The organism is Streptomyces sp. NPDC059696 (assembly GCF_042733745.1).
GTDB lineage: Bacteria > Actinomycetota > Actinomycetes > Streptomycetales > Streptomycetaceae > Streptomyces.
The window spans coordinates 1-53,594 of record NZ_JBHWFG010000045.1; the positions used below are offsets into that span (position 1 = coordinate 1).

Consider the following 53,594-nt stretch of genomic DNA (forward strand, 5'->3'; position numbering starts at 1 on the left):
CTCGACAGCTCCACTCCACAACCGGAGGCCTTCGTCCTCTCACAGATTCAGACCGTGTCGTCGCACAAACTCGACCAACCTGGCTGGGCAGTACACCTAGGGCAGCAGCTTCTCGAGGGCGGCGGGTCCCTCCGCCGCCAGCTTGCGCTTGGCCCACTCCAGGTTGTGCGGGGTGAGGTCCTTGCCCGAGGCGAGGACGAGGTCCTCCGGCGACACGTCCGTGCCGGTGCGGGCGTGGAGCAGGTGGTCCGGGGTGGCGCGGTCCTCGGGCGGCCGGGACGCGGCGGGCTCTGACGTCGACATGTTCTCTGCTCCTAGGGTCCGGATCACTGGGGCGGCCCCGGTGCTGAAAAAAGGGTCCGCTATCACCATTCCCCTCGGGGGCGCGGCGTGCATCCGGAAGAGCGCGGCCCCGGCCCCGGCACCCCGTTCGGACGCCCATGGATGTCGCCCGGCCCTACTCCGGGTGACGGTGGAGTCACGTGTCCCTGCGACTGACAGGAGCTTTTCCCATGCGTACACGTGTGACTGCCGCGGCCGGTCTGGCCTGCGCCGCCCTGCTGGCCTTCTCCGGTACGGCGAGCGCGAACGACGGCCCCGTCGCCGTCGCCACCGACAGCCCCGGTTTCCTCTCCGGCAACGTCATCCAGATCCCGGTCGACATCAACGCCAACGTCTGCGGCAACTCGATCAACGTGATCGGGCTGCTGAACCCGGCGTTCGGCAACGTGTGCACGATCGAGGACTGACGTACCGGTCGTACGCTCCCGCCGGCGGCGGCTCGCGAACCTCGCGGGCCGCCGCCGGCCGCGTCATCAGGCCCCCTCGCGCGGCCGCGGCGCCAGCACCAGCATCGTGACGTCGTCCTGCACGTCCGGGCAGTGCCGGACCAGGTCGCTCCAGACCCGCTCGGCCAGCGCGACCGGATCCTCGGCGGCGAGACCCGGCAGCCGCTCCGCCAGGGGGTAGAAGATCCCGTGCGTGTCCCTCGCCTCGGTCACCCCGTCGGAGGCGAGGAAGAGCCGGTCACCGGCGCGCAGGGGCACCGAGACGACCCGGGGCGGGACCGCCTCGGCGAGCCCCAGACCTAGCGGCGTGCACGGCTCGACGTCCAGCTCGACGGCCCGGCCGTCCCGCAGCAGCAGTGGCCCGGCCTGCCCGCACGCCACGATCCGCACGACCCGGGCGTCGGCGGAGAAGTCGAGCAGCACCGCCGTCGCGAACAGCTCGGCGTGCGGGTCGCCCGCGGAGTCCACCGCCAGCCTCCGGTCCAGCCGGGCCGCCACCGCCTCCGGGTCCGGCTGGTCCAGCACCGCCTCCCGGAACGCCCCGAGCAGCGACGCGACCGTGGCCACGGCCGACAGCCCGTGCCCCTGCACGTCCCCCATGACCGCCCGCACGCCGTACGGGCCCGCCCGTACGTCGAAGAAGTCGCCGCCGACCAGCGTCCCGCGCTGCGCGGCCCGGTACAGCCCCGCGCACCGCACCGGCCCGACCCGGTCCGGCAGCGGCGGCACCACGGCCCGCTGCGCGACCTCCGCGACGGCCCGCTCGGTGACCAGCTGCGCGTCCCGCCGGGAGCGGACGTACGACAGCAGCACACTCAGCACCGAGACGAAGCACACCGTCAGCAGATCGGTACTGCCCGGATCGTCGAGGCCGAAGACGGGCACGCTCAGGACGACCACCACCAGCGCGCCGAGCACGGCCGTCACCACCGGGCCGTGCGCCAGCACGGCCAGCGGCGGGATGGCGCCCAGCAGGAAGCCGATGTCGAGCGGCTCCGGACTGATCAGCTCCGCCAGACAGACACCCGCCAGCAGCGCGGACGGCAACACCCGGGCCCAGACGGGCGGCGGCGCGCCACGCAGCCAGCCACGCCGCTCCGGGTCCCGGCGCTGCGGGTCCCGGCGCGCCGGCCGGACGTGCACACTGCTCACACCACCACGCTGCTACGGCCGTCCCGCCACCGCACCCGGGCCCGCACCGCCGCGCACGGCGAGGGTCCCGCCCCGGAGGGAGCGACAGGCGTCGCCCCACCGCCTCGCCGAGGGGGCCGCCGGCCCCGCGGAAACCGATGGACGGCCCGCCGGCCATCCCGTAGCGTGTGCCGCGCCACGCCCCGAACACCGGCAACAGGAGGGCAGAGCCGTGCAGTTCACACCGTTTTCGCGCTCCCTCTCCCTGCCCCGGGCGTGCCTCTGCTGACCTGCCGGGAGCGCTCCGAGCAGCTTGCGTCCCGGAGGACATCCCATGGCCGATGTGGTCATCCGCGCGCTCGACTCGAGCGACGCCGCTCTCTTCGACACCCTGCCCGACCCGCTGGGCGCCCGTGAGGGCCACCGGCTGACCCGGCACCGCCCCGACTGGAAGCGCGTGGCCCTGCGCGACGGCCGCGTCGTCGCCCGCGGCGCCTGGTGGGGCGGTCCCGACGACACCGAACCCGTCAACCTCAACTGGTTCGACGTGGCCGAAGGCGAGGAGGACGCGGGCGCCGCACTGCTGCGCTCCGCCCCCCGGCAGGTCGAACTGGAACTGAACCTGCCCGCCGTCTGGCGCGACGACCCCACCCTGCGGGCCGCCGCCGAGACCCGCACCAGCGCCGCCCGCAAGGCCGGCTACCGGCTCCTGACCGAACGCCTGCTGTACCGCTGGACCCCCGACCACGGCCTGCCCGAGCGGCCCGCGCGCCTGGAATTCTGTGCCGAACCCGACGACGCCGTGTTCTTCGACGCGCTGCGCCGCATCCACTCCGTCACCCTCGACGCACACGCCCTCGAGGCCATCGCGCGGGGCGGACCCGAGCGGGCGGCCCAGGAGGAACTGGACTTCTTCCACTGGTGCCCGTCACCGCGCGAGTGGTGGCAGGTCGCGCACACCCCGCAGGGCGATCTGGCCGGTATCCACATTCCGGCCCACAACCCCTCGGGCCCCTGCGTCGGCTTCATCGGCGTCGTCCCGGAACACCGCGGCCGCGGCTACGCCTTCGACCTCCTGGCCGAGTGCACCCACTTCCTCGTCGAGCAGGGCGCGCGGTTCGTCGCCGCCGCCACGGACCAGGGCAACACCCCCATGGCGGCGAACTTCGCCAAGGCCGGCTACCCGGTGGTGAAGGAGCGGCTCAACTTCGTCCCGGCCCCGTGACCGGGCCGCCCCCGTAGTCAGCGGTCCAGCAGCTCCTGGGCGGCGGCGAGGATCTCCGTCACCCTCAGGCCGAACGCCGCGTCGCAGGCGTGCGGGCGGCCCGTCCGGGCGGCGCCGAGCAGCGCGTCGGCGGCCCGCATCAGCGCGGGCACCGCTCCGTCGGAGCCGTCCGGCAGCGCGGCCACCCCCGCCTCCCCGCGCAGCTCCACGGCGGCACCGGCCGCGGCGGGCGGTGCCGTCAGGCTCAGGGTGAGGGTGCTCGACGCGCCGCCCGCGTGGTCGAGGACGACATGCGCCGTGTCCCCGGGCCCGTACGCCGCCGCCGTCACGTGCCGCACGTCGCCGAGGACCGGCAGCAGCACGGACAGGGCGTGCGGGCCCACGTCCCACAGGGCGCCCTTCTCGCGCCGCCACGGCGTCGCGAAGGGGCTCTCGCTGGTGAACACCGCCCCGAGCCACTCGGCCCGCGCCGTGAACCAGCCCGGCACCGAGGCCTGCTCGGCGATCCACGCCGCCGGTCCGGGCTGGAAGCGGGTCGTGAAGAACACGACCGAGGCGACACCGGACTCCTGGACCGCCTCGACCACGGCCCGGCCCTCCTCGACCGTCGGTGCGAGCGGCTTGTCGAGCAGCAGATGGCACCCGGCCCGCGCCGCCCGCGCGGCGAGTGCGGCCTGCACCTGCGGCGGCAGGGCCACGGCGACGGCGTCCACGTCCGCGAACAGCGCGTCGACGTCGTCGTAGGCGGGAACGCCGTACCGCTCGGCCACTTCCTTCGCCGCCTCGGGGCGCCGGCCCCACACACCGGCGAAGTCCAGGTCCCGGTGCCCGCTCAACGCGGGGGCGTGGGCCATCCGTGCCCAGGGTCCGGTACCGAGCAGTCCTATGCGCATGCCTGCCGCCTCTCCACGCTGCCGGGACGACGAGCGTGTCACACCGAAACGGCCGGCGGGCAGCAGGGGCGGGCAACAAGAAAGGCAAGGAGTCCTCTCCTCGCCTGTCTCAAGTTATAGCCCACGGGGGGCCTTGCGGCAAGGCCCCCCGTGTCCCGCAAAATGTCCGGCCTGAGCCCATGACCTGCGGAAACGGGAGCATGACGTGACCCCTGCGACCACGAGCGCGTTCGACCTTCCCGACCGCCTCGCGCACAAGGCCGACCCGGCGTCGATCGCCGCGGACGAACGGCACTTCGCCGCCGTCGCCGACTGCCTGGAGCAGTCGGTCGCCGACCTGTCCGACCGTCTGGAGGCCGAGCGCAGGGCCCCCGGCGGCAAGGGCAGGCAGGCCATGGACCGGGACGCCGAGATCCACCGGCTGACCGCACGCCTGCGCGCCCTGCGCCGTTTCGGTCTCGACCTGTGCCTCGGGCGCATGGTCGGTGCGGACGGTTCCGAGCCCGTGTACGTGGGACGGCTCGGTCTCACGGACAGCGAGGGCCGGAGGCTGCTGGTCGACTGGCGGTCCCCTGCCGCCGAGCCGTTCTTCGGCGCCACCCACGGCAATCCGATGGGCCTCACCAGCCGTCGCCGCTACCGCTGGACCGGTGGCAGGGTCGGCGACTACTGGGACGAGGTGTTCACCCCCGACGCGTTCGCCGGGCACGCCGCGCTCGACGACCAGTCGGCCTTCATCGCGAGCCTCGGCACCAACCGCTCGTCCCGTATGCGGGACGTGCTGGGCACCATCCAGGCCGACCAGGACGCCATCATCCGCGCCGGTTCCCGCGGCGCCCTGGTCGTCGACGGCGGCCCCGGCACCGGCAAGACCGTCGTCGCCCTGCACCGCTCCGCCTACCTGCTGTACTCCGACCCGCGCCTCGGGGAGCACCGCCGGGGCGGCGTACTGTTCGTCGGCCCGCACCGTCCCTACCTGTCCTACGTCTCGGACGTCCTGCCCGGCCTCGGCGAGGAGGGCGTGCAGACCTGCGTCCTGGCGGACCTCGTCGACGAGGGAGCCACCGCGGCGGCCGAGACCGATCCCGAGGTGGCCCGCCTCAAGTCGTCCGCGGACATGGTGCGGGCGATCGAGAAGGCCGTCCGCTTCTACGAGGAGCCGCCCACCGAGGCGATGACGGTCACGACCCACTGGTCCGACATCCGCCTCACCGCCCAGTACTGGGCCGCCGCCTTCGACGCGGTGGAACCCGGCACCCCGCACAACGAGGCACGCGACCAGATCCGGGAGGAACTGTTCACGATCCTCGTGGACAGGCACGAGGGCGACGCCCCCGAGGACCAGCTCCGCAAGGCCCTGTCCCGGGACCGGGAACTGCTCGGCGTCCTCCATCGCGCCTGGCCGCTGCTGGAGGCGGCCGACCTGGTCGGGGACCTCTGGTCCGTCCCCGCGTACCTGCGGATGTGCGCCCCCTGGCTGAGCCGCGACGAGGTGCGTGCTCTGCAGCGCGCGCAGCCGCACGCCTGGACCGTGCCGGACCTGCCCCTGCTGGACGCGGCCCGCGCGCGGCTCGGCGATCCCGAGGCCGCACGGCGCAGGCGTCGGCAGGAGGCCGCCGTCGCCGCCCAGCGCGAGGGCATGGCCGACGTCATCGACAACCTGCTGGAGGCGCACAGCCACGACGACGGCGAAGGCGTGCTGGTCATGCTGCACGGCCAGGACATGCGCAACTCCCTGATCGACGACAGCGCCCTGCCCACCGCCGACCCGGACCGTCTCGCCGGGCCGTTCGTGCACATCGTGGTGGACGAGGCGCAGGAACTGACCGACGCGGAATGGCAGATGCTGCTGCGGCGCTGTCCGTCCCGCAGCTTCACCATCGTCGGGGACCGCGCCCAGGCCCGGCACGGGTTCACGGAGTCGTGGCGGGAACGCCTGGAGCGGGTCGGCCTCGACCGGATCGAGCTGGCGTCCCTCGGCATCAACTACCGGACGCCCGCCGAGATCATGGCGGAGGCCGAGCCGGTCATCCGGGCCGTCCTGCCGGACGCCAACGTGCCGACGTCGATCCGCGGCAGCGGCGTCCCCGTCCGTCACGGGTCCGCCGCGGAACTGACGTCGGTCCTCGACGCGTGGCTGTCCGCGCACACCGACGGGATCGCCTGTGTGATCGGCGATCCCGCGGTCGGGCCGGACTCACCCCGCGTCCGGTCGCTGACCCCGGAACTGTCGAAGGGACTGGAGTTCGACCTGGTCGTGCTCGTCGACCCGGAGGACTTCGGCGACGGCGTCGAGGGCGCCGTCGACCACTACGTGGCGATGACCCGGGCGACGCGGGAGCTGGTGATCCTGACGAGCCCCTGATCCTGACGAGCTCCTGATCCGGCCGGAAGCGGGCGGCCTCGGCGGTCGCTCAGCTCTCCGTGCTGATGTTGACCATCCAGGGGACGCCGAAGCGGTCGGTGCACATGCCGAACACGTCGCCCCACATCTGCTTCTCCAGCGGCACCGACACCGAACCGCCCTCGGACAGCTTCTCCCAGTAGCCGCGCAGCTCGGCGTCGTCGTCGCCGCTCAGACTCACGGAGAAGGGGCTGCCCGGTGCGGACTCCATGCCGGGGGGATTGTCGGCGCCCATCAGGGTGAAGCCGCTGGGCGTCTCCAGCATGCCGTGCATGATCTTGTCGGCGTTGGGGGCGTCCGCCTGCCCGAAATCGCCGTAGCTGTTGAGGTCGAGGGTGCCGCCGAAGACCTGCTTGTAGAACTCCATCGCCTGCCGGGCGTCACCGTTGAAGGTGAGGTACGGGTTGAGGCGCGAGGCCATGAGAACCTCCCAGAAAGGGGTGAAAGGTCGTTTTCGCGCAGCGTAACGCCGGACACCGGCGACGTCGCGTCGAGCCCCGCCGCGCCCCGGGCGGGTGCCGAGCGGCACCGCTGCCGGTGCCGTGGCGAACTGCCGCATCGGCGTGACCACTTGACCGGACCGAGGGGCCGCGACACGACGGGGTGCGCGGCCTCATGTCTCGTCGGACGACCCGCTGTTCCAGTCGTACGGGCCGCCGCCCTGCCACTCGATCAGCTCGGTGTCGTCGACGGCCGTGTCGGTGGTGGGCAGGCCCTCGCGGTGCAGCAGGTCCAGCACGTCGAAGAGGCTGTAGGCGACGCCCATGCGCTCGCCGCGGATGGTCACCAGCCGTCCGCCGTCCGTCGCGGGCGGCTGTACGACCACAGGGGGTTGACCGTCCATAACCCCACCATGCCCCCCGAGCGGCCGGTTCGCAGCTCGGTGGGCCCAGAAGCGGTACGACACCGTGTCTCCGACCGCTTCCGGGACCGGCGGTCCGCCCGTGACAAGCCCGGTCCGGAAGCTGAGTTCTCATCAGCACTGCCTGATGGCGGCCGGGCCACCGCCCCGGGGCGACCGTGGCTCGGTGGGACAACGGGGCCCTGGAGAGCCCGGACGCGATTCAGCGGATCGAGTGCTGAATGCGTTCTCCTTCTTCTATTGGACCCCCTGCCGTACGGCGTCCAGGCTGGAGTGAACCATCGCACCTCCCACGGCCGCGGTGGCGATGTCCTGGTCGCCACCAGGGGCGGGCACCTGCGCCCCGGGGACGGCAGCTGGACGCTCGACGGCAGCCCCCGCCACCTCAGGGCGGCCTGCGAGGAGTCCCTGCGCCGGCTCGGCGTCGAGGCGATCGGCCTCTACCAGTTTCACCGCCCCGATCCCCGTGTCCCCTACGCCGAGTCGGTCAGAGCGATCCGGGACCTGCTGGACGAGGGCAAGATCCGCATGGCCGGAGTCTCCAACGCGAACCCCGAGCAGATCCGGCAGGCGCACGAGATCCTCGGCGGCCGTCTGGTGTCCGTGCAGAACCAGTTCTCCCCGGCCTTCCGCTCCAGCGAGCCGGAGCTGCGCCTGTGCGACGAACTCGGCATCGCGTTCCTGCCGTGGAGCCCCCTCGGCGGGATCGCCAAGGCCGGTGAACTCGGCTCGGGCCACGCCTCCTTCGCCCGCGTCGCCGAGGCCCGCGGAGTGAGCCCGCAGCGCGTGTGCCTGGCCTGGATGCTCGCCAAGTCCCCGGTGGTCGTCCCGATCCCCGGCGCGAGCCGGCCCGAGACCGTCCGCGACTCGCTCGCCGCCACCGGCCTCACTCTGAGCGCCGAGGAACTGGCGGAGCTCGACGCCGCCTGAGCGGACTGCGAGCCCACCGATGGCGGACGGGATCGTGGCGATGGGTGGCTCACCTGAGACCGGTCGCATCCGATCAGTTCTCGTCAAATCCGCCCCAGGTGAGAGAAACGTGTGAATGTTTCCGCGTGGTTCGGGCATACGCAGCGAAAACACAGAGAGGGGCGCTACGTGCTTGTACCGGACCGGAAGATCGTCAGGGAGTTGCTGACGCGGTACGCGTCGCTGAGGATCGCACAGTCGGAGAGGCACGTGCCGACGGCGGCACGCGAACTGGAGGACGTCAGTTACACGCTGTGCGTGATGATGGGGACGTCCGACATCAGTGACGCCATCGCCAAGGCGGATGTCCTGCTGCTCACGGAGGGGCGGACGGACGCGGCGGACGCGGACGGGGAGAACGGTCTGACGCTGGTCGGCTGAAGGCTTTTCGGCTGACGGTCGACGAAGGCCCGGATCGGACCGGGCAGCACGCCTCGGCGGCCCCTAGGAAGGGGCCGCCGAGGCGTTCGTCCGCCCGTGGAACGCCGCGCGGTACGCGTACGGCGTGGTGCCGGCCACCTTGCGGAACCGCTCCCGGAACGCGGTCGGGGAGCCGAACCCCGCCTGACGCGCGATCCGTTCGACGGAATGGTCGGAATTCTCCAGCAGGTACTGGGCGCGCCGCACCCGCGCCCGCAGCAGCCACTGCAGCGGAGTGGTGCCGGTCTGCTCACGGAAGCGGCGGCTGAAGGTCCGCTCGCTCATGCCCGCCCGCTCGGCCAGCGCACCCAGCGTCACCTCACGCGCGAGGTTGTCCTCGATCCACTCCAGGACCGGTTCCAGCACCGAACCCTGGGGCACGGGCGGATGCGGGTGCACGATGAACTGGGCCTGGCCGCCCTCGCGTTCCAGTGGCATGACCGACATCCGGGCGATGTTCGCCGCGACGGCCGATCCGAGGTCCCGCCTGATCATGTGCAGGCACAGATCCAGCGCCGCGGCCGCACCGGCCGACGTGAGGATCCGGCCGTTGTCCACGTACAGGACGTCCGGCTCCACCTCCACCCGCGGGAAGCGGCGGGCCAGTTCACCGGCGGCCACCCAGTGCGTGGTGGCGCGCAGCCCGTCCAGCAGCCCCGCCTCCGCCAGCACGAAGGCACCGACGCACACCGACGCGATCCGGGTACCCGCCTCGGCCGCCTCGCGCAGGGCCGCCAGCACACGGGCGGAGGGCGGCGCGGCATCGGGGGAGCAGCCGGGCACGATGATGGTGTCGGCCTCCGCCAGTGCCTCAAGACCCCGGTCGATCCGCAGGGTGAAGCCGCCGTCCGCGCGCACCTCGGGAGTCTCGGAGCACAACCGGACCCGGTAGGCGGGCCGCCCGTCCGGCAGGTGGGTCCAGGCGAACGTCTGCTGGGGCGCCGCCATGTCGAACGGCACCACATGATCGAGAACCAGGATCGCCACGGAGTGCATGACCGCCACCCTAGGCGTCTTCCCGCCGGGCCCGTGACGTGGGGCGGTGCCGGCCCCGGCGGTGCCACCCAGGTCGGACGAGGTGGCGAGAACCCGTTGGAAGCTGTCGTTTCCGCCCCTGTGCGCTCCTCCGGGAGCGTCCTAGCGTGGGCGCCGTCGACCGCGCATACGGAAAGAGCCCCGTGACCAAGATCCTGCTGTCCCTGCATGTCCTGGCCGCCATCGTCGCCGTCGGTCCCGTGACCGTCGCGGCCAGCATGTTCCCGCCCGCCGTACGCCGAACGGCCCCCACCGCGGGCGCCGGCACGGCCGCGCTCCTGCACCGCATCTGCCGCGTCTACGCCGGCGTCGGACTGGCCGTCCCCCTGCTGGGGTTCGCCACCGCGGCCGCGATGGGCGTCCTCGGCAGCGGATGGCTCGTCACCTCCATCGCCCTGACCGCCGCGGCCGCCGGCGTCCTGGCCGCGTTCGTCCTGCCCCGGCAGGAGGAGATCCTGGAGCAACTCAGGGGCGAGCAGGCGCCCGACCGTCGCGCCACCGTTCAACTCGCCATGTTCACCGGCGTCTTCAATCTGCTGTGGGCGACGGTCACCGTCCTCATGGTCGTCCGGCCCGGCTCCACGACGGGAGCGTGACACACCAGCCGTCCGCCTGTCACGGATGTCCGGTCTGCGTCAAGTCATCCCAAGGAATTCACACTCCGGGACACCGTGCCGCCTACACTCGCAGTCTCGCCCCCGCACGGGGCCGACGAGCAGAAAGGCGCGTTGACGGGTGTTCCAGGATTCCCCCATCTACGACCGACTCATCGCGGAGCGCGGTGACGTACCGGCCCAGGTGCGCCGCGAGGCCGAACGTGTGAGCAGGGAACTGGAGCTGGTCATGCGGCCCTCACAGTCCCTCGGCTACGACCGGCCGCACTCCCCGGGCGCCGGCTGGCAGCGCGCGGGCATGCTCCCGGGCCCGCGCCCGCAGTGAGCCGGGCCGGGGCCCGGGCTCGGCCCGCAGCGAACGGACCGCGAATTAGGGCTCGGCCCGCAGCGAACGGGCCGAGAATGCGGGCTCGGCCCGCAGTGAACCGGACCGAAATCCGGTCCGCTCCGCGGTGAACCAGACCACGGCGCGAAGCCGGACCACGGCGAGGAGCCGGACCACGGCGAGGAGCCGGCCCGGGCCACGCGGGCCCGGGTGCGTCAACGGGCTTTCAAGCGTGCGCCGTTGACGTGCGGCGGCTGGACCGGCACGGGCCGGGCCAGCCACTCGGCGATGGTGCGGGCGATCGGCTGACCCGTCTCCACCTCGACGAACCCGAACTGCCCGGACTGGTTGCACTCGAGGAACCACCACGTCCCGTCGGAGTCCTCCACGAAGTCGAAGGCCCCGTACGCCAGTCCGGCCTCGTGCAGATAGGCCAGGACGCCCGGCGCGATGCAGGACGGCACATCGACGGGCAGCCACGGCCCACCGGGCGCCGCGAACCGCACGTCGACGTCGTCCGGGTCCGCGTCCGCCGCGGTCGCCTTGCGGGCGGCCAGCATCCGCTCACCCACGACGGTGAGCCGGATGTCGGCCCGCTTGGTGATCCGCCGCTGCAGCAGCGTCGGTCCGAACGCCACGGCGGAGAAGTCCGTGTCCGGCGCGACCCGGCTGGTCGGCACGGCCCGCGGCGGGTCCTGCGGATGCGCGCCCGACACCGGTTTGACCACCAGCTCCGGATAGCGCTCGGCGAACTCGCGGGCCGCCCGCGGAAACGTCGTGATCAGCGTCGCGGGCACGGGCAGGCCGCATCTCTGGGCAAGGCGCAGCTGCCACGGCTTGTGGCGGGCCCGGCGCGCCGCGTCGGGGTGGTTCATCCAGCGCGCGTCCGAGCCCCGCAGCATGCCGTAGAGCGCCTGCGCGGCCTCCTCGGTCAGCCAGTCGGACGGCTGGGCCGCCCGTGCGGCCGGGACGCCGGGCCGGCGCACCCACACGGACCGGAGTCCCCCGATGCTCACCAGCCGCCCCCCGGCGGACAGATGGCCACGGAACCGGCCGTGCACGTATTCCCCCGACAACGCGACACCACCGGTGAGGTCCGCGGGATCGACCCGGACCACCGGTACGCCCGTTGCGTTCAGGTGCACGACCACCATGTCCGCGGTCACGTCCTCCTCGCAGGTGAGGATCAGTACGGTCATCGTCGGCGGCCCGCTGTCAGTCGTCGAAGTGCGTCTTGGAGCCGGCGGTGGACGTCGTGGTGCCGAACTCCCTCAGCAAGGCGAAGTCACAGGCAGCGACACGGCCGTCGCGGAGCACGTTCAACTGCAGTCCGGCGTCGTACGCGTACGGAATGGCAGCTTCCAACTCCACGGCTGGGCGCGCGTAGTTGAGCGCGAACGGTTGCATCGTCTCTCCCTCGTCGGTACTGCGCCGATCACGCGTCGGTCCAGGCGTCAATCCCCCGGTCCGCCGGACTGTTTCGGCTTCCAGAGACTTATACGAATCGAACGGGTGGTTGGTTTCCTTACTTTCCGTAGTCATCGGCCAGGTGCCGGTCCGGCCGGTGTGCCGTACTGCGCTCCCGTGCGCCGAGGGAGCCGCGGACGGTGCGCAGAGCGAGCAGCAGGACTCCGATGTCGTCCAGGTACACCGGGTCCGGCACCAGATCGGTGGGCAGCACCAGATAGAGCACCGCGCCCCAGAAGACCCAGCGCGGCCCCGTGGGCAGTCCCGCGCGCCGCAGATCGCGCCGGGTCCGGACCAGCCGTACGAGGACGGCCAGGGCGAAGACGAGGACGACGGCCGCGAGAACCGCGGCCAGGATGATCACCTTGGTGGTCGTATCCACGGGTTGCCCTCCTCCTGGCATGCCGCGACACGGGGTGTCCCTAGCTGGATTCCCTTTTCCGGCGGCTGTATTGCGGCCGGAGCCCGACATGTCGGCGAGTCGGCGCATTTCCCGTGCGCGCGGGTCATCCCGGTGGCTCACCCGAGTGGCACGGGGTGACGGGGGTGCCTAGTAATGGTCAGCGTAACGTCGCTCGTCACACGACGGGGGGCGCAGGAGCGGCCGCACTCTTCCCATGGAGGCGAGTATGACCACCTGCTCTTCATCACCCCGCTCGAACGAACCCGCCATACCCGACGAGCCGCACGGCTCCGCGCAGCCGTCCGCCGAGACGACCGCCGCCACCGGCACGCACCAGGTGGTGCAGACGAGCGCGCAGCCCGCCGGCCCGTACGACACGTATCCGGCGGGGCACTCCAGGACCGCCGCCGGTCCCCTCCGGGCCGACCGGGCGGCCGCCGAGCCCGTCACCCTCGGCTCCCACCCGGCGGCCGCGGCGGGAACACAGCCGCCGGCCCTCCGACCGGACGAGGCCGACCGGACCGATCCGACGGAGCGGAACGACGGGACGGACCGGGCCGCCTCATGGCCCGGCCCCCCTGTCCCGGACCGGACCGCCGCGCAGCCGGCTCCGTCTGCCGACGAGTGGCTGGATCCCGCCGAGGCGCGGCCCGTGGCACCCGCACCGGACAGGCCGGATGGCGCACAGGAATTCGCCCGGCCCGCCCCGGAGGACCGGGGCGAGGACCCCGAGCCCGCCGGGCGCCCGGGTGACGAGGCCGATCCGGAGGAAGGGAGCGGCCCGGGCGACGCCGACCAGCCGGTCGCGCGGCCGTTCGTCATCCGCTCGCTCGACGACAACCCCGTGGAACTCCGTCCCGGCACCGGCCCGGCCTCCGGGGCACCGTACGGCGACGCCGTCAGTGACCTGGTGCACGCCGCCGTGGCCGACCGGCCGCTGGAGGAGGTTGTCGACCTCATCGTCTCGCTGCAGGAGTCGCCCGATCACGCCCAGGCGAGGGACGACGCGCTCCGCACCGCCGGCGTGCGCCGGTCCGTGGAGGACGTGTCCCGGATGATCGCCCTCCTGACGAAGCCCCCGCGTGACGCCGACTGCGCCGACGAGGCGATCCGAGCCGCGGCCGCCCACCGTCCGGTGGAGGAGGTGACCCGGCTGGTGACCCTGCTGCACAAGGAGCCGCAGGAGCCCCACGTCCGCGAGGAGGCCCTGCGCGCGGCGGCCACCGGCCGGTCCGTCGGAGAACTGGTCGAGCTGATCGACCGCCTGGGCCTGGAACGGCTGGACCGCGACAGCCGTCGGCCCAAGGCGAGTTCGCGCCCCGAGGCCCCGGCCGCGCGGCCCGGGACAGCGGGCCGCTTCGGCAAGCGCCGCGCGGCCCGCCAGGCAGCGGCCCGCGAGACCCACCGCACCCGCGACGCGTCACCCGCACACCGCGCCCCCGCGGACCGCGTCGACGTGGACCGCGCACCGATGGACCGCGCCGACGTGGACCGTGCGATGGACCGTGCCCACGCGGACCGCGCACCCGTGGACCGTGCCCACGCCGACCGCGCGCCCGTGGGCCACCTCCGCGCGGACCGCGCGCCCGTGGACCGTGCCACGGCGACGGACCGGTACGCCCGGTCCGTGTCCTGGTCGGGCTGGCTCGCCGCGCTGGCCCTCGCCGCGTGCGCGGTGGTCCACTTCCCGCTGGAGCGCGGCGACGCGTCCCTGCGCCTGCACGCGTTCGCCCTCGGCCTGTCCGTGCTGTGCACGGTGCTGGCGCTGCTGCTGGCCCTGCGCCCCGTGGCGCTGGTGCTGGCCGGGGCGGTCCTGGTGCCCACGGTGCTGGCCGGGGCCCAGGCCTACGGGAACTCCTTCCCGTCGGCGTCCCTGCCCCGGGCCGTCGACCTGGCGCTCGCCCCGGCCTGGCTGGCCGCGGGAGTGGCCGTGTGCGCGGCACTGCTGGCCCTGGTCGCGCTGGTCTTCCGGGTGCTGGCCCCCATCGCCGCCAGGCAGTGGGCGGCCGTGCCCGCCTCCGAGGCCCGCGGCACGACGGAGTAGGCCCGGTAGCAGTCGCCTTCAGACACGGCGACCGGACGGGACATGCCCGTCCGGTCGCCGATCGGTGTCGGTGTCGGTGTCGGTGTCCACGATCCGGGCCACCGCCCCGTGACGCGGGGGAGACCCGCCGTCTCGCACCGCCGGCTACGCCCGGCGTTCCAGCAGCCCGGTCAGCACCCGGTCCGGAGTGAGCGGGAGTTCGCGCAGGCGGACGCCCGTTGCATGGTGCACCGCGTTGCCGATCGCCGCGGCCGTTCCGACGATGCCGATCTCCCCGATGCCCTTGCTGCCCATGGGGTTGAGCCTGGAGTCCTCCTCGTCGAGCCAGTGCGCCTCGATCCGGTCGACGTCGGCGTGCACCGGCACGTGGTACGACGCCAGGTCCGACTCGGTGAAGTCACCGAACGCGGCGTCCATGGTGCTGCCCTCGGTCAGCGCCATGCCCAGGCCCATCGTCATGCCGCCGACGAACTGGGAACGCGCCGTACGGGCGTTGAGGATGCGGCCCGCCGCGTACACCCCGAGCAGCCGGCCGACCCGCACCTCGCCGGTGACCGTGTCCACGGCGACCTCCGCGAAGTGCGCCCCGAAGGCGTGCCGCGCGAAGTCGCTCTCGGCGTCCGCGACGCCCTTCGTGTCGGCCCGGGCGTGGAGGCCCTCCTCCGGCAGCGGCCCGGTGTGCTCGGCGACCAGCCGGGCGAGCCGGTCGCACGCGTCGTGCACCGCCCAGCCCCATGAGGCGGTGCCGGAGGAGTCGCCGGCGAGCGGCGCTGACGGGAGTTCCGTGCTGCCGACCTCGATCCGTACCCGTTCCAGAGGCACCCCGAGGGCGTCCGCGCCGACCTGCGCGAGCACGGTCCGGGCGCCCGTCCCGATGTCCGTGGCGTTGATCCGCACCAGGAACGTCCCGTCGCGCAGCGCGCGGGCCGCCGCAGTGGAGGGGCCCACCACGGCCGGGTAGGTCGCCGCCGCCACGCCCGTCCCCCGCAGCAGGGGTCCGTCCCGGCGCGTGCCCGGGCGGGGGTCGCGCCCGTCCCACCCGAAGCGCCGGGAGCCTTCGCGCAGGCAATCGATCAGGTGCCTGCTGCTGAACGGCTTGCCGCTGTCGGGATCGACGTCGGGCTCGTTGCGGACGCGTAGCTCGATCGGGTCCATTCCGAGTTCGCCGGCGAGCTCGTCCATGGCGGACTCCAGCGCGTACATCCCCGGAGCCTGGCCCGGTGCCCGCATCCACGACGGCGACGGCACGTCGAGCGCCGCGACCCGGTGCACCGTACGCCGGTGGGGCGCGGCGTACATGACCCGCGCCGGCACCGCCGCGTACTCCACGTACTCCTTGACGCGGGAGGTGTGTGTGGTGACCTCGTGCACGAGGGCCGTGAGACGTCCGTCCTCGTCGGCTCCGAGGCGCAGCCGGTGGAGGGTCGGGGCGCGGTGCCCCACGACGGCCGGCATGGAGCGGCGCGGCAGAGCGACGGTCACCGGCCGTCCGGTCTCCCGTGCCGCCATCGCGGCGAGCACCACGTCGGGCCGTGGCGTGCCCTTGGACCCGAAACCGCCGCCCACGTGCTCGGCCGTGACGACGATCCGCTCCTTCGGCAGGTCGAACAGCCCGGCGAGCGCAGCCCGCACGGCACCGGTGCCCTGGCTGGAGGTGTGCACGAGGAGCCTGCCGTCCTCCCAGCGGGCGGTGCTGGTGTGCGGCTCCATGGGGTGGTTGTGCAGCGGGGGCACCCGGTAGGCGACGTCGACCCGGGCGGCCGAGGATCCGTACGCACGGTCCGGATCGCCCTGCTCACGAACGGCCGGCTGACCCCCGCTCACCTCCTCCGGCACGTACACGCCCGGGTGCGAGGCGGTGAGGACCACATCGTGCGCCTCGGCGTCGTAGGTGACGCGCACGGCGGCGGCACCGGCCCGGGCGGCCTCCAGGGTCTCGGCCACCACCAGGGCCACGAACCAGCCGCGGTGCGGGACCCGGGGATCCCGGAGTACGGCGAGGGTGGGGTCGCCCGGTTCCGCGAGACGCGGCGCGTTCTCGTGGCTGAGGACGGCGAGGACACCGGGCACCGCCAGGGCGTCCGCCGTGTCGACGCCGGTCACCCGGCCCCGGGCCACACTCGCCTGCACGGGCCAGGCGTGCGCGCGGCCGGGGTCGTGGAACTCGGCGGCGTAGCGGGCGGTGCCCCCGACCTTCTCGCGTCCCTCCCGGCGCTCCGCGGGAGCGCCCACACTGCCGGTCATGAGGCCCTCCCATGGAGCGCGGTGTCCGTGAGCCGCGTCAGCACGTCCACGGCGAGATTGCGGGCGAGCGGCACCTTGTAGCCGTTGTCCCGCAGGGGCTGCGCGGCGGACAGCTCCCGTTCGACGGCTCGCTCGAACGCGGCGCGGGTCGGAGCCGCGCCCAGCAGCGCCTCCTCCGCCAGCCGGGCCCGCCACGGCCGGTGCGCCAGCGCCCCGAAGGCGAGCCCCGCACCGCCGACGACCCCGTCCTCCAGGCGCAGCACGACCGCGACGGACGCGAGCGCGAAGGCGTACGAGGCCCGGTCGCGGGCCTTGCGGTACGCCGACGGAAGCCCGGCCGTCGCGGCCGGCAGCACCACACCGGTGATCAGCTCGCCGGGACGGATCTCTGTGTCCTGCTCGGGGCGGTCCCCCGGCAGCCGGTGGAAGTCCGCCGCCGCGACACTCCGGGCTCCCTCGGGCCCGTCCAGCTCGACACGCCCGTCGAGGGCGGCGAGCGCCACCGCCATATCGGAGGGGTTGGTGGCGATGCAGTGCGCGGAGTGCCCGAGCACCGCGTGGTCACGGTGCACACCGTCCCGCGCACCGCAGCCGCTGCCCGGCTCCCGCTTGTTGCACGGTTTCGACAGGTCCTGGAAGTACGGGCACCGGGTGCGCTGGAGCAGGTTCCCGCCGGTCGTCGCCACGTTGCGCAACTGCCCGGACGCCCCCGCGAGCAGCGCCTGCGACAACGCCGGGTAGCGGTCGCGGACCAGGGGGTGGGCGGCGAGGTCGCTGTTGCGGACCATCGCCCCGACGCGCACGGCCCCGTCGGGCAGTTCGTCGATCGTGTCCAGAGGCAGCCGGGTGACGTCGATGAGCACGGCCGGCGTCTCGACGCCCAGCTTCATCAGGTCGACCAGGTTGGTGCCGCCGCCGAGATAGCGGGAGCCGGCGTGCGCGGCGTACGCGGAGGTCGCCTCCTCGACGCTGCCGGCGCGGACGTAGGCGAACTCCTTCACGGGATCACGTCCTCGACGGCCTCGGCGATCCGGGGATAGGCACCGCACCGGCACAGATTGCCGCTCAGCCGCTCCCGGATCTCCGCACGGTCCAGCTCCACCGGTTCGCCCGAGGGCACCGCCGGGTCGGTGACGTGCGAGGGGTGACCGGCCGCCGCCTCGGCGAGCACACCGACCGCGGAGCAGATCTGGCCCGGGGTGCAGTAGCCGCACTGGAAGGCGTCGCGCTCCAGGAAGGCGGTCTGGAGCGGGTGTGCTTCCTCACCGTCGCCGGAGAGACCTTCGACGGTGGTCACCTCACAGCCGTCCAGGGCGACCGCGAACAGCAGACAGCTGTTGACTCGCCGGCCGTCCACCAGGACCGTGCAGGCGCCGCACTGGCCGTGGTCGCAGCCCTTCTTGGAGCCCGTGAGCCCGAGATCCTCACGCAGGAGGTCCAGCAGGACCCGCCGGTGGTCGACGGCCAGCGTGTGGGGTTTGCCGTTGACGCGGAGCGTGGTCCGCGAGTGGTGCTGGTGGTTGCCCATGACGTGGGGACCTCCCGGGGCGGGCCGTGATGCCGTACGGACCGCGTATCCAGGAGGCGACGGCTGACACGTGCGCCGTGCGAGGAAGGTGCCGCCCCTCCGACGCCCTCGTGCCGTGTCAGCCGGCTGTCACCCCTCCGACGCCATGTGCCGGGCGGCGGTGCTCCTGTTGCCGGTCTCCTCGTGGCCGCCGCCGTCACCGGGTGTGGTCGCCGGGCGCCTGGCCTTGAGCCGTTCGAAGGTGCGGGTCAGCTGCTGGAGCGGGGACACCGCGGGCGGTCCGGACGGCCTGGGCGCGGCGGGAGCGTGCGCGGCGGACGCCTGGTAGGCGGCCAGGGCCTCGTGGGCGCTCTCGGCCGCCTCCCGGTACAGGTCACGGGACTGCGTCATGGCCTCCAGCGCCTCCGCGTACATGGCCACCAGGCCCCGCTGGCGGTCCAGCTCCTCCTGGAGCGTCAGCAGGTGCCAGTCCTCGCGCAGCGCGGTGAGCGCGTCGGCCGCACCGTCGGGCAGGGGCCTGGGCAGCGCCGCGAACCGGGTCACCGCGTCGACGAGGTCGGCCGGCTCGGAGCCGTCGAGGAAGACCGCGCGGACCGAGAAGTCCTGCGCCGCGTAGCCCTCCGGCGCCGGTACGCCCGGCAGTACCACCGCGCCGCCGCGCGGCACCTGGACGCCGGCGTCCCGCAGGGCCCAGTTCAGGCCGCGCAGCTGCTGCGGCGCGGCGTGGTGCTCCACCACCCGGTGACGCAGACCCGGCGGCAGCCACCGGGCCACCGGCGCACGCCCGCGGTCGTCGGTGGTCATCGCCTCGTGGACGACCACATGGATGTGCCATCCGCCGCGCACGGCGTTCTTCAGCAGGCGGCGGATCTCCTTGTCGTCCTGGGGCAGCGCGTTGATCCTCCCCAGGGCCAGGCGCGTGGCGGCGTCCTGGTTCCAGGCGGTGTCCGGCTCCTCCGGCCAGAACAGGCCCGTGGGGGAGGGCCATGCGTCGCTCCACGGCTGCTCGGCCTCCGCGACCAGCGTCCACTCCTGCCCGTGCCCGTCGTCCGCGGCGGGCCGCACGCTCAGCCGCGCCCGTACGGGCACCTCGCGACCGGCCCGCCAGCGGGCCTCGAAGACCCGCTCCGCCGAGGCGGTGCCGTCGTCGGGCAGCTCCAGGAAGTCGTCGATCGCCTGGCTGTCCTTGCGCTGTTGCAGCGTGCGCCGGAGAACGTCTTCCGCGGGGCCCGTGGTGTGGCGGCCGCGCGCCAGCCACACCGTGTCGGGAGTCATGGGGCGGACGGTGAGGGAGGTCTGCATGGGTCCATCTGTGAGCGGGGGTGGGGGCGCCTGCCAGTATCGTCGCCGTGCGCCGACGGGTGCTACCCGGGGTCGCAGGGGGTTGCGTAGGCCGGTGGTGTACGTGTCTACCACCACTCACCTCCCCGGCCGGTCCGGGGCGCGCCACGGTGGCCGCCCGGCACACCGGCTCCTGCGTCCGATGCGGCCTGCCCGCCGCCGGTGCGCCCGGTCGCGGGCACGCCCGGCTCTCCGTCCGTCTCACCCTCGGTCATGCGCACCGCCTCACCCTCGGTCATGCGCACCGCCTACCCGCGCCGGGCCGCAGCATGTGACGTGAGAGCGGCCGCGGACGACGACCGGGCAGCGTGATGGGGCACGGGGCGGCACCCGGGCGGCTCCCCGGGCCACGGGTGCCGCCGTAGGCACGGGATGTGCGCCGCGCGCGCCGGGTGTGCGCGGCGCGCCCACATCGGGCGATCTCACGCGTGGCCCGTCCGCCCCGCGGTCTTCGACAATGGTGCGCACGAGCAGGGCCCGCCCACCATCCGCATCGGGGCGGGTCCTGCTCGCTGCGGGAGAAAAGGGGCCCCCGGCCCGGCCCCCACGCAGCTACCCGTCTGCCCGTCGGGGCGCGGCGGCACCGGCCTTCTCCCTCGACGGTCCCGCTCGCCGCCGCCACCGCGGTCCTGCAGGGGATGCGCCAACCGGGTTGGCGCATCCTGGTGTTCGTCAACGGCGGCGGCACGGTGCGCCCCCAGCCGGCCGCGCGGGCACCTCCAACGCCTTCGCCGCCGCGAGCGCCTCCGCCGGGAACGCCGGGGCTTTTGCCGCTTCGCGGAGCCGATGCCGGGGTGACGGGTCCTCATGCCTGCCCGGTCACGGACCGGGTACACGTCCCGCACGAGCCGGTGTGGACCGAGAAGAGGGGACCGGGGGCAGTGGCGGTAAAGGCAATGGGGTGGGCGCACTCGTTCCGGATGTCCGAAGGCGTGCGCGCGGGCAGGGAGTGGACGCGCAGGCGTCTCGACGCCCTGCCCTGGGCCGCTGCGGAGCCGGACACGGTGGACGCCGTCGTGCTGGCGGTGTCCGAGCTGATCACCAACGCGCACGTCCACGCGCACAGCGACGCGCACCTGGTCCTCACGTGGGACGGCGACTGCCTCCATGTGAGCGTCCACGACGAGGACCCGAGGCTGCCACGCCGGCGCGACCCGGAGCCGGGTGAGGTCTCCGGCCGCGGAGTCGCGATCGTGAGCAAGCTGGCCGACGAGTGGGGTATGAGGTGCCAGCGGCACGGCAAGACGGTGACCGCGTGTTTCCGTCCGGCCGATCCCGAGGCCGCCGACCGGCGGGACACCGACGGCAGTTGAGCGCTGCGCACCGTCGCGTCCCGCTTCTGAAGGAGAAGTGTCGTGTACCTGGCACGAAGATCGAGTGATGACGACCCCTACGTCTGGCTGTGGGTCCTGGGTGCACTCGCGCTGTACGCGCTGATCAGCTACGGACTGACCTACCGCGCCCGCGCACGGCGCGGTTCCGCCCATCCGGCGCAGGACGCCCTGCACGACCTCAAGGACCGGGAGGACCCCCAGCCGCCCGAGAACCGCCTGGTGAGCCGCGTGATCATGCTGTGCGGGGCCGTGCTCACGGGGTGCGCCGCCTACCTCACCAATGGCGCGGTGCGGGTCCTGACGGTCGGGTTCACGGCCGTCGTGGCCGTGGTCGTCTGGGCGTACTACGACCACCGCACCCAGATGCGCGCCACAGCGCGCCGGTGACGCGGCACGGGCCCCTCGCTCCTCCCGGGAGGAGCGAGGGGCCCGGGTACGTCAGCCGGACGCCGGGTGCTGCCCGGGCCCCTCGGCGCCGGGGAACAGGGGAGTGGGTGACAGCTTAGTGTCCTCCTCACCCGGCTCCAGCAGGGTGTCGGCGGCTCCCACGATGAGCGGGTCGGGCGTGCCCACCGCCGCCGGGTCCTTGCTCGCGTAGTCGACGCGCGACAGCAGGCTGCGCATGGTCTCCAGCCGCGCGCGCCGCTTGTCGTTGCTCTTGACGACGGTCCACGGCGCGTGCTCGGTGTCCGTGGCGCGGAACATGTCCACCTTCGCCTCGGTGTAGTCGTCCCAGAGGTCCAGCGAGGCCAGGTCGGTGGGGGAGAGCTTCCACTGGCGCACCGGGTCGACCTGCCGGATCGCGAAGCGCGTGCGCTGCTCGGAGCGCGACACCGAGAACCAGAACTTCACCAGCAGGATCCCGTCGTCCACCAGCATCCGCTCGAAGGCCGGGCACTGGTCGAGGAACAGCTCGTACTCGTCCTTGGAGCAGTAGCCCATCACCCGTTCCACACCGGCCCGGTTGTACCAGGAGCGGTCGAGGAAGACGATCTCCCCGGCCGTCGGCAGGTGGGCGATGTACCGCTGGAAGTACCACTGGCCCGCCTCACGTTCGGTGGGCTTGTCCAGGGCCACCACGCGTGCGCCGCGCGGGTTGAGCCGCTCGGTCAGGCGCTGGATCGTGCCGCCCTTGCCCGCCGCGTCCCGCCCCTCGCACACGACGACCAGGCGTGCGCCGGTGTCCTTGACCCAGCGCTGGAGCTTGAGCAGCTCTATCTGCAGGATGCGCTTGGTCCGCTCGTACTCCTTGCGGCCCACCTTGCGGTCATACGGATAGTTCTCCCGCCAGGTCCGGATGGGACGCCCGTCACCGTCCAGTACGATCGGCTGCTCCCGCCGGCTGGTGTCCACGGTCAGCCCGTCCAGCAGCTTGTCCGCGTCTTCGGCGCTCATCACTCGACTCCCCGTCGGCTCGCACAGTCGGCACCGAGCGTACGGCGCAGTCCCATCGGATCGGCTCCCGTCGCTGGTCGAACGGCCAGACGGGTGCCCCGTCCGGCCCCTCCCATGTGGGATGCCGCGCATACGCGTCTTTCCCGTACGGCGCGACCCGACTGCCGACTGCCGAGTGCCGAGTGCCGAACGGTCAGGGCGCAGGAGGGGCCGGGGGCCGCCGCTCACAGCGCCGTGCCGGTCTCCTCCGCGAGGGCCCGGACCAGGCGGTCCTGGAATGTCTCGTCGTGGACGGCGGGGTGCGGCTGCGTGCGCTCGCCGTGGTACCAGTAGCCGCCGGTGGACAGGGCCTCCGGGTCGTCGCTCGAGGCCAGCCACTCCTGCGTCCGGTGCCCGAGTTCGAGGTCGTCCGGCGCGTGGGGCCCGCCCATCTTCGTCGGGACCCAGCCGGGGTCCACGGCGTTGCTCGCCACCCCCGGGCGCAGCCGGGCCACCGCGGCCGCCAGCGCCGTCACGAACAGCTTGCTGTCGGCGTACGACCCGGCGCTCGCACCCCGCCAGTCGGTGTTCTCCAGCGCCGACGGGCGTCCGCCGAGATGTGACCCGCTGCTCACGTACACCAGCCGGTGCGGCCCGCGCAGCAGGGCCGTCAGCAGATACGGCGCGACGATGTTGACCGGCATGACCGCGGGGCCGCTCCACACCCCGGCGTTGTGGACCACGGCGTCGAGCGGCCGCGAGGCTTCCAGCTCGGCGGCGACCCGCCGCACGGCGTCCCGCTCGGCGAAGTCCCCCACCACGACGTCCGCTCCGCGCTCGGCCAAGTCGCCGAGGACCTCGGCCCGTTCGGCACTCCGGGCGTGCACCACCACGTCGTGCCCGGCGTCCAGCAACGCCTCGGCCGTGGCCCTGCCCAGCCCGTCCGCCGACCCGGTCACCAGAATTCGGCTCACGGTCCCTCCCTCGGATCTGTTCCTGTGCGACGTGTTCCGCGGGAGTCCTGCCCCAACCCTGCCCGCCGCTGGTGACATGCCGCCGATCCGGCCGCGCAGCGCGCGCCGGCTACGGCCGTCACACCCGTGGCCCGCTTCGGATCTGCATGCCGGGGCGGCGGCGGTGCACCGTCACGTACGACAGGCCGCCCGGGCCCGCGCTCACGCTGCGGACACTGCCGTGCGGCAGCCAGACGAGACTGCCGGGCTCCACCGGGTGCGGCCCGGCCGCGGAGCCGAGCGTGCCGTCGCCGGAGACGACGAGCAGCAGGACGTCGAGGTCGGGTTCGGCGTGCGCGTCGATGGATCCCCGGGGCGGTACGCGGACGAGGTTGGCGTCCAGTTGCCGCCCGGGCTCGGCCAGCCGCCACAGGGCGCCGGTCGCCTCCGGGTCGGTCGCGGCGAGCGCTCCCGTGTTGCCGAGGATCCGCGGAACCGGCGCGTCGGCCGCGCCGGGAAACTCCTGCGGGTCAGTCATGGATCGCGCCACCGTCCGATACGGGCCTGCCCTGGGCCGGTCGACCTGCCCGGCCGGCGATCCGCACCCGTCCCGGGCGGACGCCCAGAGGAATCTAGCACCGGCCGCCGACCCGGCCGCGGCCGATGCCGCTCACTTCCTTTCGGAGGTTCGCTCGCCTCCTCGTCGACCTTCTCTTGGCAGGCCCGCTCACTCCTCGTCGGACGTGGTGGGGCGCGTCCGTCCCGGCTCCGGCTCCTCGCCCAGCTCCGCGCGCTGGAACAGCACGTCGCCGATGAACAGGTCGTACACCAGCACGCCGATCACACCGCCGACGAGCGGCCCCACGATCGGGATCCACCAGTAGTCGCTGAACGCCCCGGCCAGGCTGCCGGGAAACGCCAGCCCGTCCCATCCCGCCATCCAGGTGAACAGGCGCGGGCCGAAGTCACGGGCCGGGTTGATCGCGTAGCCCGCGTTCGCCCCGTAGGACATGCCGATGGCCGCCACGACGAAGCCGATCACCACCGGGCCGAGGTTCGCCTTCACGGCCGTGTTGCGCAGGTCGATGATCGCCACCACCAGCATGACCAGGAAGGCCGTGCCGACGATCTGGTCGATCAGCGGGCCCCAGATGCCACCGCCGAAGTACGGCGCCGGGAACGTCGCGAAGATGGAGAACGAGGCAAGGGTCTTCCCGTCCGTCTTCGGCCCCTTGAAGGCGGTGTCGAAGGCGTCGATGGCGTCGTGGTACACGGCGTAGACCAGGGCCGCCCCGGCCAGGGCGCCGAGCACCTGGGACACCCAGTAGGGCACGACCTTGACCCAGGGGAACCTGCGGCGGACCGCGAAGGCCAGGGTGACGGCCGGGTTGATGTGCGCCCCGCTGACGCCGCCCGCCACGTAGATGCCCAGGATCACCGCCATGCACCAGCCCCAGGTGATCAGGAGCCAGTCCCCGGCGCCGAGGAAGAAGATGGTGGGTCCCTCGGTACGGCCCGAGCCGGGCAGCGCGGCCACCGTCATCGCCACCACACCGCAGCCGAACGAGATGAGGACGAACGTCCCGAGGAACTCCGCCAGACACTCGCCCGCCAGACCTGCGCGACGTCTGAGCCTGGAGGGTTTCACCAGCGGCTTGATCTCGAGTGCCATGTGTCTTCTCCCTGGGGTCGCTGCGGTCACGGGTGACGCGCGGTAATCACGTGGTAACCCGTGGCGCGCGCCGCGGCAACCGCAGAGAGCCCCTCCGCCTTCCCCACCGCCGGACTGCGCTGCCGGGCGGCGCGGAGCGCGGTCCGCGCGGCGCCCGGGCCGTCCACGGGGACGGTCCCGGGCGCCGGGTGTCAGTCGGTCATCGCACCTCGCGGGCATAGGGCGCGACGGTGATCCGGTCGAGCAGCGGTGCGTGGCGCGAGCGGAGCAGGACGCCGGGGAACGTGTCCGAGGCGTAGGTGGTGCCGTCGAAGTTCGGCAGTTCCTCGGAGCGGAAGCCGATCGTGTTCTTCCCCTTCGTCAACTGGACCGGGACGGTCAGCTCCCAGAAGTTGTTCTCGTGGAAGCTGTGCGGGAAGCCGACGCGACGCGCCGCGCCGCCGTTGACGCTGATGTCGGCGTGGCGGGCGAGCGGGTCGGGGTTGTAGTGCGTGGCCTCGGACTGTTCGGGGTTGGAGTAGCGGATCCGTAGCGCGTACAGGCCCGCCCGCTCGGCCGTCACGGTGAACGTCGCGGTGTTGTCGTTGCCGGGCGCCCCGCCGATGCCCGTGATCGCCGTGCCGTCGGTGGCGAGGGACAGGGGGACGAGGGTGGCCGAACCGGCGAGCGTCGCGTCCCCGGCTTCGTAGGCGCGCGCCGGCAGTGCGCCCTGCGTCGGTGTGACCGTGAGGCGGTCGACGAGGGTCGTGGCCGGGCCGCCGGTGACGGTCACCTTGTTGACGCCGCCGGAGAGGGAGACCGCCGCACGGCTCCGGTCCTTGGCCAGGCGCAGCACGTCATGGCCGTTGACGGAGAGCCGGGCGCCGCTGCCGCCCAGGGTGTCGACCTGGAGGGTGGCCTCGCGGTCGGCCGGTGAGTAGACCCAGAACGTCGCGCTCTGGCCCTTCGCGATCCGGACCGCGCCCGAACCCGTGGCCGCCGGCCTCGGAAGGTCGTACACCGGCCGTGCTCCGCCGGCCGGCCACGCCAGTTCGCCCTCGTACACCCGCGTGTCCGCCGACGCGCGGGGGAGGGAGAGGGTGAGGCGGTCGACGATGGCGTCACCCCGGGTGACGCGCTCGCCGTCGGCGCTCCTCGCGGAGAGCGTCAGGGTGTGCTTGCCCTTGGTCAGCTCGACCTTGGTGTCGGTGTGGTCCCACACGACCCACTTGTAGCCGAGCGGCAGGTGCAGTTCCCGCTCGCCGGCCGCCTTGCCGTCCACGCGCAGGAAGACGTTGGTGGGGCCCTGCTCCTCCACCTTGTCGTAGGTGTTGAGGGAGTTGGCGAAGACGCTCAGGTCGTAGGTGCCGTCCTCCGGCACGTCCACGGCGAAGTCGAGCGCGACGTCCGAGCCGGTGCGCAGACCGCCGACGTCGTGGCCGCCGGACGTGTAGAACTTCGACACGTCCCGGGGCGAGCCCTCGGGGCCGTTCTTCGACCAGCCGGATCCGGTGTGCGCGGCGTCCTCCGCCTCGTACGAGGACTGCCAGCGCACGGGTGGCGCCTGCGTGCCCTTCGCCTCCCCGGCCGGGCTGAGGACGACCTCGTACGCCGAGGACTCCTTCAGCTTCGGCAGGACACCGTCGCCGAAGTCGAGCGCCACCGTGCCGTCCTCACCGACCGTCAGGTTCGTCTCGGCGAGGAGCCTCGGACCGGACGAGTCGCCGACCTGCCCGCTCCACTCGATCTCCCGCACCCAGGCGTGCACCCCGGTGCCGAAGACCTCCTTCGGGACGCGCGCGAAGGTGAGGTGACCCTGGCCGGCGGACCCGCCGAAGATCAGCCGGGACTGCTTCCTCCTCTCGTCGAGGGTGGCGACGCCCTGCATCGTGTAGTTCTCGCCCGGGAACGGCGGCGTGACCTTCACGGTGTGGCCGCTCATCGAGGCGTACGCGTTCAGCAGCCACCATTGCCCGTTGCCGCGGTTCGACTGCACCGCGGAGTCCGACAGGTTGCCGTCGATGTTCCAGTACGCGATGTCGGCGTCGACCTTGGACTCCTCGATCGCGGACACCCACTGGATCATCTGGCCCGGCACCGAGGTGTGGTAATTGAACGCGTACTCGTTGATGTTGACGGGCAGTCGGGTGCCTTCCCGGTCGGTTCCCGCGAACAGGTCCTTCTCCCACGCGCGGTACTTCGCCACGCTCCGGCGCACCGCCTCCGGGTGGCTCAGCTCGTGCCAGGTGACGACGTCCGGGAGGGTGCCGGCCGCCAGGGTGTGCGTGAGGAAGCCCTTCACCTGGTCGTAGAGGACGCTGGTGTTCGGCCCGGCGATGCGGGCGTCGGGCATCCTGCCCTTGATGAGCGCGTACGCGTCGTCCCAGGCGGCGAAGTAGGCGTCGGGGTCGCTGAGCCAGCTGACCTTGTCGTAGCTCCACTCGCCGGTGCCGAACATGTTGCCCTCGGGCTCGTTGAACGGCACGAAGACGATGTTGTCCTGGTACTGCTTCGGCAGCTTCAGAACCTGGTCGACCTGCCGGGCGATCTTCTCCTTGTAGAGCTTCAGCTTCTCCGCGGGGGTGTCGCCCGGCCACTGGTACGGGAAACCCCGGTGGATGTCGGTCATGTAGATGTACACATCACCGTCGGTGGAGTCGGCCAGCGGCTTCACCACCTCCAGGGCGTCGGCACCGGGGTGCTGCGGACCGTCCTGCGCCTTGGTGGAGACCGTGCGCAGCCCCATGCCCTCGATGAGGTTGTTGGTCGGGACGTCCGGCCCGTACACGCCGTAGAGGGTGCCGGAGGCGCCGCCGTGGAACGCGCCGGTGTCCGAGCCGAGGTCGACGGTGAGCTCCCCCTCGCGGACCACCGTGACGGTGGCCTGCACGGAGCGCCCGGCCGCGGTGCCGGCGGCCGTGAAGGTGCCGGGCGAGGCGTACTTCTCGGGAGGCACGGCGTCCCAGGTGACGGGCGTGTCGCGGTCGTAGCCGTCGGAGAAGGAGGCGCGGACGGCGGCGGGCAGCGCCGGGGCGGTCCCGGTGGTGGTACGGACCTCGAAGGACGTCCGTGAGAGTTCCCGGAGGGTCGGCACGGCACCGACCGTACCGGCCACCTGCTCGGGGCTCAGCGCCGCGTGCCACACGGTGAAGTCGTCGATGGCGCCGCGGAGCAGCGGGTCGGGGTAGAGGGACTTGCCGATGTACCCGGCGGCGGTGGCCGAGGCGTCCAGCAGGTCGCCCGCCTTGATGGTGGTGGCCGCGGAGGAGACCGGCACGCCGTCGAGGTAGGTGGTGAGCCGGCCGGCGGTTGTGTCGAGGGTGACGGTGACCGTCCGCCACTCGTCCGCCGGCAGGCTCGCGTAGCCGCGGACCTGCGTCTCCGCACCTCCGCCGCCGGTCGTCACGGAGGTCTGGAACAGCCCGTCGCCGTTCGAGGGCGTGCTGAAGAGGTACGTGGTGGTGTTCGTGCCCAGATCGAAGATCCGCTGCCAGGGCGAGGTGTCGCCGCTCCACTTCAGGCGGGCGGAGACGGTCAGGTCGGTCGTCCCGGCGAGCACCTGGCGGGGCAGGCGGACGTACGCGCCGTCGGAGGCGGGCGCACCGCCGGGCAGGGAGAGCGCCCGGCCCCCGGACGGGCCGTCGACCGAGCGGGCGGTGGAGCCGTTCACCAGGGTCGCCGTCAGGCCGTTGCCCGAGCTGTCCGCGATCTTCCCGGAGGTGAGGTCGTCCTGGTCGAAGGAGTAGCGGGCGGCGGGCTTCGGGGTCTCGGCGGCCTGCGCGGGGGCGGCCGGAGAGGCCAGCAGGCCCGCCCCGAGGGTCAGCACCACGGCTGCCGGAGCCCGGCGCCTGGAGAATCTGTCGGGGGATGGCATGGAAGGCGTCCTCAGTCGTCGTGTCGTCGAGTCGGTGTGTCGTCGAGTCGGTGTGTCGTCGAGTCGGTGTGTCGGCGTATCGGTGACGTGGTCGTCGTGCCGTCGCTTCGTCGAACGACGGGTGGCCGCACACTCGTCGAACCGGTTCGATCAGCGGCGTGTGCAGGGGTGGACGTATGAGCCGGAGGATGGGGACAGGGGTGCGCGGATGCGGACATGGGGTCCGTCCCACCGTGAACGGAGGGGGCGATGCGTCGAACCGGTTCGCGAAGCTAGCACCGGCGCTCCGGGCCGACAATCCCCGCGGCCCGACGATCCCGGGCGGCCTACGGCCTCACCGGCGGCGTGCGTGCGAGGTGTTGACAGGAGTCGGGGCAGTTCCTACGTTCCTGCCATGCGAACCGGTTCGACGAGCCAGGAGTTGCCGTGAACATCGGTGAGATCGCCCGACGCGCCGGTGTCTCCCGGAGCACCGTGTCCTACGCACTCAGCGGCAAGCGCCCGGTCTCGGAGGACACCCGCCGGAAGATCCAGCGGGTGGTCGACGAACTGGGCTACCGGCCCAGCGCCAGTGCCCGCGCCCTGGCCAACGGGCGCACCAGCACCATCGGCCTCGTCTTCCCGCCGGCCGGCGACCACTACACCGGGATGCAGCTGGACTTCATCGGCAGTGTCGTGGAGGCCGCCGCGGCCTACGACTACGACGTGCTGCTGTCGCCGAGCGGCGTGGACAGCGACCGGTCCTTCCAGCGGCTGCTGGGGGAGCGGCGGGTCGACGGCGCCATCCTGATGGAGATCCGGCTGGAGGACGACCGGGCCGAGCACCTGGCCGCCCTGGACTTCCCAGCCGTCGCCATCGGCCGCACCGCCCACCCGGAGAACCTCTGGTGGGTGGGGCTGGACCACACCGCGCTGGCGGCGGCGTGCGTCCACCACCTCGCGGACCTGGGCCACCGCCGGGTGGCCTTCGTCAACCGGCCCGAACAACTGCTGCGGGCCGGGTACGAATCGGCGCACCGCGGCCTGGACGGCTTCACCAAAGCAGCGGCCGAGCGCGGGCTGACCGTCCGGGCCTACTGCTGCGGGGACGACGCCGCCGCCGGCCAGCTCTGCCTGGAACGCATCCTGCACGACGACCCGGAGACCACCGCGCTGGTCACCCTGAACGAGGCCGCGCTGGGCGGCCTGTACCGGGGGCTGGCGCGGGCCGGCCGCCATGTGCCGCGCGACTTCTCCGTCACCGGAGTGGTGGCGAGCCGCTGGGCGGAGACGGTGACCCCGCAGCTCACCGCCGCCGACGTACCGGCCGCGGAACTGGGCCGGCGCGCCGTCGAACTGCTGGTGGAGCGGCTCGACCAGCCCGGCACCCCCGCCCGGCACCACCTGCTGACACCACCCATCTCCCTGCGGGCCAGCACCGGTCCCGCCTCCGGCTCCCCACAGCCCTGACCTCCGCCGCCCCCTGTCTCTCCGAGCTCTCCTCTTCTTCGGGCAGACCCTCACCGCCTGCCCTCGGTGTGCCCGAAGACCTCCACATCGCCCCTGCCACGGCACCCGTGTGCCCACAACGAAGGATTCCGCGATGCACAGCTCCTCCAGACGGCGTCTCACCGCAATGGCCCTGTCGACCGTCCTCGCCGCGGCCGGCACCGCCTGCTCGTCCGGCTCGGGCAGCACCGACACCAAGGGCGCGGGCAGCGGCACCTACACCCTCTGGGACCCCTACCCCCAGTTCGCCGAGGGCTCGGCGTGGGTGAAGCTGCTGGACGCCTGCGGCGACAAGGCCGGCGTGAAGGTCGAGCGGACCGGCTTCGACACCAGCGACCTCGCCAACAAGACGCTGCTCGCGGCCCAGCAGGGCAACTCCCCGGACGTGCTCATCGTCGACAACCCCGTGGTGTCGACGCTGGCCGAGGCGGGCGTACTCACCACGACCGACGAGAACAAGGCCGACACCTCCGCCGTGGACCCCAACCTCCTCGCGGCCGGCCAGTCGGACGGCAAGACCTACGGCACCCCGATCGGAGCCAACACCCTCGCCCTCTACTACAACAAGAAGGTCCTCGAGGAGGCCGGTGTCGACATCGCCTCCGTCAAGGACTGGACGTCGCTCACCGCGGCCCTCGCCCAGGTCGGCAAGGCCGGCAAGAAAGGCATCACCTTCTCCGCGATCGGCACCGAGGAGGGCAGTTTCCAGTTCCTGCCGTGGTTCTGGGGCTCCGGCGCCGAGCTGACGGAACTCGACTCCCCCCAGGCCGTCTCCGCCCTGACCCTGTGGAAGAACTGGCTGGACAAGGGCTACGCCCCCAACTCCGTCCTCAACAACACCCAGACCACCAGCTGGCAGGAGTTCGCGAGCGGCGACTACGCCTTCGCCGAGAACGGCACCTGGCAGCTCGCGGCCGCCAAGAAGGCCGGCTTCGACTACGGCGTCCTGCCCATCCCGGCCACCGGCGGAGGGGACGCGGCGGCACCGACGGGCGGCGAGTTCGTCACCGTCCCCGTCCAGAGCGACACCGGCCGCTACGCCACCACGGGCAAGCTCACGGCGTGCCTGACCAGTTCGGCGAACCTGTACGACACCGACACCACCCTGTCCTACGTCGCCCCCACCGAAGAGGTCCGCAAGAAGCAGCTGGCGGCCGACCCCGCGCTGAAGCCGTGGGTCGCCGCGCTCAAGGCGGCCAAGGGCCGCACCAGCGACAACCTCGGCACCACGTACCCAAGGATCTCCGAGCAGCTGTGGAAGGCCGTGCAGTCCGCACTGAGCGGATCCACATCGCCCGAGGACGCGTTGACGTCCGCTCAGGCCGCGGTCAAGTGACGGGGGACCGGTGAAACAGACCCTCCAGGTGCCTGCCCGACGCTCCGTGCGGGTCCGGCGCGGGGCGGCCGACGCCGGACCGCCCCCGGACCACACCGGGCGAAGCCGCCGCCCCGCCTCCCCGCAGTGGGCCGCCTGGGCCTTCCTCACCCCGGTGACCCTCTATCTCGTCCTCTTCTACGCCTATCCGCTCTACCGCAACCTCGAGCTGAGCCTGCGCGACTACACCGTCCGCTCCTTCGTCCAGGGCGACGCCCCGTTCACCGGCCTGGACAACTACCGGAAGATCTTCGACGACCCGACCTTCACCCCGGCCCTGCTCCACACCGTGGTCTTCACCGGCGTGTGCCTGGTCTTCCAGTACGCCATCGGGCTGGCCCTCGCGGTCTTCTTCAACCAGCACTTCCGGCTCTCGGCGACCCTGCGGGCGCTGTTCCTCGTCCCGTGGCTGTTGCCGCTGATCGTGTCGGCCTCGACCTGGTCGTGGATGTTCAACAGTGACTCCGGCATCGTCAACGCGGCGCTGCACCTGCTCGGCCTCGACTCCGTCAACTGGCTGACGTCACCGTCCTGGTCCCTCACCTCGGTGATCGTCGCGAACATCTGGATCGGCGTGCCGTTCAACCTGGTGGTGCTCCACAGCGGCCTGCAGTCCATCCCCGCCGGCCTGTACGAGGCGGCGGCCCTGGACGGGGCGGGCGCCTGGCGCCGCTTCTGGAGCATCACCTTCCCGCTGCTGCGTCCGGTCTCCGCCATCACCCTGCTCCTCGGACTCGTCTACACGCTCAAGGTCTTCGACATCATCTGGATCATGACCAAAGGCGGCCCCGCGGACGCCTCCACGACCTTCGCCACTTGGTCCTACCGGCTCGGCTTCGGCAACCTGCTGCCCGCTTTCGGCCCGGGCGCGGCCGTCGGCAACCTGCTGGTCGTCGCCGCCCTGGCGTCCGGCCTCGTCTTCATGAGGGTCCAGCGAAAGCAGGCGTACGCATGAGAAGCAGGCGCACCCCGGGGAAGACGGCCCTCGGCGTCCTGCTGACCGCGATCATGCTCTTCCCGGTCTACTGGATGCTGAACGTGTCCCTCACCCGCGACCAGGACATGCGCAAGTCCCCGCCCGACCTGTTCCCGATGCACGGCACGCCGGCCGGCTACCGCACCGTCCTCGACGAGCAGTTGCCCTACCTCGGTACCAGCCTGGTCATCGGCCTGGGCACGGTCGCCCTCACCGTCGCCCTGTCCGCCCCCGCCGGATACGCTCTGGCCACGTTGCGGCCGCGCGGCGGGGGAGTGCTGAGCTTCCTCCTCCTCGCCGCGCAGATGATCCCCGGCATCATCATGGCGATGGGCTTCTACGCCGTCTATCTGCAACTGGGCCTGCTCCAGTCCGTCCCCGGCCTGATCGTCGCCGACTCGACCCTGTCCGTCCCCTTCGCGGTGCTGATCTTCACCGCGTTCATGTCCGGCATCCCCGGCGAACTGCTCCAGGCGGCCCGGACCGACGGTGCCGGCCCGGTGCGCACCTTCTGGTCGATCGTCCTGCCGGTGAGCCGCAACGCCGTGGTGACGGTGTCGCTCTTCGCGTTCCTGTGGTCCTGGTCCGACTTCGTCTTCGCCGGCACCCTCGTCAACGGAGGGGCGCACGAGCCGATCACCCTCGGCATCTACCACTACATCGGCAACAACAACCAGGAGTGGAACGCCATCATGGCCACCGCCGTCGTGGCCTCGCTGCCCGCCGCGGTCATCCTCGTCCTGGCCCAGCGCTACGTCGCCGCCGGCGTCACGGCCGGCGCGGTCAAGGACTGACCCTCCCCTGCTCGAGAAACGAGTGACACCTCATGACCGCCAGCCGTTCCGGCCCGGCCTTCTCCGTCCACGACATCCCGTTCAGCACGTACGGGTCCTGGTTCGGCATCTCGCCCGTGGTGGCGGAGAAGACGTACGCCGAGGATCTGCACCTCGTCTCCCACCAGAACGGCATGCACGCCGTGCTGAGCCTGACCCCGCTGCACCCGGTGACGGGCGAGCGGGCCGAGACCCGCGTGGAGGCAATACCGGGCCTGCTCAGCTGGATCGGCGCGGACGGACGCGTCGACCTCGCCTTCGAGTCGCCGGACACCGTGCGCCTGCGGGGGAGCGGCCTGGGGATGGCCGTGCGGGCGGCCGCGCGGACCCTGACGCCGTTCAGCGGCAGCTACTTCTTCCACGACGCCGCCGCCGGTGCCCACGTGTTCACGTCCTACGAGACCGGACGCCGGTACCGGATCACCGCCCTGTCCGGCGGCCTCGACACGACCGGCGCCCAGACGCTGGGCAGCGCCGAGCGGGGTGTCGCCACCGTCCCCGGCACGGGCGCGACCTGGGAGATGGCGATCGAGGAACTCGGCACCGCCCGCCCGCCGTACACCTCGGCCGCCGCCTTCGCCGGCATCGTGGCAGCCGCCCAGGGCTCGTTCGCCGCGTTCGCGGACGCGGTGGCCCCCTGGCGCTCGCCCGCCACCCCGGCCGCGGAACTGGCCGCCTACGTCCTCTGGTCCGCCACCGTGAACCCGGCCGGTCTGGTCACCCGGCCGGCCGTGCTGATGTCCAAGCACTGGATGGACAAGGTGTGGAGCTGGGACCACTGCTTCAACGCCCTCGCCCTGGCACCCGGTTGCCCGGAACTGGCCCGGGACCAGTTCGCCCTGCCCTTCGACCATCAGGACGGCAGCGGCGCCCTGCCGGACTCGGTGACCCACTCCGAGGTCCTCCACAACTTCGTCAAACCGCCCGTCCACGGCTGGGCCTTCGGCCACCTGCGCCGCCGCCTGCCGGTGCCGCCCGGCCCGGCCGAACTGAGCGAGGTCTACCGCCGGCTGGAACGCTGGACGCACTTCTGGCTCACCGCCCGCCGCGCCCCGGGCTCTGTCCTCCCGCACTACCAGCACGGCAACGACAGCGGCTGGGACAACGCCACCACCTTCGATCCCGAGCGGGTGGTCGAGACCGCCGACCTGTCCGCCTTCCTCGTCCTCCAGCTCCGTGAACTGGCCCATCTGGCAACGGAACTGGGCCTGCCGGACGAGGCGCGCGGCTGGGTGCGTGCCGCCGAGGACACCCGGACGGCCCTGCTGGACCAGCTCTGGAGGGACGACCGGTTCGTCACCCGCGGCGTGGTCACGGGGGACACCTGGGGCAGCGCCAGTCTCCTCGACCTGATGCCCATCGTGCTCGGCGAGCATCTCCCGCCCCACGTCAGCGGCGCCCTGGCCGATCACATCAAGGCCCACCTCACCCCGTACGGCCTCGCCACCGAACTGCCGACGTCCCCCCACTACCTCGACGACGGCTACTGGCGCGGCCCCATCTGGGCTCCCGCCACCGTCCTCATCGAGGACGGCCTGCGCCGCGCCGGCCACCACCGCCTGGCGGACGACATCAGCACCCGTTTCCGTGCCCTGTGCGAAACCCATGGCTTCGCCGAGAACTTCGACGCCCTCGTCGGGACGGGCCTGCGCGACCGGGCCTACACCTGGACCGCCAGCAGTTACCTCCTCCTCGCGGAGGCACACGCACTCCGGGGCGACCCCGACCCGACCTGACTTCCGGCGGCCTCGCTCACGGCCCGGCTCACAGCCTGGCTCACGGCGCCGCTCACAGCCTGGCTCACGGCCCGGCTCACGGCCCGGCGAGACGCGAGACCCGGTCGTGCAGGCGCCGCACGTTGGTCCGCGGACTCCGGCTTCATCAGGACGCTGCGCGGGATGCGGTCGCCGTCGGCGTCACCGGTGACCTTCGGGCGGCGCCCTGCGGCGGCATCACGGCCGGCCTCGGCACATGCGGGCCATGCCTGTGTCCGGTAACGGCGTGATGCGGTCGCGATGCGCTGATTAGCATGGCTGCCGACACGCGACGGCCGTGCCGGCCTGACCCGGCCGACCGGTCGAACCGCTCCGGCAGACACCGAAAGGCGCAGCACTATGACGGGCCTCGGCGACGCCGCCGCACTGGACGACCCGGTGGGCGAGTCGCTGCGCGGGCACCACGCGCATCTCGCCCGCCGGCTCGGCGGTGCCGCCACCTACGTACCCGGGGTCGCGACGTTCTCCGCGGTGCCCGCCGAGCCGGACGCGGCAGCCTGGCAGGACCTGGCCAAGTTGCTGGGGCCGGGGGAGTTCGCGGACCTGTTCAGCTGTCCGGCGGCACCGCCGCCGGACTGGGAACCGGTCTTCGTCCTGGAGGGCCGCCAGATGGTCTGGGCCGGCGACAGCGTCCCGGAGCCCTCCCCCGACGAGTCCGGGGCCGGCGTGGTCCGACTCGGGGCCGAGGACGTGCCCGAGATGCTCGACCTCGTCGAGCGGACCCGGCCGGGGCCCTTCTGGCCCCGCACGCACGAACTCGGCACCTACCTCGGCATCCGCGAGGGCGGCACCCTGGTGGCGATGGTGGGGGAGCGGCTAAGGCCTCCCGGGTGGACCGAGATCAGCGCCGTCTGCACCGCACCCGAGGCCCGCGGCCGGGGCCACGCCGTCCGTCTGCTGCGTGCCCACATCGCACGGGTCGTCGCCCGCGGCGAACGTCCCTTCCTGCACGTGGCCGAAGCGAACAGCGGGGCACTCGCGCTCTACGAACGGCTCGGCTTCGAGACCCGCAAGCAGGTGACCTTCCGCGGCTTCCGCACCCCGTGAGGAGACCGGCCCGTCGGCCACGTGGCCAGCTCACGGCGACGTTCTCGACCACCAGTCGCCCGACGGCGTCCGAGCATCAGCCGAACCTCGGCGGTCTCGAAGGGTTCACCGCCGCCCGGCCCCAGCGGCGGTGACCCGGGCACCCGCGGGAACTCCACGGCAGGAACTCCACGGCACCTGACGGCCATGCCGAGGTTCCCTTCCGAGGCGTCCTATGGGTGAGCGCACGGTGCCACCACCCGCGCGAGCGGTGAGCGTCATGCACGGCCGGTAGCGGCCGGGCCACCGACGACACCGCGGAAGTCGCGCAGGGCGAGGGAGAGGAGCGGCCGGTGCCGGGCGAGGACGGACAGAGGCGCCCCGGGCCCGGTCGTGACGCGGCCGCGGCCCAGGGCCGGTCGTCCGGCGATCCGCACGGGGACACGGCACGGAGAACCGTCGGGCAACTGCTGGACCAGGTGGGCGCGGGCGGGCAGCCGGAAGGGCAGCCGCAGCACGTCGCGGTACATGAGGCGGACCGGCGGAACCCCGGGAACGGTCAGCTCGCCCCGGGCGCCCCGGCCGTCCGCCCGGACCGTGATCGCACCCAGCTCCTTCGGAATGCCCCACAGGGCGCGCCCACCGGCGAGGGAGCGTTCGTCGTCGACCCACGCCGCCACGCTGCACGCGGTGAGGCGGTGTCCCCGACGGACGGCCAGCGCGACGAGGAACTCGCGGTAGGCGAGGTCGCCGCCCGGCCGGTAGTCGACCCAGAACGTCACCAGGGTGGCGCGGCGCCGCACGACCCACGGGCGGACCCCGGACGGCAACGGCCAGGACGGCAGGTCGCCCACGGGGACGCGCCACAGCGAGACGAGCATGTCGCCGGTGAGGTGCCACGGAGAAGGAGGAAAGAGGACGTCTGATCGTTCCACGGTGTGCCGACCGGCCTTCCTCGGCTCGGACTCGTGGGCCGATTGTCCCACTCGGGGACACCGGAGGGGCGTCCGGCGGCACACGTGGAGGTGGGAGGCCCAGCCGGGCCTTCGGGCAGGGTGTGGCAGGCCGCCTGCCGCGGCACCCGCCGGGGCCCGTCCCCGGGTACGACGCGGCCGGCCGGCCGACGCGGCTTCTCGCGATCCGGTGACCGTCCCTCGCGCGGGGCCTCACACGGCGGCAGCGCGCGGCCTCGCGCCGGATCTCCCGGGCCGGTACGTCGATCGGCCGTCCCCGGGCGGGGTCACACCAGCCCCGGTGCCGTCATCCACCGCCACTGCGTGAACTGTTCCAGGCTGGCGGTGCCGCCGATGCGGGAGCCGTTGCCGGAGATCCCCATGCCGCCGAAGGGCGCGTTCGCGGCGTCCTTCGCGGACACGTCGTTGATGTGGACCATGCCCGTGCGCAACCGCTGCGCGAGGGCCGTCGCCCGCGGCACGGACCGTGAGTGGACGGCGGCGCTCAGTCCGTAGGCCGTGTCGTTGGCGATCTCCACCGCCTCGTCCTCGCCGCGGAACGGGACGACGGGGGCGACCGGTCCGAAGATCTCCTCCCGGTAGGCCGGCATGGACCGCGCGACCCGGTCCAGCACGGTGGGCGGGTAGAACAGCCCGGCGCGGGTGCCTCCGGCCAGGACGCGGGCACCGGCGGCCACGCTCTCGTCCACGATCCGTTCGATCCGGGCCGCCTGCCGCTCGCTGATGACCGGGCCGAGCGCCACGCCCTCGTCCCGCGGATCGCCGACCGGCAGCGCCTTCGCCTGCCGGACGAGCGCCTCGGTGTACGCCTCGACGAGGTCCGCGTGGACGACATGGCGTCCGGCCGCGACACAGGCCTGGCCCTGATAGCCGAACGAGCTCATGGCCCCGGCCGCGGCGGCCGCCTCCACGTCCGCGTCCTCCAGGACGACGATCGAGTTCTTGCCGCCCAGCTCCAGCTGGACCCCCTTGAGACCTTCCCCGGCGATCCGGGCCACCTCCCGCCCCGCCCCGGTGGAGCCGGTGAACGAGACCAGCGCGACATGAGGGTCGGCCACGACCGCGCGCCCGGTCGCCGCGTCGCCCGGGAGGACGTGCAGGACACCCTCGGGCAGTCCGGCCTCCTCGAACAGCCGCGCCACCAGGACACCGCCCGACACCGGGGTGAGGGGGTCGGGCTTGAGCAGCGCGGTGTTGCCGAGGGCCAGCGCCGGTGCCAGCGCCCGCATGGCGAACAGCAGCGGCGCGTTCCACGGGGTGATGACCCCCACCACCCCCAGCGGGACCCGCCACGCCAGACTCGTCCCGCCCGGAACCTGCGGCACGAGAACCTCGCCCGGGGGTCGTGCGGCGAGCCCGACCGCGTGCCGCAGCTGGGCGAGACCGGCCGCGATCTCGTAGTCGCCCTTGGCCGGGACGCCCCCCGTCTCCCGGACGATCCACGCACGGACCGCCCCGCCGCGCTCACCCAGGGCCCGAGCGGCGCGCAGCAGCACCTCGGCGCGGTCGGACGCCGGAGTCGCCGCCCATTCAGGTGCGGCCCGCGCGGCCAGGGCCCCCGCCCGTTCGACGTCGGCCGCGGAGGCCAGGCCCACCTCCGCCAGCGGCTCGCCGGTGGCCGGTTCGACGACCCGCCGGATGCCGCCCCCGGCGGTGCGCCAGCCCTCGCTGTAGATCTTCCCGGTCCACTCGGCCGCGTCCGGCCAGATCCGCTCGCCGTCGACAGGCATGATCACGACCTCCGCCCCTGGTCGGGGAGTTGCGCACGCTGCTCACCAGCGTCTTCGCCCATTCAACCTGTCGGAGGAGATATCTGTCATTCTTGGGTCATATCAGACTGAAGTAGTAAGGATGCCTACTGGGTGAGGCGGGTTGAGGCTCCATGGCGAGATCTGCGTCCGTCCCGGGCGAGAGCCGCGGGACACCGCCCGGGGACCTCGTCGACGAGGCTGCCACCGCGAAGGCCGTCGTGGACACGCGCGGCGTCGTCACGGAGTGGAGCGAAGGGGCACACAGACTGCTGGGCTACCCGGCCTCCGAAGTGGTCGGCAGGCCCGGGGCGGCGCTGCTCGCCGACAAGCTCCCGCCCGACCTCGTGAGTTCCCTGCCCACCCTCCCCAGGTGGAGCGGCGCGGCGACGCTCCTGCACCGTGAGGGCCACCCCCTCACCGTGCACCTCCTCGCCCACCTCCGGCAGAACGACGGTGCCGGCAGCGACTGGCTGCTGCTCACAGCGGCCGGCCGTCTCGGGACGAGCCCGAAGGACGACGCCTTCCTGCGGAGGAGCTTCACCCAGTCCACCTGCACGACCGCCCTGTACGACACCGGTCTGCGGCTGGTCTTCGCCAACGCCGACATGGAACGGGTGATCGGCCTGCCCGAGGAGGCGATGCGCGGACTGCGCGTCTCGGAGATCGTCCACCACCCGCAGGCGGACCGCGCCGAGCAGGCCATGCGGCGTGCGCTGGACACCGGCGAGCGGCAGGACCTCCAGGTCTCCCTGCACCTCGCGGGCCACGACCGCCCGAGCGTGTGGACCGTCTCCCTCGCCCCGGTCCGGGCGGAGGACGGCCGGGCACAGGGAGTGCTGCTCTCGGCGCACGACATGACCGAGCAGCACCTGGCGCGGCAGCGGCTGGCCCTGGTCAACGAGGCGAGCCGGCGCATCGGCAGCACGCTCGACCTGGTCCGCACCGCGCAGGAACTCGCCGACGTGGCGGTGCCCGGGCTCGCCGACTTCGTCACCGTCGACCTGCTGCCGTCCATCGACGACGGCGACGACCCGCCCACGGGTTCCCCGAGGGGCCCCGTGCGGCTGCGCCGCGTGGCCCACCAGTCGGTTCTCGAGGGGTGCCCCGAGGCCGTGGTGCCCAACGGGACCGTCGCCGTCTACCCGGACAAGTCGACGGCGGCCGAGTGCCTGGCTCTCGGCCGGCCCCTGATCCAGCAGGTCACGGGCGAGGCCATGGAGCACGTGCTGCGCCAGACCCCCGAGCGGGGCGAACGGATGCGGCGGTTCGGTTTCCACTCCGTGCTGGCCGTGCCCATGCGGGCGCGCGGCCTCACTCTGGGCGTGGCCACCTTCTCCCGCCACCGCAACCCGGAGCCCTTCGAAGAGGACGACCTGCTGCTCGGACAGGAGATCACCGACCGGGCCGGTCTCTGCATCGACAACGCCCGCCGGTTCACCCGGGAGCGCACCACCTCGCTCACCCTGCAGAGCAGTCTCCTGCCCCAGCAGCTCCCCGAGCAGTCCGCCCTCGAGATCGCCTCCCGCTACCTGCCCGCCAGCACCCAGGCCGGTGTGGGCGGCGACTGGTTCGACGTCATCCCGCTGTCCGGCGCCCGCGTCGCACTGGTCGTCGGCGACGTCGTCGGCCACGGCATCCAGGCCTCCGCCACCATGGGACGGCTGCGGACCGCCGTACGGACCCTGGCCGACGTCGACCTCCCGCCCGACGAGCTGCTCACGCATTTGGACGACCTGGTCGGTCACCTGGCCGCGGGGGCCGACGGCACCGGCGACATCGGGGCGACCTGCCTGTACGCCGTCTACGACCCGGTCTCGCGCCGCTGCTCCCTGGCACGCGCGGGCCACCCCGTCCCGGCGCTCCTCACGCCGGACGGACAGGTGGAGTACCTCGACGTCCCCGCGGGACTTCCCCTGGGGCTCGGCGGTCTGCCGTTCGAGGCCGTCGAACGGGAGCTGCCCGAGGGGAGCGTGCTGGCGCTGTACACCGACGGCCTCGTCGAGGCGGGGTCCCGTGACATCGACGACGGCATGGATGCCCTGCTCCACACGCTGCGGACCTCCGGCACCTCACTGGAGGGCACCTGCGACGCGGTGCTGCGCACCATGCTCACGGAGCGGCCGGCCGACGACGTGGCCCTGCTCGTGGCGCGCACCCACGCCCTGGACACCTTCCACGTGGCGTCCTGGGACGTGCCCCCCGATACGGCGGCGGTCGCCGTGGCCCGCAAGAACGCGTGCCGGCAACTGGCCGAATGGGGCCTCGACGCGTGCGCGTTCGTCACCGAACTGGTGGTCAGCGAACTCGTCACCAACGCCATCCGGCACGCCGAACCCCCGATCCAGCTGAGGCTGATCTACGACCGTTCGCTCATCTGCGAGGTGTCGGACGGCAGCACCACCGCCCCGCACATGCGGCGGGCCCGCACCTACGACGAGGGGGGCCGTGGCCTGCTCCTCGTGGCCCAGACGTGCCGGAGCTGGGGCGCCCGGCACACGAGCGACGGGAAGGTCATCTGGGCGGAGCAGGCACTGCCGTGACGGCGGCAGGCCACCCGCCTCGACGGCCGCACCAGCGGGCGGCGCCGACGTCACCGGCCGCCCGGTCACTGCCCGGCCGGCCCGTCGCTCACCGCGTGGGCGTGGCGGCTGAGGCGGGGTCCGGGAGGGGGCGCCGGGCGACCTCGTGGGCGTCCTCCGGTGGGACACCCAGCATGCGCAGGACCATTTCGGCCAGATTCACCGCCGCCTCGTCGCCGTCCAGATCGGGGAGGGCGAACCTCATCTCCGCCAGGGACAGCAGGGTTCCGCCGAGTGCGGTCAGGGCGACCGCCGGGTCGACGGGGGTGAAGCGGCCGGAGGCCAAACCGGCCTCCAGGTCGCGCAGTGCCCGCCGGGCCAGGCCGTTGTCGGAGTGGATGTAGCCGAGGCCCCGGCGGCGCAGGACCTGCATCAGCTCCGGGTGGGAGTCGACCATGCGGGCGCTGAGCCGGAAGCCCGCCGAGACGAGTTCCGCCGGGTCGTCGATGCCGGCCAGGTGCTCGTCGAAGTTCTGGCCGAACTCCTCCAGTGCGTCCACCACGGCCGCGTCGAACAACTCGGCCTTCGACTGGAAGTGGTTGTAGAAGGAGCCGAAACCGACGTCCGCGCGCTCGGCGATCGCCTGGATGCTGGCACTGGTGTCCCCGGTCTCGGCGAGGATCTGCCGGGCGGCGTGGATGAGCGCGCGACGGGTCTCGGCGCGGCGCCGCTCGAACCGGTTGCTGGGCGGGGCTGACGTAGGCATGCCCCGAGCTTAACCGCGGAGGCGATGACGACAGCAGCTCTGATGAATTCATCATTTCTCTGGGCGGGACGTCTTGACGAAGGAGTTCGTCAACCTTGATGATTTCCTCAACAAGGTGATGTCGCTCGGAGGGCGCCATGTCGGAAACCCGTGTCGACGGGGTCGGTGTCAAGACGGCCCATCAGGATCTCCACAGTGAGCAGGGCGCCCTGCGTGGCGAGCATCCGGGCCGTGCCCGGAACCCGGTGATCAAGGTGGCGGACCTGGCCTGGCTGGAGTTCGAGAAGCCGGACCTGGACCGGGCGGAGGTCTTCGCCCGGGACTTCGGGTTCGGGATCGCCGCACGAACCGACCGTGAGCTGTGGTTGCGAGGCACCTTCGCCGGATCCCCCTGCATGGTGATCCGCCGCGGCCGTACGTCCCGCTTCATCGGCCCGGTGTTCCGCGCGGCCGAGCGCGCCGACCTGGACCGGCTCGCCCGGGCGACGGGGACGGACGTACGGGACGCGGACGTGCCGGGCGGCGGCAAGGTCGTACACCTGCTCGACCCGTCCGGCTTCCCGGTGCGGGTGGTGCACTGCGCCGGACGGCTCCCCGCCCTGCCGGGACAGCAGCCGCTGCTCCTCAACTTCGGCACGGATCACCGCCGCAGGAACGCCACCCAGCGCCCACCCCGCGAGCCCTCCCGCATCCAGCGCCTCGGCCATCTGGTCCTGGAGACCCGCGTCTTCGGCCGGGCCCTGGACTGGTACCTGGACACCCTCGGCATGATCGTGTCCGACTTCCTGTTCCTGGACGGCCGGCGCGGCCGGGGCCCCACCATGGCGTTCATCCGCTGCGACCTGGGCGGGGTGCCGGCGGACCACCACACCCTGGCCATGCATCTGGGGCCGAGTACGGGATACGTCCACTCCGCCTACCAGGTCACCGACCTGGACTCCCTCGCCGCGGGCGGCGAGTACCTCAAGGAGCGCGGATACCGCCGCAGTTGGGGCATCGGGCGGCACATCCAGGGCAGCCAGCTCTTCGACTACTGGCGCGACCCCGACCACTTCATGCTGGAGCACTTCGCCGACGGCGACCTCTTCTCCAGCGACGTGGAGCCCGGCTGGGCGCCGATGTCGACCAGCGGTCTCGCCCAGTGGGGACCGCCGGCCACCCGTGACTTCCTCGGTGCGAGCCCTTCCCCGCAGCGGGTCCGCGATGTCATCGAGGCGCTGCGCGGCGACAACGAGATGGACCCGGCGCGACTGCTGGGTCTGCTCAAGGCCGCCGGCTCCTGAACCGCCCATCCTCACGAAGGTACTGACATGAGCACCAATGTCCTGCGCACCGCCGACGGCTGGTGGGTGGTCCTCCCCGCGGAGTCCGACCCGGCTGGAGCAGAGGGGACCCTCGTCCAGCGGGCCGTCCCCGTCGACACCAAGGCCGTCACCACCGCCGAACTGATCGCCGACCGTGACGCCGTGCGGGAGGCGGCGCTCTCCGCCGCCGAGGGCACGCCCGTTGCCGACCTGGTGGCACTCTCGCCGGTCACCACCCCCTGCCGGGTGGTCGCCCAGATGGTCAACTACCGCAGCCACGCCCGCGACTCGGGCTTCACCGGCGACATCCCGCCCACCTTCTTCCGCAAGGCGTCCGGCTCGGTCAGTGGCCCCCGGGACGCCGTCGTCCGGCCCTCCCACGTGGAGTTCCTCGACTACGAGATCGAACTCGGGCTCGTCATGGGCGCCTCCTTGCCCGTCGGCACCGTGGTGGAGGAGCGGGACCTGCCGACCTACGTCGCCGGGCTGGTCATCACCGACGACGTCAGCGCCCGCGATGTCCAGCTGACCAAGACGCAGTTCTACGAGAGCAAGTCCTACCCGACCTTCACACCGACCGGCCCCTACCTGGCGCTGCTGGAGCCGGAGGACTTCGCTCATCTCCTCGATCTGCGGCTGAAGTTGCGCGTCAACGGCGAGCTGCGCCAGGACCGCACCCTCGCCGACATGATCGTCCGTCCGGCGCGGGCGCTCACCCTGCTGGCCCGCTTCCAGAACCTGGACGCCGGTGACCTGCTGCTGACCGGCACGCCCGGCGGTACGGCGCTGAAGGCCCCGCCGAAGCCGATGGAGAAGATCGGCGCGCTGCTGCCGCCCGCGGTGAAGTGGAAGGCTTTCTTCAGGAGTCAGGCCAGGAACCCGCACTACCTGCACGCGGGTGACGTGATCACGGCGACGATCGCGACCCCGGACGGCCGGATCGACCTCGGCGAGCAGCGCACGCCGGTCGCGGACGCGAACCAGCACCCGAGGTGAGCCGCACATGACCGCCGATGAAGCCGCACGGGTGCCCGTCGATGAAGCCGCACGGGTGCCCGCCGATGAAGCCGCACGGGTGCCCGTCGATGAAGCATCACGGGTGCCCGCCGACGGAGCCGCACGGGTGCCCGTCGTGATCGTCGGGGCCGGGCCCGTGGGCGTGACCGCCGCTCTCCTCCTGGCCCGGCGCGGAGTGCGCAGCATCGTCCTCGAACGCCACCAGGACGTCTACCCGCTCCCGCGTGCCGTCGCCACCGACGACGAGGTGCGCAGGATCCTCCAGGCCGCGGGCGTGGAGGAGGAGTTCACCGCTGTCGCCCGCCCGGCGAACGGGCTGCGGCTGCTGGACGCCCGGCACCGGGTGATGGCCGAGTTCCGCCGCACCGGGCACGGCCGTCACGGCTACCCGCAGACCAGCATGTTCGACCAGCCCGATCTGGAGCGGCTGCTGCGCGACGCCCTCGCGCGGCGCCCGGAGTGCGAACTGCGCGGGGGAGTGGAGGTCACCGGCGTCGGTCCGGACACCACCGGCCCCGTGCGCGTCACGTACCGGGACGGCGGCGGCGAGCACGAGCTGTGGGCCGAGGCGGTCCTCGGCTGTGACGGCGCGAACAGCCTGACGCGCGACGCCCTCGGCGCCGTGTGGGAGGACCTGCGCTTCGAGGAACGCTGGAGCGTCGTCGATGTCCGCACGAAGGCCGAAGTCCGCTGCTGGGAGGGCGTGGACCAGGTCTGTGATCCGCGTCGCCCGGCGACCTTCATGCGCGTCGGCGAGGACCGCTACCGCTGGGAGTTCCGGCTCGGAAACACCGAGACGCCGGTCCGCGAGCTGATCGCGCCGTGGTTGCCGGCCTCCTTCGACGGGGACGTCCAGGTGCTCCGCGAGGCTCGGTACACCTTCCGGGCGCGGGTCGCCGACCGCTGGCGCAGGGGACGGGTCTTCCTGCTCGGTGACGCCGCTCACCTCACCCCGCCGTTCATCGGGCAGGGACTGTGTTCGGGCATGCGGGACGCCTACAACCTCACCTGGAAACTCGCCCGCGTCCTCCGGCAAGGCGCCGACGAACGGCTCCTGGACACCTATGAGAGCGAGCGCAAGCCGCACGCCCGGCATGTGATCCGGCTCGCGGTCGCCATGGGCTGGGCCATGACCGGCGGTCAGGACGGCGCCGCCACGATCCGCCGCAGGGCGCTGTCCATGGCCTGCCGTGTACCGGGCCTGGCCGAACTGGTCGGCCGTGACCTCAGCCCGCCCCTGACGGCCGGGCCCCTCGTCCGGCGCGGCACCCGCAGGAGCCTGGCGGGCTCGCACTGCCCGCAACCGTGGATCACCGCCGACGGGCGGCGTATCCGCCTCGACGAGGTGCTGGGCGACTCCTTCGCCGTCCTGACCGCCGCCGAACCGTGGCCCTCGCTGAGTGCCCTCGCCCAGGGGCTGGGCGTCCGCGCGATTCCCGTGACCGGCCTCGGCGACGACGGCACGCTCGCCGCCTGGCTGCGCACCGGCCGGGCCGATGCCGTCCTGCTGCGCCCCGACCGTGTCGTCATGGACGTCGTCCCGGCCGGTGGCCGCGCCTTCACCGACATTCCCGCCTGGGCATCGCTTCTGCACACCACCCGAAGCCCCCTGCCACCCCGACGGACCGCCGGGACCAGCCTGCCGAGGAGCGCCACACGATGACCGTGCCCGAGCCGTTCACGACGCCCGATCCACAGGCCGTCGCGGACAGCACCATCATGGACTTCGCCCGCCATGCCGGCCTGGCGGGCGCCGACTACGCCGCCCTGCACCGCTGGTCGGTCACCGACCTGGAAGGCTTCTGGGGTGCGGTGTGGGAGTACTTCGACATCGACGCCGACACCCCCTACACGCAGGCCCTGGCGGAGGACCGGATGCCCGGCGCCCGCTGGTTCCCCGGAGCCACCCTCAACTACGCCCAGCACGCGCTGCGCAACCTCGCCGACGACGCCGTGGCGGTCATCGCCCTCGACGAGACCGGCTCCTGCTACGAGGTGACCGCGGGGCGCCTGCGGTCACAGGTCGCCTCCGTCGCAGCCACCCTGCGCGACCTGGGCGTCGGCCGAGGGGACCGGGTGGTGGGCTATCTGCCCAACACCCCGTATGCGATCATCGCGTTCCTCGCCGCCGCGAGCCTGGGTGCCGTCTGGTCGGTGTGCGGGCAGGACTACGCCCCCAAGGCCGCCGCCGACCGGTTCGCCCAGCTGGAGCCCAACGTCCTGATCGCCGCCGACGGTTACCTCTTCAACGGCACCGCCCACGACCGCCGCGACGCCACTCTCGAACTCGCCCGCGCGCTGCCCACACTGAAGGCGACGCTGCTGGTGGACCACGTGGGGCTGCCGTGGCCGGCGCAGCCGTACCCGTCCTTGGCCGTCCCGTGGGAGGACGCCGCCACCCGTACCGAGGAACTCACCTGCACGCCGGTGCCGTTCGACCACCCGCTGTGGGTCGTGTTCTCCTCCGGCACCACCGGCCTGCCCAAGGGCATCGTCCACGGCCACGGCGGCGTCCTGCTGGAACACCTCAAGACCCTCGGCCTGCACTGTGACCTCGGCCCCGGCGACCGCCTCCTGTGGTACACCACCACCCACTGGATGATGTGGAACCTGGTCGCCTCGACGCTGCTGACCGGTGCCACCACCTGCACCTACGACGGCAGCCCGGTGCCCCTCGCCCAGCCCGACACCCTGTGGAAGCTGGCCGCCCGCCACCGCGTGACCGTCTTCGGCGCCAGCCCCCAGTACCTGCTGGGCATGGCCAAGTTCGGCATCGACCCGTCGGTGCACGACCTGTCGTCGATCCGCGTGGTCGGCTGCACCGGCTCCACCCTGCCGGCCTCCGCGTACCCCTGGGTCCGCGACCACGTCGGCGACCGTGTGCTGCTGGCGTCCATCAGCGGCGGCACGGACGTCGTGTCCGGCTTCGCGGGCAGCGCGCCCAACACCCCTGTCTGGGCCGGGGAGTTGTCGGCTCCCCACCTGGGCGTGGCGCTGGCCGCGTACGACGCCGAGGGCTTCCCGGTCGTCGACCGGGTCGGTGAACTCGTCGTCACCCGCCCGATGCCGTCCATGCCGCTGTACTTCTGGAACGACCCCGAGGGCACGCGCTACCGCGAGGCGTACTTCTCCTTCTACCCCGGCGTCTGGCGGCACGGCGACTGGATCACCCTCACCTCGCACGGCTCGGTGATCGTGCACGGCCGCTCCGACAGCACGCTCAACCGCAACGGCGTACGCCTCGGCAGCGCCGACATCCACGATGTCGTCGAACGCCTCCCCGAGATCACGGAAGCCCTGGTCATCGGCGCGGAGGAACCCGACGGCGGCTACTGGATGCCGCTCTTCGTCGTCCCCGCCGCCGGGGTGGTCCTGGAGGACACCCTCCGAGACAAGATCCGTGACGCCATCAGAACAGGCGCCTCACCCCGCCACGTCCCCGACGAGATCATCGAAGTGCCGGGCATCCCGCACACGCGCACCGGCAAGAAGCTCGAAGTCCCGGTCAAACGCCTGCTCCAGGGCGCCCCCGTCGACCAAGTGGTCAACCCGGCTGCCGTGGACGCCCCCGAACTCATCGACCACTACGCCCGCCTGGGGGCCGCACGCAGGGACCGATCGGCATGACCAGCACCCACACCGTCCTCGCCGTCGTACTGTCCCTGGTCTTCCTCCCCCTGGGGCTGGCGAAGATCGCCGCGGTGCCGTTCATGCGTCAGGCGGCCGCGCACCTCGGCATGTCACCGGGCCGTTACCGCGTCATCGGCGCCCTGGAGGTGGCGGGAGCCACCGGCCTGCTGCTCGGCCTGGCTCTCGCCCCGCTCGGCGTGGCCGCCGCCGGCGGACTGGCCGTGCTGATGGCGGCCGCCGCGACGGTTCACCTGCGCCACGGCGACCCGCTCACGCAGGCCTTGCCCGCCGCCGTACTGGCCCTGACGTCAGTGGCGTATGTAGGGGCGGCGATCACCACCGGCTGACGGGCCGGGCGCATCACCGCGCCGAGCAGGGGGCTGCCGATCACGTCATGCCCGGCAGGGCCCGGCAGGACGACTACTTCTGGACCGAGCTCGCGGCTCTCCCCCTCAAGACCGTCGGCCGTCTGCCGCTTCCCGGCGAGGCGGCATCCACCCAGGAGGACTGAAGAGCCGCAGGTCAAGCCGCCCGTGGGCCCCTTTCATCCTGCGACGTATCCTGCCCGCTTCCGTCCGACCGTGCTCACATCCAGCCCACTCCGCTGCACATTCACTTGGAAAATGCCAAAGCGTTCATCTGCGGCGAGCACATTCCGTAGTGTCGTGCTCACGTTCGCGGGAACGGCCGTGCAGGGGGAGGGGATTCGGCGTGCCCGGAATCGACGAGAGTCTGCTGGAAGCCATGCGCTTGCCAGGTGCTCGAGGGGCGTCGGTGGTCGATTGGATCAGTGGTCTTGCGCTGGGCGCGGTGGGAGACGCACCCGGTGGTGATGTGGAGGCGACGGCGGCGGAAACCGCCGAACTCGCCCGTCTCGCCACCGAGAGCGGCGCCCTCGCCCTGACCGGCAGGGCCCCGGGCGGACCGTCCGGTGGCGACCCGGCCGGGTCGCCCGGCCGGGACGCCGCCGACCCCATCGGCACCGGCGGGCCGTCCGGCAAGGAACCCCCCGTAGAGGACCTGATCATCACGAACGCCGACTCGTACCACCTGCTCAGGTTCGTCACGACGACCTTCGACAGCACGGTGTTCGTGCACTTATGGCTCGACCGCAGCGAGGGGAATCTCGCCCTGGCCCGCATCCGGCTGGCCGAGATGACGGACCGGCTGGTGCTCGGATGACCACACCCACCCGGGCCCTGCGCACGGAGGAACCCGCCTCGGCCCTGCTCAGCACCCTCGCCGTGCAGGAGGCGACCGGCGCCCTGTCCACCGCGTCGGGGATCGTCTACCTCGCGTCGGGACGCGTCGTCCACGTCGAATCCGCCGTCACCCCCGACCTCGGCGACCTGCTCACCCACAGCGGTGCGCTCGCCCCGGACGGCTGGTGGGAGGCGATCGACCAGGCCGGACGCCGCTGCCGCGTCGGGCGGCAGCTGGTGGACAGCGGACACCTCGCCGCCGGCGCCCTGGAACTGTGCCACCTGGGCGCCCTCTTCGACGCGGCGTACTTCGTCCTCGCCCACGACGGACCGGCCCTCCGGTTCCGGCCCGGAGTCGCGCACTGGCTCGGTGCGGTCCGCTCCGTCCCCGTGGACACCGTCCTGCGTGAGTCCAGACGTCGCCGCGAACTGCTGCACCGCATATGGCCCGAACCGGCCGTCGACCGCGCGCCCCTCGCCCGCGTGCCCGGCTCCGGCACGGCCGATCTGCCGGCCCGGCGCGGCCGGACCCTCGCCCAGGTCGACGGCGTCCGCACCGCCGCCCAGATCGCCACGGCCCTGGCCTGCCGCACCTTCCACACCCTCGTCGAGCTCCGCCGCCTCGCCGCCGCCGGACTGGTGGCCCCGGTGGCCCCCCTCGTCCCCGCCCCCACCCCTTCCCCGACCCCGGTCGAAGCCCCCGCCCCCGCCCCCGCTCTCGTGTCCGCCGAACCGGGCCCCCCTCCTCGTCCCGCCGCACCGGACGAGCCCGACACCGCACTGCTGCGACGGCTCCTGCACGCCTTGGAGGCACTGTGATCCGCGCGCGAAGACAGCGTGCCGAAAGGAGACAGCTCATGGCCGTCGAGACCGACGTCCTGGACGAACTGCGTCGGCTCCGCACCCGCATACCCCGGCTGACCGGATCCCTCGCGGCCACCGTCGACGGACTCGTCCTCGCCCACGACGTGCCGGACACCGAACCGGAGGGGCTCGCCGCGCTCACCGCGGCCGCCCTCGGCGTCGCCTACCGCATGACCGACGCCGCCGCCCGCGGTGACTTCCGCGAACTGCTGGTGCGAGGCTCCAGGGGCTACGTCGCCACCTACGCGGCCGGAACGACCGCCGTCCTCACGCTCCTCGCCGAAGACCGCGTCAACGTCGGCCGTCTCCACCTCGAAGGCCGGCGCAGCGGCGCCCGGATCGCCGATCTGCTCGCCACGCGTGTCGGCCCCGGCACCGGCCGCCACGCCGACCGGCAGCCCCCCGAGGAGCACCTCGCCACAGTGCCTCCGGCCACGGACCGGCCCATCGGCACCCTCCCGGTCCGCACACCACAGCGGCCCACACACCAGCCGCGCCCCCAGACGGGCCTCTGAGCCCACCCCGAACCTTCCGACCCACCGAAACAGCAGACCCAAAGGAAAGGAACCGAGCGCATGGCCAACACGGAGACCGCGCTGAAGGAATGCCTGAGCTCCATCGACGGAGCGAAGGCCGTCGCCCTTGTCGACTACACCAGCGGCATGGCCCTCGGCACCCTCGGCGGCACCAAGGACTTCAACCTGGAAGTCGCCGCCGCGGGCAACACCGACGTCGTCCGGTCCAAACTGCGCACCATGGAACTCCTCGGACTCAAGGAGGAGATCGAGGACATCCTCATCACCCTGAACACGCAGTACCACCTCATCCGCCTCCTGAAGGGCCGCGGAGGCAGCGGGCTCTTCCTCTACCTCGTCCTCGACGGGAGCCGGGCCAACCTCGCGATGGCCCGGCACCAGCTGCGCCGCATCGAAAACGACCTGGAGGTCTGAACCCGCACCACCGGACGGGAGCCCTCCGCCGCCCCGCGCAGCGGAGGGCCCCTCCATGCCGCGGGGCGAGAGCACAGCGGCCTCCGGCCGCGTCTACGGTGGACGCCATGACGGCACCCCTGGACGTGCTCGTGGTCGGCGCGGGCCCCACCGGACTCGCCCTCGCGCTCCAACTGCGCGCCTACGGAACCGGCTTCCGGATCGTGGACCGCTCGCCGGACCATGCCCGGGAGTCACGCGCCCTGGCGATCCAGCCCCGCACTCTGGAGATGCTGTCCGCGTACGGCGTGACGGACGACCTCGTCGAACGGGGCAACCCGGCGGTGCGGCTGCACCTGCACCTGCCCCGGCGGGTGCTGCACGTCCCGGTGTTCGACGTGGGCTGCGACGACACGCCGTACCCCTTCCTGCTCTTCCTCCCCCAGTCGGAGACGGAAGCGACCCTGACGGCCCGTCTGGCCGCGCGGGACGTGACGGTGGAGCGGGGCACGGAACTACTGGACGCCGAGCCGGACGGCGCGTACGTCAGCTGCCGCCTCAGCCACCCGGACGGCACCGAGGAGACCGTGCGGGCACGCTACGTGGTCGGCTGCGACGGCGCACACAGCACCGTGCGCTCCCTCGCGGGCATCGGTTTCGAGGGACACGCCTATCCGCAGACGTTCCTGCTGGCGGACCTGGAGGCCGACGGGATCGAACCGGGAGCCGTGCACACGTACATGACCGCCGCCGGGCTGCTGTTCTTCTTCCCGCTCGGCACTCCGGCCACCTGGCGGATGATCGCGATGCACCCGCGGGGCGCAGCCGGCGACGAGGTGACACTGGACCTTCTCCAGCGGATCGCCGACGACTGGAGCCCCGACAAGGTGATGCTGCGCGATCCGGTCTGGACGACGAGCTTCCGCATCCACGACCGCGGCGCCACCCACTACCGCAGGGGCCCGTTCTTCCTCGCCGGCGACGCGGCGCACATTCACAGCCCGGCCGGGGGACAGGGCATGAACACCGGCATCCAGGACGCGCTCAACCTGGGCTGGAAACTCGCCCACGTCTGCCGCGGCGCGGCGCCGGCGGAACTGCTTCAGACGTACGAGGCGGAGCGCGCCCCGGTCGGACACGCCGTACGCCGCCTCACCGACCGTGCCTTCACCGCCGGTACGAGCGGCCACCCTGCCCTGCGGCTGGCCCGCACGCGTCTCGCCCCGCTCGGTGCCCCGCTGCTCCTGCGCGCGACCGGCGCCCGGGCTCGTCTGTTCCGCACGGTCTCCGAACTCGGCATCCACTACCGCAACGGCCCGCTGTCCGTCACCGGGCCGCACCGCCCGCGCCGGGGCCCACGCGCCGGCGACCGGCTGCCCGACGCCCCGGCCGGACTCCAGCGGCACGTCGCCGGGCCCGGCTACCACCTGCTGCTCACCGGCCCCGGCCGGCAGCCGGAGGACGTGCCGCCGGGCGTACCACGCGACCTGCTGAGTGTGCGGCACCTGGGCCCGCGAAGTCCCTGGCCGGGCGCGACCCACGCCCTGGTGCGGCCGGACGGGTACGTGGGGTACCTGGGCCGGGGCGGCGACCTCGCGGGCCTGCGCGCCTATCTCGACCGCTGGCTGCCGGCCCCCTGACACAAGGGGGCCGGCGCCGGTCCGGCGAGGGATCAGCCGTGGTACGTGATGTACCCGTTGCCGTCCGCGTCCGAGCCGTTCTTCGTGTACGAGTGCACGTCGGCGCGGCTGCCCGACGGCTTGTACACGTAGATGGTGTCCTTGTCGTTGTTCCACATGAAGTTGCAGTTGTCGCGGTAGACGACGTTGTTCGCGTCGGAGTCGGTCCCGTGGCCGCCGCGCAGCTTCACGTAGTCACCCGGCTGGAGGGTGTGGCTCGCGGTGAAGGTGAACTTGTTGCCCGCGGCGTCCTTCACGACGTACCCCTTGAGGTTCACCGTGGTGGAGCGCGAGTAGTTCTTGACGGTCAGGTACTCGTCCTTGGTGTTCCCCCCGGAGCAGCGGTTGGAGTCGCTGCCGGGAGCGTCGTACTGGATCCCGCGGATCTTCAGCGCGGAGTCGTACTCGGCGGCCTGAGCCGGCACCGCCGACAGGGCGGTCAGGGCTCCGGCGGCGAGGGCCGTGGTGGCGACAAGGCGTATGCGCATGGACGTTCGTCCCCCCTGCATGGCCTTCAGGTGAAGGCGATGTGATGGTTCGGTGAAGCATCCGGATCGTACACGCTTCAAGTACGCAGCGGGGCGGGTTCGGTGGCATTGCCACCCAA

Annotated in this window: 49 protein-coding genes and 1 pseudogene; 27 read left to right on the plus strand and 23 right to left on the minus strand. The window is 72.6% G+C overall.

All coding sequences use genetic code 11. From position 1 onward, the window contains the following. Positions 1-96: 96 nt before the first annotated feature. A complete protein-coding gene (locus ACFV20_RS32945) occupies positions 97-303 on the minus strand; it encodes a hypothetical protein (protein ID WP_385663649.1) in 207 nt (68 codons plus the stop codon). Between the two features lie 209 nt (positions 304-512). On the opposite strand from ACFV20_RS32945, the gene ACFV20_RS32950 reads away from it, so the two are divergent. Further along, positions 513-749 carry a chaplin gene (locus ACFV20_RS32950; RefSeq protein WP_385663652.1) on the plus strand — a complete coding sequence of 79 codons (237 nt, stop codon included), beginning with the start codon at positions 513-515 and terminating at the stop codon, positions 747-749. Between the two features lie 66 nt (positions 750-815). On the opposite strand, the gene ACFV20_RS32955 is transcribed toward ACFV20_RS32950, so the two are convergent. Further along, the gene (locus ACFV20_RS32955) at positions 816-1,940 is read right to left on the minus strand and encodes a PP2C family protein-serine/threonine phosphatase (protein ID WP_385663655.1); all 1,125 of its coding nucleotides are present in this window, start codon (positions 1,938-1,940) and stop codon (positions 816-818) included. A gap of 313 nt (positions 1,941-2,253) precedes the next feature. On the opposite strand from ACFV20_RS32955, the gene ACFV20_RS32960 reads away from it, so the two are divergent. After that, the gene (locus ACFV20_RS32960; protein ID WP_385663658.1) at positions 2,254-3,144 is read left to right on the plus strand and encodes a GNAT family N-acetyltransferase; all 891 of its coding nucleotides are present in this window, start codon (positions 2,254-2,256) and stop codon (positions 3,142-3,144) included. A gap of 17 nt (positions 3,145-3,161) precedes the next feature. On the opposite strand, the gene ACFV20_RS32965 is transcribed toward ACFV20_RS32960, so the two are convergent. Continuing rightward, positions 3,162-4,037, minus strand: coding sequence for a Gfo/Idh/MocA family protein (locus tag ACFV20_RS32965; protein WP_385663660.1), 876 nt, complete (start codon positions 4,035-4,037; stop codon positions 3,162-3,164). A gap of 205 nt (positions 4,038-4,242) precedes the next feature. Between ACFV20_RS32965 and helR the strand changes: the two genes are divergently transcribed. After that, on the plus strand, positions 4,243-6,402 hold the full coding sequence (helR, locus tag ACFV20_RS32970) for an RNA polymerase recycling motor ATPase HelR (RefSeq protein ID WP_385663662.1): 2,160 nt from the start codon (positions 4,243-4,245) through the stop codon (positions 6,400-6,402). A 49-nt stretch (positions 6,403-6,451) separates the two neighbouring features. On the opposite strand, the gene ACFV20_RS32975 is transcribed toward helR, so the two are convergent. Both ACFV20_RS32975 and ACFV20_RS32980 read right to left on the minus strand, forming a co-directional pair. Then, complete coding sequence (locus ACFV20_RS32975) at positions 6,452-6,862, minus strand: VOC family protein (protein WP_385663665.1); 411 nt, start codon at positions 6,860-6,862, stop codon at positions 6,452-6,454. Between the two features lie 192 nt (positions 6,863-7,054). Then, positions 7,055-7,285, minus strand: coding sequence for a hypothetical protein (locus ACFV20_RS32980; protein ID WP_385663667.1), 231 nt, complete (start codon positions 7,283-7,285; stop codon positions 7,055-7,057). A 306-nt stretch (positions 7,286-7,591) separates the two neighbouring features. On the opposite strand from ACFV20_RS32980, the pseudogene ACFV20_RS32985 reads away from it, so the two are divergent. Both ACFV20_RS32985 and ACFV20_RS32990 read left to right on the plus strand, forming a co-directional pair. Next, a pseudogene (locus ACFV20_RS32985) lies at positions 7,592-8,233 on the plus strand (aldo/keto reductase); the annotation flags it as partial. Positions 8,234-8,401: 168 nt separating this feature from the next. Next, entirely contained in the window at positions 8,402-8,653 is a 252-nt protein-coding gene (locus ACFV20_RS32990; protein WP_234848339.1) for a DUF5133 domain-containing protein, read from the plus strand. Positions 8,654-8,716: 63 nt separating this feature from the next. Here the strand turns inward: ACFV20_RS32990 and ACFV20_RS32995 are convergent, their stop codons facing one another. Then, a complete protein-coding gene (locus tag ACFV20_RS32995) occupies positions 8,717-9,688 on the minus strand; it encodes a GlxA family transcriptional regulator (protein WP_385663671.1) in 972 nt (323 codons plus the stop codon). 182 nt (positions 9,689-9,870) lie between these two features. On the opposite strand from ACFV20_RS32995, the gene ACFV20_RS33000 reads away from it, so the two are divergent. Next, positions 9,871-10,323, plus strand: a complete 453-nt coding sequence (locus ACFV20_RS33000; RefSeq protein WP_385663674.1) for a DUF2269 family protein — start codon at positions 9,871-9,873, stop codon at positions 10,321-10,323. A gap of 139 nt (positions 10,324-10,462) precedes the next feature. Then, positions 10,463-10,666, plus strand: a complete 204-nt coding sequence (locus tag ACFV20_RS33005; protein ID WP_031111422.1) for a hypothetical protein — start codon at positions 10,463-10,465, stop codon at positions 10,664-10,666. Between the two features lie 215 nt (positions 10,667-10,881). Here ACFV20_RS33005 and tgmB read toward each other — a convergent pair whose 3' ends face one another. The 3 genes from tgmB to ACFV20_RS33020 all read right to left on the minus strand — a co-directional run bounded on the left by tgmB (position 10,882) and on the right by ACFV20_RS33020 (position 12,515). Further along, on the minus strand, positions 10,882-11,865 hold the full coding sequence (gene tgmB, locus ACFV20_RS33010; RefSeq protein WP_385663678.1) for an ATP-grasp ribosomal peptide maturase: 984 nt from the start codon (positions 11,863-11,865) through the stop codon (positions 10,882-10,884). 16 nt (positions 11,866-11,881) lie between these two features. Beyond that, positions 11,882-12,073 carry a putative ATP-grasp-modified RiPP gene (gene tgmA, locus ACFV20_RS33015; RefSeq protein WP_385663681.1) on the minus strand — a complete coding sequence of 64 codons (192 nt, stop codon included), beginning with the start codon at positions 12,071-12,073 and terminating at the stop codon, positions 11,882-11,884. A 118-nt stretch (positions 12,074-12,191) separates the two neighbouring features. Continuing rightward, entirely contained in the window at positions 12,192-12,515 is a 324-nt protein-coding gene (locus ACFV20_RS33020; protein ID WP_385663684.1) for a YkvA family protein, read from the minus strand. A gap of 247 nt (positions 12,516-12,762) precedes the next feature. On the opposite strand from ACFV20_RS33020, the gene ACFV20_RS33025 reads away from it, so the two are divergent. Beyond that, positions 12,763-14,580 (plus strand): hypothetical protein, encoded by a 1,818-nt coding sequence (locus ACFV20_RS33025; RefSeq protein WP_385663687.1) that lies wholly within the window; start codon positions 12,763-12,765, stop codon positions 14,578-14,580. Between the two features lie 144 nt (positions 14,581-14,724). Here ACFV20_RS33025 and ACFV20_RS33030 read toward each other — a convergent pair whose 3' ends face one another. The 5 genes from ACFV20_RS33030 to ACFV20_RS33050 all read right to left on the minus strand — a co-directional run bounded on the left by ACFV20_RS33030 (position 14,725) and on the right by ACFV20_RS33050 (position 19,932). Further along, positions 14,725-16,824: a molybdopterin cofactor-binding domain-containing protein gene (locus ACFV20_RS33030; RefSeq protein WP_385663690.1), complete on the minus strand. Its 2,100-nt coding sequence runs from the start codon at positions 16,822-16,824 to the stop codon at positions 14,725-14,727. Continuing rightward, positions 16,821-17,825 (minus strand): FAD binding domain-containing protein, encoded by a 1,005-nt coding sequence (locus tag ACFV20_RS33035; protein ID WP_385663693.1) that lies wholly within the window; start codon positions 17,823-17,825, stop codon positions 16,821-16,823. Before ACFV20_RS33035 ends, ACFV20_RS33030 begins: the two co-directional genes overlap by 4 nt. After that, complete coding sequence (locus ACFV20_RS33040) at positions 17,822-18,352, minus strand: (2Fe-2S)-binding protein (RefSeq protein WP_385663696.1); 531 nt, start codon at positions 18,350-18,352, stop codon at positions 17,822-17,824. The genes ACFV20_RS33035 and ACFV20_RS33040 overlap by 4 nt, the downstream gene beginning before the upstream one ends. A 129-nt stretch (positions 18,353-18,481) precedes the next feature. Next, positions 18,482-19,627, minus strand: a complete 1,146-nt coding sequence (locus ACFV20_RS33045) for a hypothetical protein (protein WP_385663699.1) — start codon at positions 19,625-19,627, stop codon at positions 18,482-18,484. Between the two features lie 134 nt (positions 19,628-19,761). Further along, positions 19,762-19,932 (minus strand): hypothetical protein, encoded by a 171-nt coding sequence (locus tag ACFV20_RS33050; RefSeq protein WP_385663702.1) that lies wholly within the window; start codon positions 19,930-19,932, stop codon positions 19,762-19,764. 642 nt (positions 19,933-20,574) lie between these two features. Between ACFV20_RS33050 and ACFV20_RS33055 the strand changes: the two genes are divergently transcribed. After that, the gene (locus ACFV20_RS33055; protein WP_385663704.1) at positions 20,575-21,006 is read left to right on the plus strand and encodes an ATP-binding protein; all 432 of its coding nucleotides are present in this window, start codon (positions 20,575-20,577) and stop codon (positions 21,004-21,006) included. A gap of 42 nt (positions 21,007-21,048) precedes the next feature. Continuing rightward, a complete protein-coding gene (locus ACFV20_RS33060) occupies positions 21,049-21,414 on the plus strand; it encodes a hypothetical protein (protein ID WP_385663706.1) in 366 nt (121 codons plus the stop codon). Between the two features lie 51 nt (positions 21,415-21,465). Here ACFV20_RS33060 and ppk2 read toward each other — a convergent pair whose 3' ends face one another. The 5 genes from ppk2 to ACFV20_RS33085 all read right to left on the minus strand — a co-directional run bounded on the left by ppk2 (position 21,466) and on the right by ACFV20_RS33085 (position 28,879). After that, entirely contained in the window at positions 21,466-22,422 is a 957-nt protein-coding gene (gene ppk2, locus ACFV20_RS33065) for a polyphosphate kinase 2 (protein WP_385663709.1), read from the minus strand. Positions 22,423-22,646: 224 nt separating this feature from the next. Then, positions 22,647-23,375, minus strand: a complete 729-nt coding sequence (locus ACFV20_RS33070; protein ID WP_385663712.1) for an SDR family NAD(P)-dependent oxidoreductase — start codon at positions 23,373-23,375, stop codon at positions 22,647-22,649. A gap of 118 nt (positions 23,376-23,493) precedes the next feature. Further along, complete coding sequence (locus ACFV20_RS33075; protein WP_385663714.1) at positions 23,494-23,892, minus strand: cupin domain-containing protein; 399 nt, start codon at positions 23,890-23,892, stop codon at positions 23,494-23,496. Between the two features lie 189 nt (positions 23,893-24,081). Continuing rightward, on the minus strand, positions 24,082-25,026 hold the full coding sequence (locus tag ACFV20_RS33080) for an MIP/aquaporin family protein (RefSeq protein ID WP_385663717.1): 945 nt from the start codon (positions 25,024-25,026) through the stop codon (positions 24,082-24,084). A 199-nt stretch (positions 25,027-25,225) separates the two neighbouring features. Beyond that, positions 25,226-28,879: a LamG-like jellyroll fold domain-containing protein gene (locus ACFV20_RS33085; RefSeq protein WP_385663720.1), complete on the minus strand. Its 3,654-nt coding sequence runs from the start codon at positions 28,877-28,879 to the stop codon at positions 25,226-25,228. 426 nt (positions 28,880-29,305) lie between these two features. On the opposite strand from ACFV20_RS33085, the gene ACFV20_RS33090 reads away from it, so the two are divergent. From ACFV20_RS33090 to ACFV20_RS33115, 6 genes are all read left to right on the plus strand, one after another. Then, entirely contained in the window at positions 29,306-30,328 is a 1,023-nt protein-coding gene (locus ACFV20_RS33090; protein ID WP_385663723.1) for a LacI family DNA-binding transcriptional regulator, read from the plus strand. A 133-nt stretch (positions 30,329-30,461) separates the two neighbouring features. Further along, positions 30,462-31,703: an extracellular solute-binding protein gene (locus ACFV20_RS33095; protein ID WP_385663726.1), complete on the plus strand. Its 1,242-nt coding sequence runs from the start codon at positions 30,462-30,464 to the stop codon at positions 31,701-31,703. A gap of 10 nt (positions 31,704-31,713) precedes the next feature. Next, positions 31,714-32,697, plus strand: a complete 984-nt coding sequence (locus tag ACFV20_RS33100; RefSeq protein WP_385663729.1) for a carbohydrate ABC transporter permease — start codon at positions 31,714-31,716, stop codon at positions 32,695-32,697. Next, entirely contained in the window at positions 32,694-33,512 is an 819-nt protein-coding gene (locus ACFV20_RS33105) for a carbohydrate ABC transporter permease (protein WP_385663732.1), read from the plus strand. Before ACFV20_RS33100 ends, ACFV20_RS33105 begins: the two co-directional genes overlap by 4 nt. Positions 33,513-33,544: 32 nt before the next feature. Next, positions 33,545-35,287, plus strand: a complete 1,743-nt coding sequence (locus tag ACFV20_RS33110; RefSeq protein ID WP_385663735.1) for an amylo-alpha-1,6-glucosidase — start codon at positions 33,545-33,547, stop codon at positions 35,285-35,287. A gap of 378 nt (positions 35,288-35,665) precedes the next feature. Beyond that, on the plus strand, positions 35,666-36,373 hold the full coding sequence (locus ACFV20_RS33115; RefSeq protein WP_385663738.1) for a GNAT family N-acetyltransferase: 708 nt from the start codon (positions 35,666-35,668) through the stop codon (positions 36,371-36,373). Positions 36,374-36,630: 257 nt separating this feature from the next. On the opposite strand, the gene ACFV20_RS33120 is transcribed toward ACFV20_RS33115, so the two are convergent. Both ACFV20_RS33120 and ACFV20_RS33125 read right to left on the minus strand, forming a co-directional pair. After that, positions 36,631-37,287, minus strand: a complete 657-nt coding sequence (locus ACFV20_RS33120) for an acetoacetate decarboxylase family protein (protein ID WP_385663741.1) — start codon at positions 37,285-37,287, stop codon at positions 36,631-36,633. A gap of 305 nt (positions 37,288-37,592) precedes the next feature. Beyond that, a complete protein-coding gene (locus tag ACFV20_RS33125; RefSeq protein ID WP_385663744.1) occupies positions 37,593-39,056 on the minus strand; it encodes an aldehyde dehydrogenase family protein in 1,464 nt (487 codons plus the stop codon). 152 nt (positions 39,057-39,208) lie between these two features. Here ACFV20_RS33125 and ACFV20_RS33130 point away from each other — a divergent pair, with 152 nt between their 5' ends. Beyond that, a complete protein-coding gene (locus ACFV20_RS33130; protein ID WP_385663747.1) occupies positions 39,209-41,617 on the plus strand; it encodes a SpoIIE family protein phosphatase in 2,409 nt (802 codons plus the stop codon). 88 nt (positions 41,618-41,705) lie between these two features. Here the strand turns inward: ACFV20_RS33130 and ACFV20_RS33135 are convergent, their stop codons facing one another. Further along, a complete protein-coding gene (locus ACFV20_RS33135) occupies positions 41,706-42,362 on the minus strand; it encodes a TetR/AcrR family transcriptional regulator (RefSeq protein WP_385663750.1) in 657 nt (218 codons plus the stop codon). A 137-nt stretch (positions 42,363-42,499) separates the two neighbouring features. On the opposite strand from ACFV20_RS33135, the gene ACFV20_RS33140 reads away from it, so the two are divergent. The 10 genes from ACFV20_RS33140 to ACFV20_RS33185 all read left to right on the plus strand — a co-directional run bounded on the left by ACFV20_RS33140 (position 42,500) and on the right by ACFV20_RS33185 (position 52,948). After that, a complete protein-coding gene (locus ACFV20_RS33140; protein ID WP_385663753.1) occupies positions 42,500-43,645 on the plus strand; it encodes a VOC family protein in 1,146 nt (381 codons plus the stop codon). 27 nt (positions 43,646-43,672) lie between these two features. After that, a complete protein-coding gene (locus tag ACFV20_RS33145; protein ID WP_385663756.1) occupies positions 43,673-44,662 on the plus strand; it encodes a fumarylacetoacetate hydrolase family protein in 990 nt (329 codons plus the stop codon). 103 nt (positions 44,663-44,765) lie between these two features. Further along, positions 44,766-46,346 carry a bifunctional 3-(3-hydroxy-phenyl)propionate/3-hydroxycinnamic acid hydroxylase gene (locus ACFV20_RS33150; protein WP_385663782.1) on the plus strand — a complete coding sequence of 527 codons (1,581 nt, stop codon included), beginning with the start codon at positions 44,766-44,768 and terminating at the stop codon, positions 46,344-46,346. Beyond that, a complete protein-coding gene (locus tag ACFV20_RS33155) occupies positions 46,343-48,310 on the plus strand; it encodes an acetoacetate--CoA ligase (protein ID WP_385663759.1) in 1,968 nt (655 codons plus the stop codon). Before ACFV20_RS33150 ends, ACFV20_RS33155 begins: the two co-directional genes overlap by 4 nt. Further along, entirely contained in the window at positions 48,307-48,660 is a 354-nt protein-coding gene (locus ACFV20_RS33160; RefSeq protein ID WP_385663762.1) for a DoxX family protein, read from the plus strand. The genes ACFV20_RS33155 and ACFV20_RS33160 overlap by 4 nt, the downstream gene beginning before the upstream one ends. 364 nt (positions 48,661-49,024) lie before the next feature. Continuing rightward, positions 49,025-49,495 carry a hypothetical protein gene (locus tag ACFV20_RS33165; RefSeq protein WP_385663765.1) on the plus strand — a complete coding sequence of 157 codons (471 nt, stop codon included), beginning with the start codon at positions 49,025-49,027 and terminating at the stop codon, positions 49,493-49,495. Continuing rightward, positions 49,492-50,334, plus strand: a complete 843-nt coding sequence (locus ACFV20_RS33170; RefSeq protein WP_385663768.1) for a hypothetical protein — start codon at positions 49,492-49,494, stop codon at positions 50,332-50,334. Before ACFV20_RS33165 ends, ACFV20_RS33170 begins: the two co-directional genes overlap by 4 nt. A gap of 38 nt (positions 50,335-50,372) precedes the next feature. Then, positions 50,373-50,894 carry a roadblock/LC7 domain-containing protein gene (locus ACFV20_RS33175; protein WP_385663771.1) on the plus strand — a complete coding sequence of 174 codons (522 nt, stop codon included), beginning with the start codon at positions 50,373-50,375 and terminating at the stop codon, positions 50,892-50,894. 60 nt (positions 50,895-50,954) lie between these two features. Beyond that, positions 50,955-51,329, plus strand: coding sequence for a hypothetical protein (locus ACFV20_RS33180; RefSeq protein ID WP_385663774.1), 375 nt, complete (start codon positions 50,955-50,957; stop codon positions 51,327-51,329). Between the two features lie 107 nt (positions 51,330-51,436). Next, positions 51,437-52,948 carry an FAD-dependent monooxygenase gene (locus ACFV20_RS33185; protein WP_385663777.1) on the plus strand — a complete coding sequence of 504 codons (1,512 nt, stop codon included), beginning with the start codon at positions 51,437-51,439 and terminating at the stop codon, positions 52,946-52,948. Between the two features lie 32 nt (positions 52,949-52,980). Here ACFV20_RS33185 and ACFV20_RS33190 read toward each other — a convergent pair whose 3' ends face one another. Continuing rightward, positions 52,981-53,475: a lamin tail domain-containing protein gene (locus ACFV20_RS33190; protein ID WP_385663780.1), complete on the minus strand. Its 495-nt coding sequence runs from the start codon at positions 53,473-53,475 to the stop codon at positions 52,981-52,983. Between the last annotated feature and the right edge of the window lie 119 nt (positions 53,476-53,594).

Excerpts from the sequence above, each read along its gene's own strand:
- ACFV20_RS32945 (WP_385663649.1), bottom strand. The coding sequence starts at position 303 with ATGTCGACGTCAGAGCCCGCCGCGTCCCGGCCGCCCGAGGACCGCGCC.
- ACFV20_RS32950 (WP_385663652.1), top strand. The coding sequence starts at position 513 with ATGCGTACACGTGTGACTGCCGCGGCCGGTCTGGCCTGCGCCGCCCTG.
- ACFV20_RS32960 (WP_385663658.1), top strand. The coding sequence starts at position 2,254 with ATGGCCGATGTGGTCATCCGCGCGCTCGACTCGAGCGACGCCGCTCTC.
- ACFV20_RS32965 (WP_385663660.1), bottom strand. The coding sequence starts at position 4,037 with ATGCGCATAGGACTGCTCGGTACCGGACCCTGGGCACGGATGGCCCAC.
- ACFV20_RS32975 (WP_385663665.1), bottom strand. The coding sequence starts at position 6,862 with ATGGCCTCGCGCCTCAACCCGTACCTCACCTTCAACGGTGACGCCCGG.
- ACFV20_RS32980 (WP_385663667.1), bottom strand. The coding sequence starts at position 7,285 with ATGGACGGTCAACCCCCTGTGGTCGTACAGCCGCCCGCGACGGACGGC.
- ACFV20_RS32995 (WP_385663671.1), bottom strand. The coding sequence starts at position 9,688 with ATGCACTCCGTGGCGATCCTGGTTCTCGATCATGTGGTGCCGTTCGAC.
- tgmB (WP_385663678.1), bottom strand. The coding sequence starts at position 11,865 with ATGACCGTACTGATCCTCACCTGCGAGGAGGACGTGACCGCGGACATG.
- tgmA (WP_385663681.1), bottom strand. The coding sequence starts at position 12,073 with ATGCAACCGTTCGCGCTCAACTACGCGCGCCCAGCCGTGGAGTTGGAA.
- ACFV20_RS33025 (WP_385663687.1), top strand. The coding sequence starts at position 12,763 with ATGACCACCTGCTCTTCATCACCCCGCTCGAACGAACCCGCCATACCC.
- ACFV20_RS33030 (WP_385663690.1), bottom strand. The coding sequence starts at position 16,824 with ATGACCGGCAGTGTGGGCGCTCCCGCGGAGCGCCGGGAGGGACGCGAG.
- ACFV20_RS33040 (WP_385663696.1), bottom strand. The coding sequence starts at position 18,352 with ATGGGCAACCACCAGCACCACTCGCGGACCACGCTCCGCGTCAACGGC.
- ACFV20_RS33045 (WP_385663699.1), bottom strand. The coding sequence starts at position 19,627 with ATGACTCCCGACACGGTGTGGCTGGCGCGCGGCCGCCACACCACGGGC.
- ACFV20_RS33050 (WP_385663702.1), bottom strand. The coding sequence starts at position 19,932 with ATGACCGAGGGTGAGGCGGTGCGCATGACCGAGGGTGAGACGGACGGA.
- ppk2 (WP_385663709.1), bottom strand. The coding sequence starts at position 22,422 with ATGAGCGCCGAAGACGCGGACAAGCTGCTGGACGGGCTGACCGTGGAC.
- ACFV20_RS33075 (WP_385663714.1), bottom strand. The coding sequence starts at position 23,892 with ATGACTGACCCGCAGGAGTTTCCCGGCGCGGCCGACGCGCCGGTTCCG.
- ACFV20_RS33080 (WP_385663717.1), bottom strand. The coding sequence starts at position 25,026 with ATGGCACTCGAGATCAAGCCGCTGGTGAAACCCTCCAGGCTCAGACGT.
- ACFV20_RS33085 (WP_385663720.1), bottom strand. The coding sequence starts at position 28,879 with ATGCCATCCCCCGACAGATTCTCCAGGCGCCGGGCTCCGGCAGCCGTG.
- ACFV20_RS33095 (WP_385663726.1), top strand. The coding sequence starts at position 30,462 with ATGCACAGCTCCTCCAGACGGCGTCTCACCGCAATGGCCCTGTCGACC.
- ACFV20_RS33105 (WP_385663732.1), top strand. The coding sequence starts at position 32,694 with ATGAGAAGCAGGCGCACCCCGGGGAAGACGGCCCTCGGCGTCCTGCTG.
- ACFV20_RS33110 (WP_385663735.1), top strand. The coding sequence starts at position 33,545 with ATGACCGCCAGCCGTTCCGGCCCGGCCTTCTCCGTCCACGACATCCCG.
- ACFV20_RS33115 (WP_385663738.1), top strand. The coding sequence starts at position 35,666 with ATGACGGGCCTCGGCGACGCCGCCGCACTGGACGACCCGGTGGGCGAG.
- ACFV20_RS33125 (WP_385663744.1), bottom strand. The coding sequence starts at position 39,056 with ATGCCTGTCGACGGCGAGCGGATCTGGCCGGACGCGGCCGAGTGGACC.
- ACFV20_RS33130 (WP_385663747.1), top strand. The coding sequence starts at position 39,209 with ATGGCGAGATCTGCGTCCGTCCCGGGCGAGAGCCGCGGGACACCGCCC.
- ACFV20_RS33135 (WP_385663750.1), bottom strand. The coding sequence starts at position 42,362 with ATGCCTACGTCAGCCCCGCCCAGCAACCGGTTCGAGCGGCGCCGCGCC.
- ACFV20_RS33140 (WP_385663753.1), top strand. The coding sequence starts at position 42,500 with ATGTCGGAAACCCGTGTCGACGGGGTCGGTGTCAAGACGGCCCATCAG.
- ACFV20_RS33145 (WP_385663756.1), top strand. The coding sequence starts at position 43,673 with ATGAGCACCAATGTCCTGCGCACCGCCGACGGCTGGTGGGTGGTCCTC.
- ACFV20_RS33155 (WP_385663759.1), top strand. The coding sequence starts at position 46,343 with ATGACCGTGCCCGAGCCGTTCACGACGCCCGATCCACAGGCCGTCGCG.
- ACFV20_RS33160 (WP_385663762.1), top strand. The coding sequence starts at position 48,307 with ATGACCAGCACCCACACCGTCCTCGCCGTCGTACTGTCCCTGGTCTTC.
- ACFV20_RS33170 (WP_385663768.1), top strand. The coding sequence starts at position 49,492 with ATGACCACACCCACCCGGGCCCTGCGCACGGAGGAACCCGCCTCGGCC.
- ACFV20_RS33175 (WP_385663771.1), top strand. The coding sequence starts at position 50,373 with ATGGCCGTCGAGACCGACGTCCTGGACGAACTGCGTCGGCTCCGCACC.
- ACFV20_RS33180 (WP_385663774.1), top strand. The coding sequence starts at position 50,955 with ATGGCCAACACGGAGACCGCGCTGAAGGAATGCCTGAGCTCCATCGAC.
- ACFV20_RS33185 (WP_385663777.1), top strand. The coding sequence starts at position 51,437 with ATGACGGCACCCCTGGACGTGCTCGTGGTCGGCGCGGGCCCCACCGGA.
- ACFV20_RS33190 (WP_385663780.1), bottom strand. The coding sequence starts at position 53,475 with ATGCGCATACGCCTTGTCGCCACCACGGCCCTCGCCGCCGGAGCCCTG.